This window comes from Nonomuraea sp. NPDC049750 (assembly GCF_040659625.1).
GTDB lineage: Bacteria > Actinomycetota > Actinomycetes > Streptosporangiales > Streptosporangiaceae > Nonomuraea.
This window is the reverse complement of the sequence record NZ_JBFANB010000054.1, coordinates 1-57,671: the sequence shown is the minus strand read 5'-3', so window position 1 is coordinate 57,671 and position 57,671 is coordinate 1. Positions and strand designations below refer to the sequence as shown.

The following is a 57,671-nucleotide window of genomic DNA, read 5'->3' as shown; positions in this document are numbered from 1 at the left end:
AGCGCGAACTCCCTGGTCCTGGCCGCGGTGCCCATGACCAGCGTGTTCACCAGCGACACCGCCGTGAACGACACCAGCACGGCGAGCACCAGGTAGGTCCCGGTGATGTTCCGCTCGATCGACGTCTCGGCCGCCCCGCCGTACTCCTCCCGGTCCAGCGCCCGTACGGCGGGCTGCTCCCGCTCGAAGGCGGCCAGCGCCCGGTCCAGCTCGTCGGCGTGCCCTGGACGGGCGCGGACCAGGACGGCGCTGTCGAGCCCGGTACGTGCCCCGGCCTGTGCCCCGGCCTGTGCCCCGGCCCGTGCTTCGGTGCGTGCTTCGGTGCGTGCTTCGGTGCGTGCTTCGGTGCGTGGGAAGACGACGTCGGCGAAGCCGAGCCCCCGGTCGAAGACGGCGCCCACGCGCAGGTCGACGGGGCTGCCGTCGGCCAGCCACCCGTGGAAGCGGGATCCGACGTGCCAGTCGTGCTCACCGGCGTGGGTACGGCTGACCGCGACGGTCCCCGCCTCCTTGACGGCGGCGAACGAGCCTTCCAGGACACGCAGGTCGAGCACCTTGCCGATGGTGGCGGGGTCCACCAGCTGCGCGGGCACCACGTCGGGCGTGCCGAGGACGTACGACACGAACGAGGTCGCGCGCACGGCGGAGACCGTCTCGGCGCCGGGCAACCGCCGGGCCGCGTCGGCGACGCCGGGAGGCAGCCCCGGGCCGTTGCGTGGCACCAGGACGCGGTCCGCGACGACCCGTTCCCGGCCCTGGGCCGCCGAGGTGTCGTTCAGCACGGCGGTCACCAGCAGCGCGTACCCGGCCATGGCCACGCTGATCATGATCGCCGCCGCGGCCGACGACACCCGGCGGACGGCGGCCGCGGAGTTGGCGTGCGCCAGCCAGCCGGTCGTCCGCGTGACGGCCCCGACGACCGCGCCGGCCGGTCGCTCCAGCACCCGCGTCAGGACCGGGGACAGCAGCCCGGCCGCGCCGATGAACAGGATGACCACCAGAGCCAGGAAGGCGACGCCGACCTCACCGCCGAGATGCTGGCTGAGCGCCAGGACAGCCGCCCCGCCGGCCAGCATGACCAGCGCGAACAGCAGGCGCGGCACGCTCATCACCCGCCGCGGCCCGGCGGCCTCCTGGAGCGCCTCGGCCGGGCGGACCCGGGCCGCCTGGCGTACCGCGGTGAGAGCCGACAGCAGCGTCAACAGCAGCCCGGCGCCGCCGCCGGCGACCAGCGGCAGCGGGCCCGTCACCACGACGAACTCCGGCGGCGCGAGACCCTGCCCGACCAGCACGGCGCGGAGCAGATGCGCCAGCGGGACGCCCAGCGCGTAGCCCGGCAGGGCGGCCACCAGCGCCACCACGACCGCCTCCCCGGCGATCATGCGCCTGATCTGTCCCGGCGTGGTGCCGATGGCCCGCAGCAGCGCGATCTCGCGGCGGCGTTGCAGGATCGACAGGCCGAAGGTGCCGCCGATGACGAAGACGGCGAGGAAACCGCCGATCCCGGCCATGGGCCCGAACAGCTGCGTCGAGTACTCCAGCTTCTCCGCCGTCTCCGGCGTCCCCGCCCGAGCCCGCTCGTCCCCGGTCAGCACCCGCAGACGGGGATCCCGGAGGGTCTGACGCAGACGGTCCGCCAGCTCGGCGCCCGAGGTCCCGGGGCGGGCAAGCACTCCGCCAAAGTCCGCCGCACCGTCCGCGCCCTTCGCGCCCTTCGCGCGATCCGCGCGATCCGCGCGATCCGCGCGATCCGCGCGATCCGCGCGATCCGCGCGATCCGCGCGATCCGCGCCGTCCGCGCCGGTCGCGCCGGACAGCCGGGCGGCGGCCCGCTCGGTGAAGAAGAGCGATGACTGCGTCGGCAGCCCGGCACGGCCCGTGGCCAGCCGCGCGACGCCGCTGACCCGGAAGCGCTGGGTGCCTGCCACGGTGACGACCCGTACCTCATCCCCTGGGCGGACAGAGGCGCGCCGCGCCAGGTCGGCGTCGAGGACGACCTCGTCGTCCGCCTCCGGCCCTCGCCCGGCGGCCAGCACGAACGGGGTGAGCCGCGCGACCGGCCAGCCGTGCCCCCACGACGGCCCGTCCCCCGGCCCGGCCAGGGAAGCGCCGTGCCGGTCCACCGCCTGCGCGTAGAACGGCGTGTCGGCGACCACGGCCGCGACGCCGGGCACGACGCGCAGCTCCGCCAGCCGCGCCGCCGAAAGACGAGGCGGTTGTTCCAGCGGTATGGCCTCCTCGTCGTCGCCCGAGCCGACGTGCAGGTCCGTATCGGCGCGCACGACGGCGGCCGTGGCCCCGAACCGGTCCACCTCGGGCGTCGCGCTCAGCCCCGACTGGATCATCATGAAACAGGCCGAGATCAACGCCACCGCGACCAGCACGGAGGCGACGGACCCGGCGAACCCGATCTTGCGGGTACGGATGGTGCTCAACGTGAGGCGCAGCATGCCGTCACCCGCCCAGACGCGTCAGCCGCGAGGCGACCTGGTCGGCGGTGGGCCGGTCCATGCTGTCGACGATCGAGCCGTCAGCCAGGAAGAGCACCTGGTCGGCGTACGAGGCGGCGACGGGGTCGTGGGTCACCATCACCAGGGTCTGGCCGAGCGCGTCGACCACTTCCCTGAGCAGCGTGAGGATCTCCCGGCCCGTGGCGATGTCCAGCGCGCCCGTCGGCTCGTCCCCGAAGAGCACGGCCGGCCGGGTGATCAGCGCGCGGGCGATGGCCACCCGCTGCTGCTGGCCGCCCGACATCTCCGTCGGCCGGTGACCGATCCGATGGCTCAGCCCTGTGCGCTTGACCAGGTCGGCCAGCCACTCCTCATCGGCGCGTCGACCCGCCAGGCGCAGCGGCAGCGTGATGTTCTGCCGCGCCGTCAGCGCGGGGATGAGGTTGAAGGACTGGAACACGAAGCCGATCCGGTCCCGGCGCAGCCTGGTCAGCTGAGACTCGTTCATCGTGGCCAGGTCGGTCTCGCCCAGCAGCACGCGGCCGGAGGTCGGCCGGTCGAGGCCCGCCGCGCACTGCAGCAGGGTGCTCTTGCCCGATCCCGACGGTCCCATGATCGCGTTGAACGAGCCGGCCCTCAGACCGACGGAAACGCCGCGCAGCGCGGCCACGGCGCTCTTGCCCCGGCCGAATCGCCGGGTCACCTCTATCAGCCTGATGGCCGCCGTGGAGTCGAAGTCTTTCACGCTGAAAGGCTGGCAACACCGGGCCGGGCTGCCCACCGGGCAGTCCCCCAATCCGCTCAGGGTTAACCCGGAAAGCTAGGCTATCCCTCACTATGCGCGTCGTGCTGGCTGAGGACAGCGTGTTGTTCAGGCGAGGGCTGGCCAGGCTGCTCGGAGACTGCGGTGTCACGGTCTGCGCGGAGGTCGGCGACGCCGCGAGCCTGCTGACCTCGGTCCGGGCGGACCCGCCCGACGTGGTCATCGTGGACGTACGGATGCCGCCCGGGTTCAACGCCGAAGGGCTGGAGGCGGCGCACCTCATCCGCAGGGAGCATCCGGGGGTCGGCGTCCTGGTGCTGTCGAACCACATCGAGACGCGGCACGTGGTCGGCCTGCTGGGCGAGGACGCCCGGGGAGTGGGCTACCTGCTCAAGGACCGGGTCGCCGACGTCACTGAGCTGACCGACGCGCTCAAGCGGGTACGCGACGGGGCCACGGTGATCGATCCGGACGTCGTCCAGCGGCTCGTCGGCAGGCGACGCGGCGACGGCCCGGTCGCGCGGCTCAGCGGCCGGGAGCGGGAGGTGCTCGGGCTGATGGCCGAAGGCCGTTCCAACCAGGCGATCAGCCGCCGCCTGCACCTGAGCCCCAAGACGGTGGAGACGCACGTGCACAACATCTTCGTCCGGCTGGGCCTGACCGCGACTGAGGACGACCACCGCCGCGTCCTGGCCGTCCTGACCTATCTGCGCTCCTGACACCTAACGCTCCTGACACCTAACGCTCCTGACACTTAACGCTCCTGACCGGCGAGCGGGATCTCGGCCATCACGCGGGTGCCCTGGCCCGGTGGGCTGTGCACCTGCAGCAAGCCGTCGAGCGCGGCCACCCGGTCGGCGAGGCCGCGCAGGCCCGTACCCGTCTCTGCCCGCGCGCCGCCCGTCCCGTCGTCCGTCACCTCCAGCAGCAGGACGCCGTCACGCACGGCGGCCCTGATCGACGCCTTGGACGCGTCCGCGTGCTTGGCCACGTTGGCGAGCGCTTCGGCGGCGACGAAGTAGGCGGCCTGTTCGGCGTCGGGCGGCAGCCGTCCCTCCGGCGCCTCCTCCACCACGGCGGGGACTGGCGACCGCTCCGCGAGCGAGTGCAGCGCGGCGGCCAGCCCCGACTGGCTCAGGATGGCCGGATGGATGCCGCCCGCCAGCTCACGCAGCTCGGCCAGCGCCGCCCGTACCCCCGTCACCGCCTCGTCGAGCAGCTCCGCCACCTCAGCGTCGGCGTTGCGCAGCCGGACGTGCCCGAGCAGCACCGCGAGGCCCGCGAGCCGCTGCTGGGCTCCGTCGTGCAGGTTGCGTTCGATGCGGCTGCGTTCGGCGTCGCCGGCGGCCACGATGCGAGCCCTGGACGCCCGCACCTCCGCGAGCTGGGCGGCCAGCTCGGCCCGCATGCGCTCGTTCTCCACGATCAGCCGGGTGATGGCCGCCACCGACCGTACCGGCTCCGGGTCGAGGTCCAGCGCCGGGTCGTAGAGGAGCACGGCAGCCGGTTCCCCACCGACCTCCAGGTACGCGGCGGACCGCGTTCCCGGGACGGTCAGCGGATCGCCCGCCGTGCCGACGTACCCATCACCTGTCCAGTAGCCGAGGCGTAGCGTCGGGTCGCGCAGCACGCTCGCTAGCGTCTTCTCCAGCGCGCCGGGCGACAGGTCGAGCCCGGTCGCCAGCCGCGCCACGGCCGCCTGGTCGAGCCGGGCGCGCATGAGTCCCGCGAGCACCCCCAGCGGCCAGGTCGCCAGCGCGAGCAGTTGCACCCCGTGCAGGACCGCCTGGAGAGTGGAGTTGGTGGCGTCCGGCCAGATGTAGACGGCCTGCCGGGTCCAGGTGGTGAGCAGCATCAGCCCGCCCGCCAGCGCGACCGGAGCAAACGTGTGGCGGCGCGGCGCGGGCAGCCGGACCAGCCAGCGCCAGCCGAGCATCGCCGTCATCCCCAGCCCGAAGAGCCACAGGAAGACGGCCACGGCCGCGATCAGCGGCCGCGAGACGCCCTCGCCGCCGGGCAGCAGCGGCAGGCAGGTGCAACTGCCGTCGCCGAATCGGCCGAACCGCAGCCAGACCGCCAGCGCCTGCGCCATGCCGAGGTACAGGACCAGGACCATGGCCCGCTGCCTGCGCCCGACGGCCCTGCCCTCGGGCATGACCAGCACGACGTGCGCGAGCAGTGTCAGGGCCAGCCACCCGATCACGTTCCCGGTCAGCAGGGCCCAGCGTTCCTGAAGATAGTTCACGCCCGAGAGCAGCAGGCAGAGCCCCACCCCGGCCATCAGCCCACCCGTACCCCCCACGGGCCGCCTCGCCCTGACGACGAGGCCCGAGACGACGAACGACCAGCCGCCCGCGAGACCCACGGCGAGCAGGGGTAACTGGGCGAGGGGCGGCGTCGCGGCGTGGCTGAGCCCCCAGACGAGGTCACCCGCCGTCGCCACGAGGGCGACGGCGAGCACGGCGATCCTGAAGATCCGCCCACTCTAACGAGCGGGCCCACCGACCGACGTCACGGCCCGCCAACGTCGATCAGCCGTTCCGGGCTAAGTTGTCCGCTGCGCCACCACGGCCCGGCCCATGGCCGGGTCGTCGCAGAACGCGCCGTCCACGCCCAGGTCGAGCAGCCTGGTCAGCCAGCCCATCACGTCGCCGGTGGCGCGCGGGAAGGCGGGGCTGGCCGGGTTGCCCAGCCGATAGTCGAGAGGGAGCTGGGAGTTCTCGTTGCGGACGGTCCAGACATGCACGTCCAGCCGCCTGCGGTGGGCGTCCTGGACGAGCGTGGTGGGCTCCGTCAACTTGCCGTCCGCTCCCACGGGCACGACGCGGCGGGTGTCGACACCGATCCCGTTCGCGTACGAGGCCACCTCGCGCAGCCCTTCCGGCTTCACCATGTCGTCATAAGTACGCTGATCACCGGCGGCGACCCGGTCGTACGGCGCCCCACCGAACGTGATCAGCTGGATCAGCGGCAGCCTGGTCTTCTTGCGCAGCTCTCGCAGGTTCGCGGTCTCGAACGACTGGATGTACACCTTGCGCATGTGGTTGCTGTTGAGCGTCTCCAGCAGCGGCTCCTCCAGCGACAGGCCGATGGAGTCGAAGTACGTCGGATGCTTGGTCTCGGGGTACACGCCCACGCCGTGACGCTGCGCGAGCCGCACAACCTCCTCGAACGTCGGGATCTCCGCCACCCCGTCGAAGGCCGTGTTGTCGGGCCGCAGGTCGGGCACGCGTTCCTTGGCCCGTAGCGTCTTCAGCTCGGCCAGCGTGAAGTCCTCGGTGAACCACCCGGTGATCGGCCGCCCGTCGACCGTCTTGGTGGCGCGCCGGTCGGCGAACTCCGGGTGCGCGGCCACGTCGGTGGTGCCGGTGATGTCGTTCTCGTGCCTGGCCACCAGGATGTGGTCCTTGGTGGAGACCAGGTCGGGCTCGATGTAGTCGGCGCCCATCGCGATGGCCGCCTCGTACGACAGCAGCGTGTGCTCGGGCCGGTGGGCGCTGGCGCCCCGGTGCCCGATGACGACGGGGGCCTGGGCGCGGCGCTCGGCCGTGGCGGTGTGAGGCTGGAGCAGCACGACCGCGACCGTACCACCGGTCAGAACGGCCAGAGCGCTCGCGAATAATCTGCGCGTCAGCATGCCGCGTACGTTAGAGCGGCAAAGTGGCCGGTGAGTGACGACCGGGCGCACAACCGTTGATCACCTGTTGCGCGGAAGGCCGCCGCCCGTCATCGAACACCTGTATGGTCCTGAGGCGTGCTGGCACTCTTCGACCTCGACAACACCCTGATCGACCGCCTCGACGCCTTCAAGCGCTGGGCCGCCGAGTTCGCCGCCGACAGGGGACTGGGCGCGCAGGATGTGGCGTGGATGATCGAGCTGGACGCCGACGGTTCCATCCCGATGAGCACGTTCTTCACCCACATCCGCGAGCGGTTCGGGCTCGCCGAGTCGGCCGAGTCGCTGTGGCAGGGCTACCGTGACCGCCTGCCGCACCTCGTCACCTGCCGCCCCGCCGTACTCGAGTCCCTCGATCGCCTGCGCATGTCCGGCTGGCGGGTCGGCATCGTGACCAACGGCATGGCCGACAACCAGTCCGGCAAGATCCACCACAGCGGCCTGGTGGACCGGGTGGACGGCTGGGCCATCTCCGACGCCGAGGGCTTCAGCAAGCCGGACCGCGAGCTGTTCGAGATCGCCGCCCGCCGGTGCGACACCACGCTCGCGGACGGGGACTGGATGATCGGGGACGACGTGGAGAAGGACGTGGCGGGCGGGCGCGGCGCGGGCCTGCACACGATCTGGATCGACCGCGGCCTGTCCCCGGGCTTATCCCCGGGGGCGGACCACGAGGTGACCGACGTACTGGAAGCGATCGCCCTGCTCGATGTCGACTATTAGGGGATCTTCACGCCGGGACCCCGTTCCCCACGAACAACGGGAGCGATAGGTATGCGGCGATGGGTTCTCCGGCTGAGCGCGGCGCTCCTGATTCTGCTCGCCGCAGCCGCCGTCACGCCACCGCTCACCGGACTCAGCCGGCCGAGCGAGGAGGAGATGCGAGTCCGGGTCGCCATGGGCGAAACTCCCGCCGTCGCCGCCGGCCACCGCACCGGCATCGCCGCCCTCCTGCCCTTCGACGACAACGTGCTGCTGCTGATCGGCGCCGCCTTCGCCGCGGCCGCGATACTGCTGCTCCTGGTCGACCACCGCCAGGGGATCGGCCCGCGCGGAGTCCTCCCGGTGCGGTGGCGGATGTCGCTGACGCTGTGGAGCGTCGCGCTCGCGCTGGTGAGCATCCCGTACGCGAGCTTGCTGTTCTCTTCGACCACGACCGAGTACGACATCATCGTGGGCGGTTGTTCTGGCTTCGACCTGTACCTGTCGGCCGACTTCCTGCTGTCCCCCTTGCGCCTCGTGCCACAACCCGCGGTGATGGCGGTGGGCTTCGGAGTGTGGGCGCTGCTGGTGCGCAAGGGCTACCGGCGGTGGGGCCGCGCGGTAGGCTGGGCCACAGCGCTCCCCTTGGGGTCGTTGGGGGCGCTGGCCTTCGTTATGGCCGGATTCGACGCGGTCGCCGGTGACGGATGCGCGCGAACCTGGGCTCAGATGTACGAGCCCGGCATGTTGGCCTGGCAGCTCTACGAGGTCGTCACCGCCGTTCTGATCATCGTGGCGGTACGCGTACGCCGCGTTCGACGGCCGTACCGGAGTCCGGACGTCCGCGTCGCCGCCACGCTCGCCGTCGTCCTCCTGCTGATCACCGTGCCGCGCATGGACGCACCGACCGGGAAGATCACAGCGGCGAACTCCTCGGCCTGCGAACCGTGGCAAACCGCCCGCTACGTCCCGGTGCGGCCGTCCGCCGGGCAGCGCGAGCTCGCCTTCATCTGCCTTGTCAGGCAGGACGGTGAGCTGCCTGGGCAGTTCGCCGGTGTGCCCGATGATCGAGTGGTCGCGATCGGCCGGCGGTTGTGCGAGGCGGTCCTGCGCGACGGCGCACCGAATCGGCGGGCCGAGGAGGGGCCGCTGAGGACGTTCCTGCGGAATTATGAGACCGTCAAGGCTCTCGCGTACTTGTGCCCGGAAGTCGAGCAGCGCCAGGACCAGCAGGCCGAGCAGCAACATGACGCCGATGTGGCCTTCAAGGAGAAGGCCCGTGCGCTTTGCGCCAAGATGCCGGGACACCGGCCGTCGATCCGCGCGTCCCGGACCGACCGAGCCACGCTGTGGGTGGATGCCGGCAGCCTCAGCGCGTACGAGGACGACCCGGGCGACGACTTCCCCGCACTCGACAATGCCTTCATCAACGGGCTGGTGGGAACCGCGCTCGGACAGCTCACCATCCTCACGGCAGACGAGGCCATGCACGTGTGCGTCACCGGGGAGGCCTATCGCAAGCGGCCCCCCGTCGAGCTGAAGGGCTGGGAGAAGGTGGTGGAGGTGGGATACCACAGCGGCAACGGCGACCTCACCTTCACCGGGGACAACGGGGACGGCCTGGAGAACCTGGCGGTCAACGGCCCGGGGCACTACCGGGTCCGGGTGCACATGCGCGGCGCGAAGGCCGCGCTGAAGAGGGAGGGGGATGCCCGGCAGGAGTTCCTCATCATGGTCTATCCGGGGAAGTCCGAGCGGACCGCGCTGCTGAAGTGAGCTGGTTCGGCGCCATTACCCCAACACTTCGAGACGCCCATGTCCGACGACCAACGAACGGCGCGGTCAGAGCGATTGGTCACTCGAAGATGATCGACGACCACACAGCAGCCGCGACCCTTTCACCACCGCGCGCGGCTCGGTCACGACCACACGGCCACCCTTTCGTGCAGTCCGCCGGATCACGTACTGACCACCTTCGACACACAGCTCGTATTCAACGTTTCCGCGTACGACAAACGCCTTCACCCGGCTTCGTGTCCCACGTGAGTCGTACGGGACCCACTCAAGATCGACGCGCATGTGACGCTCCGCACCGGGGGCAGGGGAACGTACAGGAGAACATCGCGCCACACGCATGGCATACGTGGATGAAGAGCATCACCATGATCTCGGAGATCACGGAATCACTCGTCGGGGATCAGCGCCAATGCGAACGGCGGACGCGAGTAGCACGAGACGTCGCGAGGTATCCGCTTCGATCAGCCGGCCGCTCGGACGATGACGGCCGCGCAAAATCTTGCCGGCCTGCCACACGTCAAAGTCGGGGATTTCGGGAAGCAACGTGGGATTGTCCTCCTCCAGAGCCATGGGCCGAAGCATAGACGTACGTAGACCTCTCCGGATGTACCTAGGTGTTTTAGGATGTCAAGTCACCTTTATGGTTGACGACGTGGCACGCGATGACGACGACACGCGAACCGATGATCTCGGCGCGAAGCTCCCGAAGACCGACCCGAACGGTCCGGACCTGGTCTACATGATCATTGCCGACCACATCGCCGGGCAGATCCAACAGGGAGAGCGCCCTATTGGATCTCGATTGCCGTCGGAACTCGACCTCTCGAACGCATGGGGAGTCGCCCGGATGACCGTCCGGCGTGCGATTCAGAACCTCACCGAACGGGGCATGGTCCGCGCCGTTCACGGCAAGGGGACATTCGTGACCGAGCCCCCTGCCGCAGCGGCCGAATGAGTGCCGCCTATGTTTGATTCAGTGAAAGCGCTCGAAATGGCGACTGCGGCCGAACTCTCCCGCGCCAGACGAGGCGTGCAGCGGTAAAGGTCTAATCATTGGGAGAGGTCACGTGCCAGATGTTGCCGGCGCAGACCCGGCCGTTGTAGTGGTACCGCTTGCCGCTGCTGGAGGTGGCGGCGAGCCGGTCTACGTGCGGGGGCGTGGTGCCGCAGTAGTCCGCTGGCAATGAGTTGCCCCTCGAACGGCCAGGCGGCAACGTGGCGTAGACGCGCTCGTTCCACGTCACCACCACTTTCTCCTTGGTTTCGTTGACGACGCTGAACTTCGCGTCCGGCCCAATCTGGCAGGCGGCCGCGACAAGCACGGCTACCAGCATCAGCCCAGCGACCGCCCGGCCGCGCCTCTGCGCGGGAGCAGCTGACGATCTCACTAGTGGCCTCCTTCGTGAAGTCCGGCAGACAGGATTGTCCTTTGCCGGCCGGACCTCGCCATGAGCGAATCAAGGCGCCTTGGGGCTGAAGAACGCGGCGACCAGTACATCGACGAAACGCGGGTATTGCTTGTCAGGGAAGTAATACCCACGCGTCCAGCAACTGACCTTCGCTGCGGTGGTGCCGACAGCGTAGGCGAAGGAGATCTTCCCACTGTCGGACAGGACATACGGCTGGACCCTTGCGCCACGGACCGTACCGGCCAATAAAGGTCGACCACATACGCGAGATCGCCTTCATCTGCGTCGTAAGGCATCGTGTGCGCACGCGCGTCACTCGTTCTGGGCATCCCGAAGCTTCGGCACCGCCAGCCTCGCCGCCCGCTTGCTCAGAGCGGGCTCGAACGCCCCGAAGAACCCGTCGCTCACCAGCAGCGTGACGGCGTTCTTGACTCTGATGAGCACGACATCCGCCACCTGAAGCTCGGCGTTCCTCGTCGCCATCGTCTCCTTGTACCTGATCCCGTACACCCAGTTCCCGACCGTACCGACCGAGAGCTTGGTGATGGCCGACTTGGCGCGCTTGGTCTTCGTCTTGGTGCCGACGCAGTCCCGGACCATGACCTTGCCCACTGCCTGCCAGGCGGCCATCTTGGCCGAGGTGCCGCTGATGGCGAACTGCTTGACGCCCGACGGCAGGCCCTCCTTGTCGATGTAGACGGCCGCCGGGCTTCTGAGGAGGGGCTTCAGCGCCCTCATCGCCTGTACGCACTTTTTCGTGTGGGCCGAATCGGCGTCCAACGCCTCGCGGATGTGCTTCGGGTTGGGGGCGTACGCGTCGCCCAGGTCCTCGGGTGTGATGAGGGCCTCACTCAGCTGGGCCGAGGTCAGGGGCTTGTCGGGGGCGACGGCCAGCGCGGGAGTGGCGGAGGCCAGAAGGAGAACGGCGGCAGTGCCGCCTAAGATCACGGAGCGCATGGCAACGCATCCTAGTGAGGTGATCACCGGGGTTCTCCGGGTGTTTCGTCACACGACCGTCTCGATCTATGTGACGGTCCGTGGTGGCTGGGGACCCTCGGGAGATATTCCCTGAGGAGGAGCGGAAGAAGACGGTCCGTTGTGGCTGAGGTCCCTCCGGAGATACCCCCTCCGGGAACGCGGAAGAAGACGGTCCGTTGTGGCTGAGGTCTTTCAGAATGGACACCCCCTCCCGGGGAGCGCCGTAACCTTCACACTCCTGAACTGAGGAGCAGCAGTGCGTTGCGGCGGATCACACCGGCGTACCAATGGCCACTGTCCTTGATCGTGCGCCGCTGGGTGGCGTAGTCGACGTGGAGGAGGCCGAAGCGACGGGAGTATCCCCAACCCCATTCGAAGTTGTCCATGAGGGACCACGCGAAGTAGCCCTGTAGCGGCACTCCGGCGCGGATCGCTTCCAGGCACGCGTGCAGGTGCTGCGCGAAGTAGTCGATCCGGTCCTGGTCGTGTACGCCGCCATCGGCGTCGACCGTGTCGGCGTAGGCCGCGCCGTTCTCGGTGATGTAGAGCGGAATCGGTCCGTAGTCGTCGGTGACGCGGCGCAGCAGTGTGGTAAGTCCGGCCGGGTCGATCTCCCAGCCCATTTCGGTGACCGGGAAGCCGCGGCGGATGAAGCTGACGTCCTCCCAGCCCGGCCAGGCCGGGCCGGCGCTGGGCTGACCGTCGACGGACGCGGCGACCACGAGGGGGTTGTAGTAGTTGAGGCCGAGGAAGTCGATCGGCGCGGCGATGGTCGCCAGGTCGCCGGGGTGGATGAACGACAAGTCGGTCAGGTGCGCGATGTCGGTGGCGACGTCGGCCGGGTATTCGGCACGCAGCAGCGGATCGAGGAAGATCCGGTTGCCGATGCCGTCGACGCGGCGCAGCGCCTCAGTGTCGGCCGGGCTGTCCGAGTACGCGATCAACGACTGCGCGTTGAGCGTGGTGCCGATGACGGCGGCTGGGTCGGCGGCCCGGATCGCCCGGGTGGCCAGACCGTGACCGAGCAGCATGTGATGGCATGCGGCCAGCGCGGCGGCGTCGTCGCTGCGGCCGGGCGCGTGCCGGCTGTGGGCATAGCCGAGGAAGGCGGCGCACCACGGTTCGTTGAGCGTGATCCAGTGGCGGACGCGGTCGCCCAACGCTTCGTGGACGAGTGCGGCGTACTCGGCGAAGCGGGCGGCGGTGTCCCGGGCGGGCCACCCTCCGGCGTCTTCGCGTTCTTGCGGCAGGTCCCAGTGGTAGAGCGTGACCCACGGCTCGATCCCCCGCTCCAGCAGTTCGTCGGTGAGCCGGCGAAGCCCTGGGGGAAGGTGGCTGTGGACACGGGGGGCCTCTCGGGTGAGGAGGTCGTCATCAGGACGGCTTCAGTTCGAGGTAGGGGTGGTTGTCGGTCGCTTCCTTGCTGGAGAAGGAGGTGAACGGCCCGTACGCCGTGGCGGTGGACGCGATCGCGAGGCTGACGTCCCGCCCGGCGGCGAGCTGGGCCTGGACGAACGCGGTCACGTCGACGGTGTGCCAGGACGCGGTGGCGTCGAGCGTGAACGTGCCGAGACCGGCGCCCAGCGGCGGCCGGGTGTTCCAGGTCAGCGTGGCTTCGCTCCAGGTCGCGTCCGTGACCGCGTGGAGCGCGTCGGTCGCGCCAGCGGTGTCGGCGGTCGAGCCGTAGACGTGCAGGGTGGCCGAGGCGACCGTGCTGTGCACCGCGGTCAGCGGGAAGGTCAGGTACGAGACCCGGTCGAATCCGCTGCCGAGGCTGGGATTGTTGCGTACTTCGAGGACGGAGTTCGTGCCATAGGTGGTGTCGGCGTAGGTGCCGTCGCGGACGAACCCGTCGGCTACGGGTTCAATGTGCGCCGGGTCGAGCACCGACACCGGCACCCGGACGACCTTCAGTATGGGTGGGCGAATGACCAGCGCGCCGATTTTCGCACTGCCGCCACCGGCGGCGGTGACCAGGCCGGAGCCGTCCACCGTGGCCACGGCCGGATGGCTGCTGGTCCAGGTGATGGTCGCCGTGGACAGGTCGGCCGGGCCGCCGTCGGTCTGCTCGCCGGTCAGCTTCAGCCGCAGGGTGTCGCCGATCGACAGGGTCGGCGGGTCGGCCGGGGACGCGGTCACGGTACCGAGAACGACCGTCCGGGGTGCCGCGTCTGCCTGGGCGTCGGCCCCCTTGGCGTAGATCCGCACCTCAGTGACGCTGTTGTAGCTGCTGACGGAGTTCCCATGGCCGATCAGCCGAACGTAGCGGGCCGACCGCGCCGTGAAGGAGAAGACTTCGGCGTCGTCGGACTTGCCGGCGGAGACGGCTCCCGTGAGCGCCGCGTTCCAGGTGGTGCCGTTGGTGGAGGTGCGGACGTCGAAGGTGGACGTTCGCGCGTACCCGTTGAGGAACGCGACGGCGACGGCGCCGACGGTGCGCTTGGCGCCGAGGTCGAGCGTGAGTGTCTGCCCGTCGCCCGCCGCGGACCAGCGGCTGCCCATGTTGCCGTCGACGGCGTTGGCCGCGGGGCTGCCGTCGTCCGCGCTGGCGGTGACCGACGCGACGGGCAGTGCGGTGGCCGTCTTTCCCGCCTTCCGGAAGTGCACCTGGTAGGTGGGGCCGTAGACCTTCCGGTGGTCGGCGTCGAGCTGGAAGGTCGTCATGGTGGCCGGGCCCGGGATCGCGGTCGCCTGAGTGACGGTGGCGTAGGTGCCGCGCGCCGTCAGGGGGACGACCTTGGGCGGGGTGGTGGTGTTCGCGGGCAGGGTGATGTCGTAGCGGTAGCGCCGCGGATCGAATCCGGCCAGGCGGTCGGCGCCGATCATGATGTCGGTCAGGGCCATCGGGCCGGTCGCGCCCGGCGTCCAGGAGGCCAGCGGGGTTACCGCCGGGGTGTCGGTGGGCGGCTGCTGCCCCGCGGCGAGCGGAACGATCCGCATCGCCACCGTGGTGGTCCCGGCCGCGGTCAGCTGGATCGCGAGGGTTCGCGAGCCGGGCTGGCGGCTCTGGCCGGTGGGGTCGGGGCTGTCCGGCAATGGCCGGGAGTCTCCGATGAGCAGTTGCCCATCGGAGGTGAGCAGTTGGACCCAGAGCCGCTGTCCGCCGCGGTAGAGGGTGGCCGACCGTCCGTCGGCGGCCACCACGACGTCGGCGCGGGTGTGCAGGAACGACCAGTAGTCGATCGGTTCGCTCGTCCGCACCTCGTCCTGGAGCAGCACCTGCCGCCGGTCGTCGAACAGTTGCAGACCGCGCTGGGCGCGTTGCACCCGGCCGCCGTAGAGGCCGGTGAGGTCGGTGATCTCGTACCACTTCTGGGGCGTCGAGCTGACGGTGGTGATCGGCGCGCCGGAGGTCAGCGCGGTGGACGGGGTGGGTCCGGTGCCGAGCCGCATCGTGTTCTGGCCTTCGGGACGGGCTGTGTAGTAGTCCCATCGGCCGCCGGTGTCCTTGTTCCAGTCGAAGTATCCCGGGAGGCTGTAGCTGTCGAGGCCGAGGCCGTCGAACCAGCGCACGCCCCCGGCGTCGAGGACGAAGTCTCCGGCGTCGAGGTTCTCGTGGGCGGCGATCTGGTCGTACCCGGCGCGCATGCCCTTGGTGGCGACAGAGACCGCGTAGGGGTCGTCCCAGGCGCTGCGGGCGGTGGCGATCTCGGTGCCGTCGAAGAAGGCGTCGGTCGCCGCCGGATGGCCGGTGCCGCCGGCGTTCGCCGGGTCGTACCAGAGGATGTCCAGCGGGCTGGCCGAGCGGTCGGCGAGCCGCGCCTCCCAGGCCGTGTAGTACGGCTTGCCGTAGCGGGTGGCCAGCCACATCATGAACGACGGCTGCCAGGTCGGGGTGACCGCGCCGAGCAGGTCGGTTCCGCCGTCGCCGTAGTTGAAGGTCAGGCCGGTCGCGCCGGTCACGTGGATGCCGTAGTCACCGGTGGTGGCCAGGCCGGGCAGGTCGGACAGGCCGAAGTCAGTGCCGGTCGCGGTCTTCATGGCGGCGAGGTAGGCGACGAGGTATTCGGTGGCGTACTGCCAGTACTGCGGGCTCTCGCCGCTGGCACCGTCCGGGCCGTAGCCGCTGATCCCATTCTGGATCGACGTGATACTGGCCTTGAGCACCTGGTCGACGACGCCGCGCTCGTCGGCGGTCAGGTCCGGGTCGTCGCCGATGGCCAGTGCCCCGAGCGCGACCGCGTTGCAGATGAGGTTCCAGTTGTGGTTCTGGGTGTAGAAGCTGGTGGCGTACCCGTAGCGGACGAGGGCCGGCCGCAGGGCCTTGGTGACGAGGGCGGAGCGGATCGTGGCCTTGTCGCTGGCCGACAGATAGTCGTAGAGCCAGTCGTAGCCGATCGCGACGCTGTTGGACAGCTCTCCGACGTCCAGGAACTGGCCCCGGTCCCAGGCCGGGACGGAGGAGAGGGCGACGAGTTCGCGCGCCGCGCGTTCGGCATATCGGGCGTCGCCGGTGATCCGGTAGACGAGGGCTAAGGCGTAGACGCGGCGTTTCGCCTCGTCGATGACGGCGGTCGACAGGGCGGTCGGCAGCGAGGTGGCGAGTACGCCGTCCGCGCCGGCCTTGACCTGGGCATACCAAGCCTGGAGCCGGGTGTCGGCGCCGATGCGCTGGGCGGCGGCGGAGAAGGTCTGCGCGGTCGCCAGGAGCCGGGGATGCTGCGGGGTCAGCAGCGCGACGACGCTGGCCGGAGGCTGGACGGGATCGGCGTGCGCGGGTGTGCCCACCGCCACCAGGGTCGTAAAGGTGAAGATGAGAGCGGCGGCGCTCGCACGGAGCCGGGCGGCGGTTGTGCTCAAGGACGGCATGGCACAGCCCTTTCTCTTCGATGGAGTCGCCCCCGGGTCAGTGGTTGGCCGCGTACTGCTCGGCGAGTTCCTTGGCGATCGCGTCGCCACCCTGGGACTTCCACTGCGAGACGACCCCGGTCCAGTCCGACACCGGGCGCTTGCCGGCGATGATCGCGTTGGTGGCGTCGGTGATCTGCTGGTTGAGCTTCGTACCCTTCGCGGCCTGGGTCGGCGAGACCAGGCCGTAAGACGGGTCGGCGACGCCGATGGGGACGATCTCCTGCTGGGCCTGGTAGCTGCGGCGGGTGGCGTCGGGGTTGCCCGGCAGGTAGAGCACGTACGGAGCGGACGCGATGTACTGCAGGGGCAGGTTCGTCTTGTTCTCGCCCCCGGTGGTGGCCAGCGCGGTGGGCAACGGGTCGCCGTCGGGACCGGTGGTGAAATGTGCCCCGGCGACACCGTAGTTGATCAGCTCGTACTCCTTGCTGCCGAACGGCGCGGCCAGGAAGTTCAGCACTCGCAGCAGCATCTTGACGCGCTCCGGCGACGCCTTCTTCAGGGCGGTGAAGCCGCCGCGGCCGCTGTTGGAGAACACCCCGTTGCCCAGCCACGGAGTCGGGTTGTCGCCGTACGGGCGGACGAAGTCGACCGTGAACGCGTCGCCGACCCCGGAGACCATTCCCGGGTAGCCGCCGATGCCGCCGCCCAGGGTCAGCGTCGTGCCGTTCATGAAGAACGTGTTCGCCTGGGTCGCCTGGGTGCTCAGCAGGTCCGGATAGAAGTAGCCCTTGGCGTACCAGTCGCGCAGCCGCTGCAGCGCCTCTTGGTAGACCGGGTTCTCGTAACGGCTGGTGAAGGCGCCGCCGCCGGCGAGCACCCAGTTGCTGGGGACACCGGCCGCGCCGAGGTGGATGTTCTCGCTGAAGTTGTTGCCGCCCAACGGGAACTGCTTGCTGGTGGCGAGCTCGGCCAAGCCCTCGGCGAACTGGGCCGTGGACACGCCGAGCCCCATCTTGATGCCGGCCGCCTCGAGCTTCTCCTTGTTACCGAACATCACGCCGGCGAGCCGGGGCCGGGGCACCGGGATGCCGTACAGGCGGCCGCCGATTCGGCCGACGTTCTGCCAGGCGAGCGTCGGCAGGTTGGCCAGGTTCGGGTACTCCTTGATCGCGTCACCGGAGATGTACTCGGTCAGATCGGCACACTTGGCCTGGGTGAACTGCAGTGCGTTGGACATCGCCAGGTCGATGGTGGCGATGATGTCGGGCAGGTCTCCGCCGGCCATCATGGTGGCGTACTTGGCGTTGAGGTCGGCCGCCGGGACGAGGGTGAGGCGCAGGTCCACCCCTAGCGCCTCGTTGATCGCGGTCCACAGCTTGTTGCTCGCGGCCGGGGACGGCGCCGTGCCGTAGGTGATGACCATGCAGGTGACGACCGAGCCGTCGCCCGGCTTGCCGTCGACGGTCTGGGCAAGCTTCTGGGGATAGGTCAGGAAGGCGTCTTGGACGCCTTGGGCGGTGCCGGGCAGGTCCGGCTTCACCAGGTTGATCGGGGTGTAGGCGGGGAACGGGGCGAGACCCTTGCCCGCGTTGCCCACCGATGTGGCCGAGCCGTCGCCGCAGGCCGCGAGGCCGGGTATGGCGGAGGCGAGCGCGACGCCGCCGGTCAGTCTGAGCAGCGATCTCCGGGAGATGTCCATGGCAAGCGCTTTCCCTTCCGGGTGGGGTATGCGGTCCGCAGGGCGCGGAAGGTGTGCATGGGGTGGGCCGTCCGGTCAGGTCAGCCCTTGATCGCGCCGATGAGCACGCCTTTGGTGAAGAAGCGCTGCACGAGCGGATAGACCGCGAGAATCGGCAGCACCGCGACCACGACGGTGGCCATGGTCGTGGTCTGGGGGGCGACGCTGGCCCCGGCTCCGGCCGCGATCGAGGTATCGGGGTTGGCCCCGAGCATGACGATCTGCCGCAGCATCGGCTGCAGCGGCCAGGTGGACTGGTCGTCGAGGTAGAGCATGGCGTTGAAGAAGCTGTTCCAGTAGCCGACCGCGTAGTAGAAGCCGACCACCGCGATGATCGCTTTGGACAGCGGAAGGACGACGTGCCACAGCACGCGGCCGTCGCCGGCGCCGTCGATGCGGGCGCTCTCCGACAGTTCGGTCGGCAATCCCTGGAAATAGCCCCGCATGATGACCAGGTTGAAGGTGCTGATCAGCACCGGGGCGATCAGCGCCGCGTAGTGGTTGCGCAGGTCCAGGTTGCTGACGACCAGAAAGCTAGGGATGATCGCCGGCGGGAACAGGAAGGTGAGCAGGACACCCAGCATGATCGGCTTGCCGCCGAAGACGTTCGGCCGAGCCAGCGCGTACGCCATCAGCACGGTGGCGGTGAGGCTCACCGCGGTGCCCACGAGCGTGACCACGGTGGAGACGAGCACCGCGTGCGAGATCACTCCGGAACCGAACAGTCGCCGGTAGGCGTCCAGCGTCACCCGCTCGGGCCAGATCGACCAGCCGCCGTTGCGGATCACCTGCATGTCGGGCGACAAGCTGGTGGCGACGACCACCCAGAACGGGATGATCACCAGCGCCACCGTGAGCATCACCGCGACGGCCTTCGCCGCCTTGGTGCTCGGCCGAGGCGGCTCCATCCAGACCGGACGTGTCATCGGTAGACTCCTTGCTCGCCCAGCCGGTGCGCGACCTTGTTGGCCACGACGATCAGGACCAGGCCGACGAGGCCCTTGAAGATGCCGGCCAGGGCGGCTGGTCCCCAGCTGCCGTTGACCACCCCGTGGTAGTAGGTGTAGGTGTCCAGGACCTCCGCGACCCCGGGCGAGAACCCGTCGCGCTGCAGCAGGACCTGGTCGAAGCCGACGCTCAGGATGTCGCCCAGCCGCAGGATCAGCAGCAGGACGAGGACCGGTCGCAGGGACGGCAGGGTCACGTGCCACAGCCGCCGGCCCCACCCCGCGCCGTCGATCGCGGATGCCTCGTAGAGCTGATCGTCCACGTTGTGCAGGGCGGCCAGCACAATGATCGTGCCCCAGCCGCAGTCCTTCCAGATCAGCTCGGCGATCATCAAGGGCTTGAACAACGACGGCTCGCTGAAGACGCTCACCAGGTGGTAGCCGTTGTCGGCGAACAGCCCGTTGAGGACGCCCGCCGCACCGAGCAGTTGCTGGAACAGCGCGACGACGATCACCCACGAGATGAAATGGGGCAGGTAGACGATGCTTTGGACCGCCTTGCGCACCCACCCTCGGGTCAGGCTGTGCAGCAGCAGCGCCAGGGCCACCGGCACCGGGAAGTAGAAGATCAGCTGCAGCGTGGCGAGGCTGATGGTGTTGAGCGCCGCCTGCCAGAAGTCGGGGTCGGCGAACAGGGTCCGGAAGTTGTCCAGGCCGACCCAGGGGCTGTTCATGATGCCCGCGAACGGCAGGTAGTCCTGGAAGACGATGACGTTGCCCAGCAGAGCGACGTAGTGGAACACCACGAAGTACAGCACTCCCGGCGCCATCATGAGCAGCAACAGACGGCTGCGACGTAACCGCTGCCGCCGGCCGCCGCGCCGACGCGCGGACTCGGCCGCGCCGGTGGGCGGATCGTCCGTCCGCCGGTCAGCGAGGGTGACGGCCACGTTACCTCCTGGAACGCTACGTAATGTCGCTTGGTTATCGGCACGTTAAAAGGGTTTCACTCTCGCGTCAAGACCCCAACCTTCACAAACGGGCCGGTAGATCCGATCCGCTGGCCAGCTGCGCCAGCACAGGCTAGGCTTCTTGTTAAACCCTTTTAACAAGGCAGCGGAGGTAGGGAGCGGCATGGAGAACGGGCGGGCGAGCATCCGCGACGTGGCGGCCCGAGCGGGCGTCTCGGTGTCCACCGTGTCACGCATCCTCAACGGCAGTTATCCGCCGGCGCCGGAGACCCGCGACAAGGTCATGCGCGCGGTCCGCGACCTCGACTACGTCGCCAATCCGCACGCCCGCGCACTGACCCGCCCGGAGACCGGCACGATCGCCATCGTGGTCCGGATGCTCGACGACGGCTTCCTCATGAGCCTGGTCCAGAGCATCGCCAACACCCTCGCCGACGCCGGGCGGCTGTGCCTGATCGGCACCACCGGCGGCGACCCCGATCGCGAGCTGCAGGTGTTACGGCAGATGAGCGCCCAGCACGCGCAGGCCATCATCCTCATCGGCGCCGTCTCCGAAACCCCCGAATACGTGCGCCACACCAACGCCTTCGCCACCTCCCTCGCGCAGACCGGCTCACGTCTGGTGCTGTGCGCCCGGCCCCCACTTGACCCGGACGCACCCGCCGGCGTGGTCGAGTACGACAACGAGGGCGGTGCGTACGCCGCGACCAGTCACCTGCTGTCGCGCGGCCACCGCCGCATCCTGCTCCTGAGCGGCCAGCAGGACCACAGCACCACTGTGCGGCGGCGGGACGGATACCGCCGTGCCCTGGCCGACCTCGGCGGCGATCTCGACCCCCGGCTGGAGGCGGGTCCCGCGTGGAGCCGCGAGACCGGCTACTCCCGCATGCGCGACATCTTGCGGGCCGGGCCGCCGGACTTCACCGCCGTGTTCGCCCACACCGACCACGTCGCGAGCGGCGTCCTGCAAGCCCTGCGAGAAGCCGGGCTGCGCACGCCCGAGGACATCTCGGTCGTGGGGTTCGACGACGCCGCCTTCGCCGCCGATCTCGGGCTGACCACGGTGCACATTCCCGCCCGGGAGCTGGGCCGGCTCGCCGCGACGATGGCGGTGGAGCCGGACACCGTCGACCAGCGGGTCGTGCTCGGCACCCACGTCGTCGTGCGGGACAGCGTCGCGATCGCCGCCGCCACCGAATAGTCGCGCACGCGGCAACCACCGAATGGTCGCGCGCGCAGCTACCACCGAAGAGGAGCATGATGACCCGCCGGCCCGTGACAGCACTGGTCATGTCCGAACCCACCATCCGCCAGCTTTTCGACGCCCCACGATTCGAGCGGCTGCACGCACTGGCCCAGCTCGACCGCCCCGAAGCGCTGACCGAGTTCGGATCACCGGCAAGCCGCGTCCGGCTCCGCGAGATCGAAGTCATGATCACCGGCTGGGGGTGTCCGCTCCTGACCGGCGAGGTCCTCGATGCCGCTCCCCGGCTGCGCGCCGTGCTGCACGCGGCCGGCACCGTGAAGACGCATCTGACCGACGCCTCCTGCTGGGAACGCGGAATCCTCGTCACCTCCGCGGCCAACGCCAACGCGGTGCCCGTCGCGGAGTACACCCTCGCCGCGATCCTGCACAGCGGCAAACGCCTGAGCGCCTTCGCCGAGGCATACCGGCGGCGGGGCACCGACTCCGCGTGGCGGGAACGTGTGACCGCCGGGTCGAACTACGGTCGCGTCGTCGGCATCGTCGGCCTGTCACACATCGGCCGGCGGGTGGCACGCCTGCTGCGGGCCTTCGACTTCACCGTGCTCGCGAGCGACCCCTACGCCGGCGAGGCGGACGCCGAGGAGCTTGGCACGACCCTCGTTCCGCTGCCCGACCTGCTGCGCCGCAGCGACATCGTGACCCTGCACGCGCCGTCACTGCCTGAGACCCGCGACCTGCTGAACGCCGACCGCCTCGCCCTGCTGCCCGACCACGCCACGGTCATCAATACCGCCCGAGGTAGCTTGATCGACACCGACGCGCTCACCGCCGAATGCGTGAGCGGGCGACTCAGCGCGATCCTCGACGTCACCAACCCCGAACCGCTGCCGGTCGACTCACCGCTGTTCGGGCTGCCCAATGTGCAGCTCACGCCGCACATCGCCGGAGCCATGGGCACGGAGGTCCATCGCCTCGCCGAGGCCGCCCTCGACGAACTCGAGCGGTACGCGAAGGGGTTGCCCCCGGCGTACCCGATCCATATGCGAGACCTCGCCCGAATCGCCTAGACATTCACCCGCCACCTAAAGACGACGGTCCCCTATCTTCGATTTAATGCCCGATGAGCGCTGCTTTTCGCGCGATTCATGGCGCGCATGTGCATTGTCTAACAAGGCGCCATATGTTCGCCATAATTCCGCCATACGAGGGCATCTACCTGGGCAAATGTGAGCTATCAGCGCATTGATCAGCGATTTGCACATCTGCCCCGGACCAGGCCCTTGTTGAGCAGGTTTCCGTCATTTACTGTCCAGGTGATCAATTCTCTCACCTTGGAGTGGCGGATGAAAAAGTGGGTTTTATCCTGCATCATCATGGCGTTAGCGGCCACGACAGGCGTGAGCGTGCCGGCCCATGCCACGTCGGCGAATCTGACTGACCAGCCCCCGACGATAGAGCCTGGGTTGAGTGCGCGGCTGGCCGCCGGTGCCAAGGTCAGGGTGAATGTGGTCACCAAGAGCCGGACGGATCTGCCGGAGGCGTCGAGTGCCGGTCAGGTGCTGCAGACGATGTCCCGGTTCCCCATGGTCACCCTGCGCGTCGACGCGGCGGCGGTGGACCGGCTGGCCAAACTGCCGAACGTGGTGAGCGTGTCGGAGGACAAGCCCGTACCACCGGTGCTCGCCGAGAGCATCCCGCTGATCGGCGCGGACAAGACGCGGGCGACCGGGTTGACCGGCGCGGGCAGCGTGGTGGCCGTGCTGGACACCGGCGTCGCCGTCAAGCACCCCTTCCTGGGCGGACGGGTGATCGAACAGGCCTGCTTCTCCCCCATCGACGCCGACTACGGCGCCACCAGCCTGTGCCCGAACGGCGCCGCCACGCAGACGGGAGCCGGCTCGGCCGACTCCGAGAGCGGGCCGTGCGCCGATGCGGCCCTCGACTGTGATCACGGCACGCACGTGGCCGGGATCGCGATCGGCGACGGCACGAACGTGGCCGGTGCCCCGCCGGCCGGGGTCGCCCCGGGGGCCAAACTCGTCGCCATCCAGGTGTTCAGCAAGTTCACCACCGACGACTTCTGCGGGGCGGGCGCCGCGCCGTGCGTGCTGAGCTTCACCAGCGCCCAGGTGGCGGGGCTGGAGAAGGTCCTGCAGCTGAAGGAGGCCGGTACGGCTCTGGTGGCCGCCAACCTGAGCCTGGGCGGCGGCCTGTACACCTCCGCGTGTGACACCGACCCGCGCAAGCCGGCCATCGACGCGCTCCTGGCGGCCGGGGTCGCCACGGTGGTCGCGGCCGGGAACGACGGCTACGGCGACGCGGTCAGCGCGCCCGCCTGTGTGCCCTCGGCCATCACGGTCGGCAGCACCACCGACACGGACGAGGTGTCCGCCTTCAGCAACCGCGGTCCGCTGCTGGACCTGTTCGCGCCCGGCACGTCGATCGTCTCCTCGGTGCCCGGCAACACCTTTGGGTCATTGAGCGGTACGTCGATGGCCACTCCGCACGTGGCCGGCGCGCTGGCCGTGCTCCGCCAGGCCTTCCCGCAGGCGAGCATCGGGCAGCTGGAAGCGGCGATGGAGAGCACGGGCAAGGCCATCGCCTATACCAGCGCCACCACGCCCCGCCTCCGGCTGGACAGCGCGGCCCTCCCGCCGACCCCCACCGACGGCGCCCTCTGGCCGATGTACTTCGCCAACTTCAACGACTACGCCATCCCCGACCCGGGCAGCGTGGACTCGCCGATCGTCGTGAGCGACCTCCTCGGCAAGACCCCGTCCCAGGTGCACGTCTACGTCTCCATCCAGCACCCCTGGGTGGGTGATCTGAAGCTCTCCCTGATCAGCCCGGACGGAAAGGCATATGTGCTGAGGTCGCCGTCCTCGGACGGCAGCGATTTCATCGACGAGACGTACGACGTGGACATCAGCGCCGTGACGAAGCAGAACGGGACCTGGAAGCTGCGTGCCGCGGACGGCTGGTCACCCCATGCCGGCATCATCGATGCCTGGTCGATGGACTTCCCCTACTTCGAGAACTGGACCGAATACGCCATCCCCGACAAGGGCAGCCTCGTCAAATCCCCCATCACGGTCACGGGCTGGCTCCCCGGTAACGCGCCCCAGAAGATGACGGTCTCCGTGGACATCAGTCATCCCTGGAGAGGCGACCTGAAGATCGATCTGATCGGCCCGACCGGCATCGTTTATCCGCTTCGCGCGGCGAACTCCAAAGACGACGCCGACCAGATCGAGGAGACCTATCAGGTGGATGGGAGATCCTCACCGGCCAACGGGACATGGACGTTACGCGTCGAAGACGTCACAACCGGCGACACCGGCTACATCAACGGGTGGATGCTGAGGTTCTGAACCGTCGAAACCAGGTGTGAGGGGCCGGTGAGCCCCTCACACCTCTACAAGCCTTAAGGCCAGTCGATCGACGGACGCAGCGGGACGCCGGAGTGTCCCTCCGAGTCGAGCTTGACCCCCAGCACCTGGTGCAGCTGCACCTTGTTGCGTTCGAAGCCCACGATGCAGCCGGCCATGTACAGGGCCCAGACCCGGGCGGTCCCCATGCCCACCTCCTGCACCGCGTCGGCCCAGTTGGCGTCGAGGTTGGCGCACCAGTGCCGGAGGGTCTCGGCGTAGTGCTCACGGAGGTTTTCCTCGTGGCGGATCTCGAACCCGAGGTCCTCCATCTGCCTGACCAGGTAGCCGACCGACTCCAGCTCGCCGTCGGGGAAGACGTAGCGGTTGATGAAGCCGCCCTTGTTGAACGTCTTCTCGGTGCCGGTCGGCCGGGTGATGCAGTGGTTGAGCAGGCGGCCGCCCGCCTTGAGCTTGCTGTAGAGGAAGGCGAAGTAGGACGGCAGGTTGCGCTTGCCGATGTGCTCCGTGAGACCGATGGAGCTGACCGCGTCGAAGTCCGACTCCACGACGTCGCGGTAGTCCATGAAGCGGACCTCGGCCAGGTCCTCCAGCCCGGCCTCGACGATGGCCTTCTGCGCCCACTCGGCCTGCTGCTTGCTGAGGGTGACGCCCAGGGCCTTGACGCCGTAGTGCTTGGCGGCGTGCATGACCATGCCGCCCCAGCCGCAGCCGACGTCGAGCAGCCGCATGCCGGGCTTGAGGCCGAGCTTGCGGGCCACCAGGTCGAACTTGGCGTATTGCGCCTCCTCCAGCGTCGACTCCTTGGTGGGGAAGACGGCGCAGGTGTAGGCCATGGACGGGCCCAGAACCCACTCGTAGAAGCGGTTGGAGACGTCGTAGTGGTGGTGGATCGCCTCGGCGTCACGCTGCTTGGCGTGCCGGGAGCCGAGCTTGGCCAGCGTGCTCTGGCGGATCTCCTGCGGCGGCGCCGGGACGCGCATCATCAGCGGCTTCAGGCCCAGCGATCGGACGGCCGCCACCTTCTCGGCGGTCGTCAGGTCGTTGGTGGTGATGTTCCACATGCGGTCGAGCAGTGTGTACATGTCGCCGTGGACGTCGATGTGGCCGGAGATGTAGGCCCTGGCAAGGCCGAGCTCTCCGGGTGCCTGCGCGAGGTAGGCGACCGCTATCGGGGACTTCACCTCCAGGGCGAGGTCCGCGCCGTCCGGCCCCGCCTTGCTGCCGTCGTAGGCCATGAACGCGATGTTGGCCTGCGGACCAACGATCTTCTCAAAGATGGATGCGAGAGCCATCTGCTCACCTTCCCCGTACACACTTGTCGTACAGGTCAAGCATTCGGCCGTTCGGGTCGTATTCCTGCTTGACCGGCCAGTAAGCATCGCCGTTGTACAGCTGCCAGAACTGCTCACGAGCGTAGAAAGAAGTCGAGTAAAGCGACTTGTGCCCGTCGAGCTCGTGCACAGAGTTCTCGATGAGACGGTTGTAATAACCGTCGAACTGCCCCCGTGGCAGTGGCACCATTCCCCAGAAGCCGAAGTTCACGTACAGCTTGCCGGGCTCCAGGGGGTAGAGCGGCCAGCGGGAGGAAGCCCGCAGCGGGCACATCCACACCGGCGTCATGCCGACCTTGTCGTGGAAGAACTCCAGGAACTCCGCGCCCCGCTCGACCGGGGTCTCGACGTCCTGGATAACCGATTCCTGAACGGGCTGGTCGCGCCATCTGTCGACGCGCGCGACCACCCCGTATTTCCGGTCGAGCGCGACCAGCCGCCGGTAGACGTCGGAGCGCATCCAGCGGCGCGGCATCAGCGAGCGGACCATCGGCTGCTGCACACCGAAGGCACGCGAGCACCAGAACCAGTCGGTGTCCCAGCGCCACAGGTAGTCGCGGATGCTCAGCCAGTCGCGGTTGCGCTGCCTGATGGACTGGTAATAGATCCGCATGCCGGTGTAGTCGGAGGTGTAGGGCGCACGCTCGGCGAAGCGGCCGACCGTGAGATACATCTCCCCCGGCTCGAAGAAGACACCGTCAATGAAGTCGACGGGCTCCCCGTCATGCTCCATGCTGTCGCAGATCTCCTGCATGGCCAGCATGCACTTGTCGGCGTCGGTGAACTTGACGTGCGTCAGCTTGACGTAGGGCTGGACCTTCCTGAGCTTGATCCTGATGCGCAGGGCGTAGCCGAGCGTGCCGTAGGAGTTGGGGAAGGCCCGGAACAGGTCGCGGTGCTCGTTGTCGTCGCGGGCGACGACGATGCGGCCGTCGCCGGTCAGGATCTCGAGCTCCTCGACCGACTCGTGCGGCAGCCCGTCTCTGAAGCTGGTCGACTCGATCCCGAGCCCCGTCACCGCGCCGCCCAGCGTGATCGTCTTGAGCTGGGGCACCACATAGGGCATGAGCCCGTGCGGCAGCGTGGCGTCGACCAGGTGCTCGTAGGTCGTCATGCCCTGGACCTCGGCCGTCATCGTCACCGGGTCGACACTGATGACCTCGTCGAGCTCCCTGGCGGAGAGCTTGGCGGTCTTGCCCGAGTCGCGGAATCTGAAGAGGTTGGACGTGGCCTTGGACAGCCGGGGCGAAGCGTCCCCCGGGATCTCCGCGTACGACTGCCTGATGTGCTCTACTGCCCGTCGGTGTGTCGACATCGTTGTCGTCACGGAAGCACCCCCTTGAGCCGGTAGAGATCGTCCTGAAGAAGGTATCTCCCTGGACTGACATCGACCAGACCGGGGTCGTTAAAGACACGAAAACTGTTTATCGTGCCCGGTCGAATCCCTACGCGGTGGGCGAACTCGGAAATTTCCGGCGGATGATCGGCGATACACCGTTGATCACGTTGGCCACCTCGTGGCCGTCCAGCGCGGCCGTGAGGTTGGCCATCGTGGCCGTGAGCAGGCGTCCGGTGGACTCCGGCGTCACTCCGGCGACGTGCGGCGACAACAGCACGCCGTGGATCTCGCGCAGCGGGTCGTCATCGGGCAGGGGCTCGGTGTCGAACACGTCGAGCGCGGCGCCACCGAGGTGCCCATCGGTGAGCGCGCCGGCCAGCGCCGCCTGGTCGACGACCCCGCCCCTGGCCGCGTTGACCAGTAACGCCCCCTGCTTCAGCCGCCTGGGGTCGATCAGGCCACGAGTCTCGTCGGACAGCGCGATCACCACGACGACCACGTCGGAGGTGGACAGCAGCGGTGCCAGCTCCTGGTAGCCCGGCTCCGCGCGAGGCGTGCGGGTCCAGTAGGACACCTGGCAGCCGAACGCCCGGAACAGCCGGGCGCAGGCCGCGCCGATCGGACCGTAGCCGACGATACCCACCGGCCGGCCGTGCAGCTCGCGGGGCCGCAGGTCCTGCTGCGGCCAGTGGCCCGCGCGGACGGCGGCGTCGGCCTCGGCGAGCTTGCGCGACAGCGACAGGGCGGCGGCCAGGCACCACTCGGACACCGCGACGGCGCTGACGCCCGCCGTGTTGGCCAGCGGCACGCCCGCGGCGGCCAGCGCGGTCAGATCGTGGCCGTCGACGCCGACCGAGGGCTGCTGGACGAAGGCCAGCCGGGGCGCGGCGGCCACCGCCTGGGCGTCGAGCGCCAGCAGCGCCGTCCAGTCGCCGAGCACGATCTCCGCCTCGGCCAGCGAGGCGAGGAGCGCGGCGCGGTCGCGAGCCGGCGGCACCCGCACGGCCACCCGGTCGCCGAGCGGCGCGAGCAACTGCCGCAGCACCTCCTCGGGGAGCGGCGCCAGCGCGAGCAGATTCCAAGGCGTCACGCCACACCACCGGCACTCTGATTCCGGGGCGTCATGCCATCACCGGCACCCGGATTCCCGGGCGTCATGCCATCACCGGCACGACCGTGGAGGGGTAACTCATGCCGCTACCGTAAAGCTGGCGATCACCTGCCGCATCAACCCCTGGTCTTGTCTCCACCGCGCCTCGGTGGCCGTCCACGACAAAACGTAGGCGGTGTCCCCGATCGCCACCGCCCGCTGCACCTCGTGATACTTCACGCCCTGCGTGCTCCACGGCGCGTCGCCGGTCGGACCCGCCGTGTAGGTGAACTCCCATTCCACGGCCTTGGTCCCCTGGTGGGTGACGGACCTGCGGCGCAGGGTCCGAACGTCCTGGTCGTTCTGCCCGGCGGTCTCCTGCGAGTCGCGGATGATCTGGTTCGGGTCGGGGTTGACGTAGATGGCCTGGACGCCGAAGTGCCCGCTCCGGTCCCGGCGCGTCCACTCGGTGTAGGCCTCCTTGCGGGCGCCCCGCCAGCCGATGGGCCGCATGATGGACCAGCCGTCGGGGGACTTCCAGGCCCGTACCGTCGCCACCACCTTGGTCGGGGTGGGCGTCGGGGTGGGGGTGGGCGTCGCGCTGGTCTCGGTGCTGGGCGGCGGCGTGCTCGGCGGCGCGCTGGCCACGGCGCTCTGCGTGACGCGCGGCGCGCCTTCCGCCGACCCGCTGAACTTGAAGAAGGCGAACCCGCCTCCCCCGACCACCAGCACCGCCGCCGCTGCCGCCGCGAGGAGGGTACGGCCGCCGCGCGGCGGCTTCGGCTCCACCACGACCCGGTCATCGTTCGGCTGCTTGGCCGCGACGATGGCGGCCAGCAGCGCGTCGGCCTGCTCGGCGTTGACCCGTTCGTGCGGCTCCTTGCGCAGCAGCCCTTGCAGGATCGGGTGCATGATCGGCGGGATCCGGCGGTAGTCCGGCTCGTCGCTCAGCAGCGCGTTCAGCGTGGCCATGGGATCGCCGCGCTCGAACGGCGACCGGCCGACCAGCGTGGCGTAGAGCGTGGCACCGAGCGACCACAGGTCGGAGGCGGGCCCGGACTCGGCCGCGCGCACCCGTTCGGGAGCCAGGAAGCTCGGCGAGCCGGTCACCATCCCGGTCTGGGTCAGCGAGGCGTCTCCCTCGGCGGTGGCGATGCCGAAGTCGGTGAGCACGGCCCGGCCGTCGTCGGTGAGCAGGATGTTGCTCGGCTTGACGTCACGGTGCAGGATCCCGACCTCGTGCGCGGCCCGCAACGCCGACAGCACCTGCCGGCCCACGTCGGCCGCCTGCCGTACCGGAAGGGCGCCGGAGGTGGCGACGACCTCCTCCACAGAGGGGTAGCGCACCAGCTCCATGATGATCCACGGCCGGCCGTCCTCCTCGACCACGTCGTAGATCGCGACGACGGACGGGTGGTTCAGCCGTGCCGCCATACGCGCCTCGCGGGCGGTACGGAGCAACTGCCGTTCCTGGTCGGCCCGGGGCAGTCCCGCGGGCAGGAGCACTTCCTTAACGGCGATCTGCCGGTTGAGCAGTGTGTCGCGGCCTTCCCAGACCACGCCCATACCGCCGCGCCCCAGTTCGCGCAGTAACTGGTAGCGCTTGGCCACCAGCTGGTTGCTATCCGAAACCATGTCCAACCCTTGTAGACCCACCCGAACAGTGGGCAAGTTTCCCATACCTCGCGTATGTCTGCCCGGAGGTCGGGAAGGCGTCTTGCCAGAGGTCACCGAATGTTGTTCTACTGAGGCCAGCCGAGTCGTAGGAGATGCCGATGTCTGAAGGCCGACAGGGCCCGCTCGCCGGGATCCGGGTGCTGGAGCTCGCGGGGCTCGCGCCGGGCCCGTTCGCCGGGATGATGCTCGCCGACCACGGCGCCGACGTGCTGCGCGTCGATCGCGTGGCCGCCGTCTCCGACGCGCCGCGCACGGACGTCATGGACCGCGGCAAGCACACCATCGGCCTGGACCTGAAGTCGCCCGAGGGCGTCGCCACGCTCAAGGAGCTGGCGAGGAACGCCGACGTCGTCATCGAGGTCTTCCGGCCCGGAGTGGCGGAACGGCTCGGCATCGGCCCCGCCGACCTCCACGCGGTGAACGAGCGGCTGATCTACGGCCGGATGACCGGCTGGGGACAGGACGGGCCGCTCGCCACCACCGCGGGCCACGACATCGACTACATCGCGATCTCCGGCATCCTGTCGATGCTCGGCCGCGCGGAGGACAAGCCGACGCCGCCGATCAACATCCTGGGCGACTTCGCCGGCGGCGGTCTCATGCTCGCGTACGGCGTGCTGCTCGCCCTGTTCGAGCGGGAGCGCACCGGCAAGGGCCGGGTGATCGACGCGGCCATGGTGGACGGCGCCGCGATCCTGTTCGCGATGTTCTACCACGGCGTGCAGAGCGGCTTCTGGGGCCCGCGCGGCACGAACCTGCTGGACACCGGCGCGCCCCACTACGACACCTATGAGACGGCCGACGGGGAGTTCATGGCGGTCGGCTCGCTGGAGCCGCAGTTCTGGGACGCGATGGTGACCCGGATGGGGCTGACGGACCTGCCGGACCGCGGCGACAAGAAGCAGTGGCCGGCGCTCAAGGCCCGCCTGGCCGAGGAATTCAGGTCGCGGACGCGGGCGGAGTGGGAGGCGGTGTTCGAGGGCTCCGACGCGTGCGTGTCGCCGGTCCTGTCCATGAAGGAGGCCGTCCGGCATCCGCACAACGTGGCCAGGGGCGCCTTCGCCGACGTCGGCGGGCTCAGCCAGCCGGTCCCCGCGCCGCGCCTGCTCGGCGTACCGGACCAGAACCTCTCGCCCGCCACCCGGCTCACCGACCTGTCCGCCTGGGGCCTGAGCGCCGAGGCCGCGGAGAAGCTGCGCTCCCAGGGGGTGCTGGCCTGACATGGACCCCGATCTGCTCGACGGCGCCCTGTACGCGGGCGACCCGGCACCCGTCTACGCCTGGCTGCGCGAGTACTCCCCCGTCCACCACGACGCCGCCAACGGGCTGTGGGGCATCTCCCGCCACGCCGACATCACGGCCATCGAGCGCGATCCAGGGCTGTGGACCAGCACCGGCGGCTACCGCCCCCAGTTGCCCTCCGATCCGTCGATGATCGGCATGGACGACCCGGAGCACGCCGAGCACCGCCGCCTCGTCTACCGCCGCTTCACGCCGCGCTATGTCCACGAGCGCTACGCCGCCCGCGTCCGCGAGGTCGTCGTCGAGCTGATCGACCAGGCCCTGGAGGCCGGCACCGTCGACGCGGTGCCCGCCCTGGCCGCGCCGCTGCCCGCCCGCATGATCGGCTGGCTGCTCGGCTTCCCCGACGCGGACTGGCCGCGGCTCAAGCACTGGTCGGAGACCACGATCGTGGCGGGCGGCGGCCTGCGCTACGTCACGCACGAGGCCGCGGTCGCCGCAGGCGAGTTCGGCGAGGCCGTACTGGCCCTGGCCGCCGAGCGCCGGGCGTGCCCGGCCGACGACCTGGTGACCCTGTGGTCCGGCCGGGCCGCCTACGACGACGACCACCTGGCGAACGAGGCGCTGCTGCTGCTCGACGGCGGCGCGGAGACCACCCGTACGGTCATCGCGACCGCGATCGACGCGCTGATCCGGCACCCGGACCAGTGGCGGCTGCTGCGCGAGGACCGCGGCCTGATCGAGAACGCCGTGGAGGAGTTCATCCGCTGGACCACCCCGATCCTGAACATGTGCCGCTCGGCCACCCGCGACACCGAGCTCCACGGACAGCGCATCAGCCGAGGGCAGCAGGTCCTGCTCATGTACGGCTCGGCGAACCGGGACGAGTCGGTGTTCGACCGGCCGGAGGTGTTCGACGTGACGCGCAAGCCGGGCGGGCACATCGCGTTCGGCCTGGGGACCCACTTCTGCCTGGGCGCGTCCCTGGCCCGGCTGGAGTTACGGATCTTCTTCGAGGAGTGGATCGACCGGGTGGGCTCGGCCGCCTGGTCCGACGACGCGGGCCCGCGCATCCTGCCCAACGCGTTCGTGCGCGGCGTCACGTCCTTTCCCGTCGTGCTCTCGCCGCGCGGGTGAACTGGTCGTCGAAGCGGCGGGGGAAGGGCACCATCCGATGCTTGTGCCGGTACGGCGCGGCCTGCCGTACCACGTTGAACCCGGCGGCGGAGACGATGCGGCCGGCCGTGGCGAACAGCGGCCAGGCCGGGCGGACGGCGAGGTGCGCCACTCCGGCGGGCAGGCCGGGCGGCGCGGCGGGCGAGACGAGCACGAGGCGCGGGCTGAGACCTTCGAGGACGGCGCTCTCGCGGGCGTACGCCACCAGCTCCAGGATCTCGCCCGGCGGCCCGGAATGCACGATCAGCCAGTCCCCCGAAGCCGTCAGCCGGTCCTCCGGAGCCGTCAGCCAGTCCCCCGGCGCCGTGGCGGGCGGGGCCGGTGGATCGGCCAGCGCCAGCGGGACCACCTCGTCCGACACCGACTCCAGGTAGGCCAGGTGGGGATCGCTCACCGGCTCGGCCAGCCACGTCCGGTGGAAGCGCAACGGCCGGGCCGGGATCAGCGGCCGGTAGGCGTCCCAGCGCAGCAACCTGGCCAGATGCACGACACGCGTCCCCGGCGGCACCACCGCCTCGATCTCGCCGTCGAGCCCGGCGGGAAAGGCGTCCACCACGATCTCGTCGGCCCGCGCGAGCACGGCCGGGTCACGCGGCCACTCGGTGCGGATCGTGGCCGCGGCGCCCGGATGGACCGTGTGCAGGTAGGCCCGGACCCGGGTGAGATGGCCGAGCCCGCCGCCTCGGGCGTAGCAGACGATCATGTGCGGTTCGGCGGGGCGGACAATCCGGTACCGTCGGGCGGAGCAGACAATCCAGTGCGGTTCGGCGGAGTAGACAATTCGCTGTCGTCGGGCGGAGCGGCCGATCGGGCGCTCTCGCGGAAGACCCGCAGGTAGCCCTCCGTCTCGGCGGTCACCGTGAAGTCCCTGCGTACTCGCTCGGCCGCCGCCGTACCGAGCTTGGCCAGCTGCTCGTCCGTGGCCCGCGCGGCCCGGTCGACCGCCGCCCGGCACTCGTGCGGATCCCCGGCGGCGAAGCGGAAGCCGATCTCGTCGTCGACCAGGTCGGCCAGCCCGCCCGCGTCGGAGGCGAGCAGCGGGACGCCGAGGGCCGCGGCCTCCAGGGCCACGTTCGGCAGCCCGTCGTAGAACGAGGGCAGCGCGACCAGGTCGCAGGCGGCGTAGAGCGCGGGCAGCTCGTACCGGTCGAGAAAGGGCAGCCGCGTGTGCCCGGCCGGCACGGTCAGGTCCGCCTCCAACTCCCCGACGAGCAGCAGGTGGAACAGGTCCGCGTGCCCGGAGGCGGCCAGCGCGTCGAGCAGGAAGCCGACGCCCTTCTTGTTCTTGAGCTGCCCGATGAGCCCGATCGTGCGTCGGCCGGCGGCGGCCCGCCTGGCCAGGCCCGCCGCGCGTTCGGAGGGCAGGATCTGCCAGCCGGCGGTGTCGATGCCGTTGGCCACCCACCGCACCCGTGCCTCCGGCACCAGCGCGGACACCAGCGGCGCGTGCCCGGAGGCCACCACGCACACCGTGGCCGAGGCCCGTAACGCGTCGAGCAGGGCGCCCCTGCGGCGCAGCGAGAAGACACCGGTGTCGAAGTCGTTGCCGCGCAGCAGCGTCACCAGCGGAGCGCCGAGCCACGCGGCCAGGATCGGGGCGCCGAGCATGGCGTACGTGCCGCCGAACGCCACCACGTGCGTGTACGACTCGCCGCGCAGCACGGTCCACAACCGGCGCAGCGCGTGCTCGGGATTGTCCTCCAGCGGCACGGTGAGCAGCCGCCCGCCCCGCTCGCCGCCGGTCTGCCAGGGCCGATCCCGCCTGGTCAGGTGCGCGACGTCGATCTCCACGCCCGCCTCACGCAGGCCCCTGACGATCCTGTCGCAGGACTCGGCCATGCCGCCCCTGCTCGGCGGGTAGTGCTCGGTGAGCCACAGCAGCCGCATCAGCTGTCCACGAAATCGCGCTCGTCACCGTCGCCGAAGTCACCGAAGTCGCCCTGGTCCTCGGGGTCGAAGGCGCCTCTGTCGTAGTCGTCGAACGTGCCGTACCAGCCAGGGTCCTGGTAGGTGGAGGAGGTGCTCTGGTAGTGGTCGCGGCGGAAGCCGCTGGTCCAGAACGGGTCGTAGGCCGAGCCGTAGCCCTGGGCGGTCGCGCACTCGGGGCAGACGCCACCGGGACCGATGTGCCGGTCGCAGATCGGCCTGCCGCACCCGGCGCAGGCGGCGACCGGCGCGCGGCCGCAGCGGCCGAGCACGAAGAATCCGGTGCTCACCATGCACGGGATCACGCGACCCGCCTCCTTTGCGTCCACCTGAACGACTCGGTAGCCACCGTCATGATCGCCCCGAGCTGGTCGCGCTCGGCGGGCAGCGGCACCTTGGCGGCGGCCCTGATCACGGTCTTCACGCCCGGACGGACCTTCACCCGGATCCACCACGGAGGCGGGCTGCCCGGCCGCGCCGGCACCTGACCCTTGGCCAGCGAGCGGCTGGTCCTAATGTGCTGTACGGCCTTCGTCTTCGTCTTGGTCTTGTGCTTGCCCCGCGGATTGACCTTGACGACGCGGCGGCGCCTGACCAGGTCGGTGACGGCGAGCGTGAGCACGCTGCCGTCGCGTAACTCCGAGCGGACGCTGAGCCACGGATCGCGCACCCACCACTCCTCGGCCCGGCGCACCGGTCGTACGACCGGCAGGGACCGGTGCGGGCTCTCCTTGCCGGGGACGCCGTGGCCGCGCAGATCGGCGGTGATGCCGACCATGCCGCCGCCGACGTCTTCACAGAGCACCCTGATCAGCGGCACGAGCAGGCTCTCCGTACGCGCGGGCAGCCGCCACTTGCGCCGGCGGACGAGCCCGCGATGCCGGGAGAGGCTGGCCAGCAGCGCCGCCCACTCCGCCTTGGGCAGCGTGGCCGAGAGCGTGTGCTCCCAGATGAGGGTCTGGTGCAGCGGGTGGAACCCGGCGATCGCCGCCCGTGTCTTCCGCCAGAACATGGCTCGAAACACTACACACGGCGATAAACCTCGGCGAGCCTCGCCCGGGAATCCGCCCAGCTGGGCACCCTACTCCTGGCCCGCTCCGCCATCACCCGCGCCTGTTCGGGGTACTCCAGGAGGATCCGGATCGCGCGGGCCAGCTCGGCGGGCCGATCGGGCGCGACCAGCCGCCCGTCCTCCCCCAGGATCTCTCGTACGGCCGGCAGGTCCGAGGCCACCACCGGCGTGCCGGCCGCCATCGACTCCAGGATCTTGAGCGGGGCGCAGCCCTGGTCGAGGTTGCGCGGGCAGGCGGTGAGCGGGGCGGCGGACACGGCCGCGCCGGCCAGCCAGCCGGCCACCTCGTCGTGGGGCAGCGTGAACCGCCACACGATCCGCTCGGCCACCCCCAGGCGGTCGGCGAGGCGCTGGAGGGGTTTGGCGCGGCGTTCCGGGACGGAGGAGCAGACGACCAGGCGCAGCTCGGTCAGGTCGGCCAACCTGGCGAAGGCACGGAGCAGCACGTCCACGCCCTGCCAGCGCTGGAGGGCGCCTACGTAGATCAGGTAGTGCTCGGGCGCGCCAGGTGGGCGTGCGCCCGACGCCGCCGACGCGGCTCCGGCGGACGGCGCGCTCGGCGCTGGGGTGACGGGGTTGGCGGCGTTCGGCACGAGGAACACCTTTTCCGGATTTATCCCCATTTTGCGGATGGCGTCGCCGATAACGATCGATGGCACGACAATCGCGTCCGCCTGTTCCAGGCAGTGCGCCTCCAGCCGCCGCAACTTGGCCACCGTGGCGGGGGCCGCCTGTGGCCAGGTGTGCGGCAGCTCGATGGACGGCAGCCCGTTCACCTCGTACACCACCTTGTGCCGGTGGCCGAGCACCGGCAGCGCGCTCCAAGGATCACGCACGTGGACCAGTTCCAGCGTCTCCAGGTGCGGCGCGAGGTGGCGGGCGACCCAGTGCGAGTACGCCTCGGCGCGGTCGATCAGGTTGGGGATCTGCTCGTCGAACCTGGCGATCTGGACATCGCCCTCGCGCTGGTAGCGCGGCAGCCCGCCCCCGCCCAGCACCCCCAGCAGCCCGCCGCCGAACCGGTCGAACAGCTCGGCGGCCATCTGCCCGATGTGCACCGCCGACCCCTTACTCGAAGGGAACCGGTCAAAGGCGAAATAGGCGGCACGCACGGCGCGCAGTCTATTCGCGCCGTTTCTACTGCCGCGCCGTTTCTACTGCCGCGCAGCTTCTCCTGACGCGCGGTTCGCCAGGCGCACGGCTTCGCCAAGCGCACGGCTTCTACTGCCGCACGCCCTCGTACGCCGAGTAGTCCTTCAACGCGATCGAGTCGTGCAGCCGCATGCCCTTGCTGCCCAGTTTGGTAGCGGCCTTGGTCACCGCGACCGGCAGGTGGCCGATCAGCCGCGCGGCCTGGGTGAGCGTCCACAGGTCGAACCGGTTGCCGGGCACGATCCGCTTGGCCGCCCCGACCGCGAACGTGCGGCTTCGCCGTACGTACTCACCGATCTCGGCCTCGTAGGCCGGGAAGGCGCGCTCGTGGTCGCCGCGTGCGGCGGCCAGCTCGCCCGCGAGGATGTACGCCCCGACGACGGCCAGGCTCGTGCTGCCGCCCACGGCCGGTCCCGGGCAGTAGCCCGCGTCGCCGACCAGCGTCACGCGGCCACGCGACCAGGTGTCGAGGCGCAGCTGGGTGATCGAGTCGAAGTAGAAGGCCGGGGTGCGGTCGAGCTCGGCCAGCAGCCGGGGAACCTGCCAGCCCATGCCCGCGAACCGCTCGCGCAGCAGCTCCTTCTGCCGGGCGACGTCGCGGTGGTGATACTGGAGCTGCTCCGGCGTCCTGAACAGGAACACCGCCCGCGCGTCGGACATGTGCGCCGCGCCGTACATCCCGGCCATCCGCCCGATGCCGGACAGCCCCTCCATGCGGCCGTCGAGGTCGAGGTAGTTGGGCACCGAGAAGACGGCCAGGTACGCGCCGATCCAGGTGGAGAAGCCCGACTCGGGGCCGAAGACCAGGCCGCGCACGTTCGAGTGCAGCCCGTCGGCGCCGACGACCAGGTCGAACCGCCTGGCCGCCCCGCGCTCGAAGGTCACCGTGCCGTCCTCGGCGATGGCGGTGATGGAGTCGTCGAAGACGTACTCGACGTCGGCGCGGGTGGCGTCGTAGAAGATCTCGCTGAGGTCGTCGCGCATGATCTCGACGTGGCGGTCCGACACGGCCGTGAAGACGCGCCGGAGGTCCAGCTCCACGGCCCCCTCCTGGCCTTCGCGATACTGGCCTTCGCGATACTGGCCTTCGCTATACATGGTGAGCCAGTTCGTGCCGGTCTTCTTGGCGGTGATCGGGTCGATCAGGCCCATCTTCTCGACGATGTCCATCGCGGGCCTGAACAGGTCGATCGCGTGGCCGCCCGTCTTGCGGAGCGACGGGGCGCGCTCCACGACGGTGACGTCGAAGCCGTATCTGTTGAGCCAGTACGCCAGCGCCGGTCCGGCGACACTCGCGCCGGAGATCAGGATCTGCATGACAAAACCCCCTTACCTAACGGATGGTAAGCGACCCGAAATAACATCCGCAAGGGGTTACTTAACGATAGGTAAGGAGGGCGGTCCATGAGGCCGCGACCCGAGCCCGACCGGGCTCGGGTTCAGCGATCAGTAGACGGCGATGTAGAGGTCCGCGCCACCGGGGTGGTGCACCTCGAGGTCCGTCCTGAACGCCCGCGCGGGCGTGCCGCCCGACTCGGTGTGCTTCCACACCTGCTGCCAGGCGTCGACGATCGCCTGCGGCATCTGGCCGCGCGCCTCGACCCGCAGGGCCGGGCCCGCGGGCACGCGTACGGCGACCATGCCCTCGGGCAACCTGGGGACCGTCCGCACGCCGATGCCGACGATCTGCGTGTAGGCGCCGTGATGGTCGCCCTCGTAGTCGGTCAGCACCGCGTAAAGGTTCTCGTCGACGCGTCCCGGAATGTGCGCGAACGCCCCGGGGGCGCCCGCCCGCTGCCACAGCGCGGGCAGCTTCGCCCTGGCGGGGTCGATCTCGTCGGCGTTCGAGGTGCGTACGGCGATACCGACGACTGTCAGCTCGTTTCTCTCAGTGACCTCCACAGGCCCTCCATCCCCCTAAGCATCTCGGGCGATCCTATGGCCATAACAAACGGGAAAAGCCCTCATAAGTCACCCACCGCATAGGATGGACGAACGTGAAGTTCCTTAACGGCCTCGAGCCGCAATACGACCTGACGTACAGCGACGTGTTCATGGTCCCGTCGCGTTCCTCGGTCGGTTCCCGGCTCGCGGTCGATCTTTCGACGAACGACGGCACGGGCACCACCATTCCGATCGTCGTGGCGAACATGACCGCGGTCGCCGGTCGGCGCATGGCCGAGACGATCGCCCGCCGGGGCGGCATCACCGTGATCCCCCAGGACATTCCCATCGATGTCGTGATGGAAGTCGTCGACTGGGTCAAGAAGCGCGACCTGGTCCACGACACTCCGCTCACGCTGACGCCGCACGACACGGTCGGCGAGGCCATGCAGCTGCTGCCCAAGCGCGCCCACGGCGCGGTCATCGTCGTCGACTGGGACAACCGGCCGACCGGCGTGGTGACCGAGGCCGACTGCCAGGGCGTCGACATGTACACGCAGCTGTCGCAGGTGATGTCGAGCGAGCTGCTGACGCTGCCGGCCGGGCTTGAGCCGCGCGCGGCGTTCGACCGGCTGCACGGGGGCCGCCACCGGCTGGCGCCCATTGTGGACGCCGAGGGCCGTCTGGTCGGCATCCTGACCCGCACGGGCGCCCTGCGCGCCACGCTCTACCAGCCCGCGCTCGACCCCGCCGGCCGGCTGCGCATCGCGGCCGCCGTCGGCGTGAACGGCGACGTCGCGGCCAAGGCCAAGGAACTGCTCGATGCCGGGATCGACTGCCTGGTGGTCGACACCGCGCACGGGCATCAGGAGAAGATGGTCTCCGCCCTGCGCGCGGTCCGGGCCCTGGACCCGGGGGTGCCTGTGGCGGCGGGCAACGTGGTGACCGCCGAGGGCGTGCGCGACCTGGTGGACGCGGGCGCGGACATCCTCAAGGTGGGGGTCGGCCCCGGCGCCATGTGCACGACGCGGATGATGACCGGGGTGGGGCGGCCGCAGTTCTCGGCCGTGCTCGAATGCTCGGCGGAGGCGCGGCGACTCGGACGGCACGTGTGGGCCGACGGCGGTGTCCGGCACCCGCGTGACGTGGCGCTCGCCCTGGCCGCGGGCGCGGCCAACGTGATGATCGGCTCGTGGTTCGCCGGGACGTACGAGTCTCCCGGCGACGCGCGCACCGACGCCGACGGGCGCAGGTACAAGGAGAACTTCGGCATGGCGTCCGCGCGGGCCGTGCGGCTGCGCACGGCGGAGGACAGCCCGTTCGATCGGGCCAGGAAGGCGCTGTTCGAGGAGGGGATCTCGACCTCGCGCATGTACCTGGATCCGCGGCGGCCGAGCGTGGAGGACCAGATCGACGCGATCGTGGCCGGGCTGCGGTCCTCGTGCACGTACGCGGGGGCGGCGAACCTGGAGGAGCTGCACGAGCGCGCGGTGGTCGGCATCCAGAGTGCCTCCGGCTACACCGAGGGCATGCCACTGCACCAGAGCTGGTAGCGCGGCTCAGGCTCCGGCCGGCTCAGGTGCGGTGCCGGCCGCCTACCGCTGGCTCCGCACCAGAGCCGGTTCAGGTTCGGCGCCAGCCGCCTGCCGCGTGGATCCCGCCGTCGACGTGCAGCGTCGTGCCGGTCACGAACCTGGCCAGCTCACTGGCCAGGAACACCGCCGCGCCCGCCGCGTCGGCCGGCTCCCCGAGGTGCCCGAGCGGCGGCAGGCGTACCGGCTCGAAGGGTCCGTCCGCCATCCGCTCCCGCACCTGTGTCTCGCCCTCGGTGGGCAGCCCGTCGGGCGCGATGGCGTTCACCCTGATGCCCAGGGGTGCGAACTCCAGCGCGAGCGACTTCGTCAGGCTCTCCAGCCCCGCCTTCATCGCCGCGTAGACCGCGAACCCCGGCGCTGCCTGGTGCGCCTCGCTGGAGGTCACGTTGATGATCGACGCCCCGGCGCCCATCATCGGCAGCATCCGGCGGATCATGCCGGTGACCTGCGTGAAGTTCTCCTCGATCAGGGTCCGCTCGCCGCGGGCCGTGGTGTCGGCGAACGCGGCGTGGAAGGTCCCGCCCGCGTTGTTCACCAGGATGTCCACGCGCCCCCACCGCTCGTGCACGGCCTGCGCGAACACCTCCACGGCCACCGGATCCCGTACGTCCAGGGTCATCGCGAGCTCGCTGCTCTGCTGCGGCTTGTCGCGGTCGCAGATCGCGACATGAGCCCCGAATGCCGCGAACGTCTCCGCGATCGCCCGCCCGATCCCCCGCGTCGCCCCGGTGATCACGGCGACGCGCCCGGTGAGCAGGATCGCATCGGCGGAAAGGGCGGCCATGAACGATGACCATATCCCGACCGCATAGAGTCGTCGGGTCCATTCCTGATCGCCAATACTCGTAACAGGAGCAATTCGTGGCACTCGAGAAGCCGGAAATCGACTTCCCGGAGGGCAACCCGCCCGCCGACCTGGAGATCGTCGACATCGTCGAGGGGAACGGCCCCGAGGCCAAGCCCGGCCAGAACGTCAGCGTCCACTACGTGGGCGTCGCGTTCTCGACCGGCGAGGAGTTCGACGCGTCGTGGAACCGCGGCGAGGCGTTCGAGTTCCCGCTCGGCGGCGGGCGTGTCATCGCCGGCTGGGACCAGGGCGTGGCCGGGATGAAGGTGGGCGGTCGCCGCAAGCTGGTGATCCCCGCGCACCTCGGCTACGGCAACCGCGGCGCCGGCGCCCGTATCAAGCCAGGAGAGACGCTCATCTTCGTCGTCGACCTCCTGGGCGTCAGCTAACACCCTGGGGCGGGTCGCACACCCGCCCCACCCCTCAGGGGGCCCATCGCCGGGCAAAATGCTGGTCTTGGCGCGGCGGATTTGTCGGCGAAGTACGGCAACATAGGGCATGTGCTGTTGATCGACGTGGTACGGGTTTCGGAGGCTGTGACGCGCACGTCCGCCCGGCTCGGCAAGGTCGGCCATCTGGCCGAACTGCTCGGCAGGGTCGGTGCCGACGAGGCGGAGATCGCCATCTCCTACCTGTCGGGTGAGCTCCCACAGCGTCAAGTGGGCGTGGGCTGGCGGACCCTTCAGGATCCGCCTCCCGCCAAGCTCGCCGCCACCGCCACCCTGACCCACGTCGACGCCCTGCTGTCGAAGATCAAGTCCGTCTCCGGCCAGGGCTCGCAGGCGGCCCGCAAGGCGCTGATCACCGAGCTGTTCGCCGGGCTGACCAGCCAGGAGCAGGCGTTCATGCTCCGGCTGCTCGGCGGCGAGCTGCGCCAGGGCGCCCTCGACGGCGTGATGATCGAGGCGATCGCCAAAGCGTCGGGCGCGCCGTCCGCCGACGTGCGGCGGGCGCTCACGCTGCGCGGCTGGCTGCCCGCCGTGGGCGCGGCGGCCCTGACCGGTGGCGTGGCGGCGTTGCACGCCTTCAAGCTGGAGGTGGGCCGGGCGGTCTCGCCCATGCTGGCCGGCAGCGCCCCGAACGTCGCCGCCGCGCTGGAGAAGGCGGGCACCCCGGCCGCGCTGGAGTGGAAGCTCGACGGCGTACGCGTACAGGCGCACCGCTCCGGTGATCAGGTGCGCGTGTTCACCCGCACGCTCGACGACATCACCGCGCAGGTGCCCGAACTCGTGGAAGCCGTGCTCGGCCTGGCCTGCGACGATCTCGTGCTCGACGGCGAGGTGATCGCGCTGCGGCCCGACGGGCGGCCGCACCCGTTCCAGGTGACGGCCAGCAGGGTGACCACCAAGACCGGCGTCCCGCGGCTGCGGGAGGACACGCCGCTGAGCGTGTTCTTCTTCGACGCGCTGCGGGTGGACGGGGCCGACCTGCTCGACCTGCCCTACGCCCAGCGCCAGGAGGTCCTCGGCCGGACCGTCACACCCGCTCTGCTCACGCCACGGCTCGTCACGGGCGAGGTGCCGGAGGCGGAGAAGTACTTCATCGACGTGATCAAGGCCGGCCACGAGGGCCTGGTCGTCAAGTCGCTGGCCTCCCCCTACGCGGCCGGCCGCCGGGGCGCCGGGTGGATCAAGGTCAAGCCGCGGCACACGCTCGACCTGGTCGTCCTCGCGGCCGAATGGGGTCACGGCCGCCGCGAAGGCAAGCTGTCCAACCTCCACCTCGGCGCCCGCGACCCGGAGAGCGGCGGGTTCGTGATGCTGGGCAAGACGTTCAAGGGGCTGACCGACGAGCTGCTCGCCTGGCAGACCGAACGCTTCCTGGAGCTGGCCGAGGGGCCCACCGACGAGTGGACCGTCAGTCTGCGGCCCGAGCTGGTCGTGGAGATCGCCTTCGACGGGGTGCAGCGGTCGCCGCGCTATCCCGGGGGGATGGCGCTGCGGTTCGCGCGGGTGCTGAGGTACCGGCCCGACAAGCGGGCCGCGGACGCCGACACGGTGGAGACCGTCCGCTCGCTCATGCTCTGACCCTTTTGGTACGGCTCTGCTCCTGTTGGGATGCCTTCACCTATCCCCAAGGTGACAGAGTCGGCGTTTTCCGGCTGTCCCAAGATCCCCGGCGTACGCTCAACGTTCTGGTCGACTCGTGACCAAAGTGAGATATTTCACTGAATGTCCCATTAAGTTGTCTTTACTCGCTGTTTGTCGCATATGTTCGACCACGTTCGCGGGGCACCCGCCCCGAGCGAGGGATCGGCCGACGCGCGCCCCCATATCCGCCCCGACCTGGCCTTTCCCTGTCCTGTCCCCTAGCTAGGACTGTGGTTTACCTTGGGCCAGCACTCCTACAACCCGAGCCGTCCGAACCCGGAGAGCCAGAAGAAGGCTCCAGGCAAGCGCCGTTGGGTCACCGTCGCGGCCGGTGCGGCCGTCGTCGCCGCCGCCTCGACCACCGCCTGGGCGGCCGTCGCCAACGACGACGCCCCCAAGCCCACCGCCGCGCTGGACGTGTCGCCGTCCCCCACGTACACCAGGGCCGACACCCCTTCCCCCGCCCCCAAGACCCCCGAGCCGAACAAGCCCAGCACCAAGTCGGCCGCCCCCAAGCCGTCATCCAGCCCCAAGGCCACCTCTCTCCCGAAGGCCGAAGCCGCCCAGCCGCCGACCAAGCCGGCCGACAAGCCGAAGACCGAGCCGGTACGCAAGGCGAAGACCGAGGTCCACAAGCTGAAGACCCGGGTCCTCAGCTCGGGCACCTGCGGCGCGTCCTACTACGACGAAGGGCAGATGACCGCCAGCGGCGAACGCTTCGACCCGTCGGCCATGACCGCCGCCCACAAGACGCTCCCGCTCGGCAGCAAGGTCCGCGTCACCAACCCGGCGAACGGCGACTCGGTCACGGTCCGCATCAACGACCGCGGTCCGTACGTGGGCGGACGCTGCCTCGACCTCTCGGCGGCCGCCTTCTCCGCCATCGGCGACACAGGGTCCGGGGTCATGAGGGTCAAGTACGAGGTCCTCGCCCGCTCCTGACGCCGAGCCCCGCGGTGCGTTAACCTCCACCCATGCCACACCTGTGTGACTGATCAGCAGCCGCCCGGCGCTTGACCCGCCGGGCATCCCGCGAAGCGATCCCCCTCTTCGCCCGTCCGGCCTTTCCGGTCGGACGGCTCGGCTGCTTGGAGTCACCAGGTGTCATCCGTTCCTCCCCGCCTGCCCGGAAACTCGCTGCTCGCGCTGCTGCGCGGCAACCCCGACTTCCGCCGCCTCTTCCTCGCCTCCGCCCTCAGCCTGACCGGCGACTGGTTCACCTTCGTCACCCTGAACGCCTTCGTATACCACCGCACCGGCTCGGCCGGGCTGACGGCCCTGCTGTTCGCCGTCGAGTCGCTGCCCGGCATCCTGCTGATGCCGCTCATCGGCTCGCTGACCGACCGCCTGGACCGCCGCCGCCTGCGCATCGCCTGCGACCTGGCCGCCATCGTCCCCCTCGCGGGCCTGCTCGCCGCCTTCCACCTGGAGTCGGTCCCCATGGCGCTGGTCTCGCTGGCGGTGCTGTCGGTGTCGGCCGCGGTGTCGAGCCCGATCCCCGAGGTCGTACTCCCCAACCTCGTCGCCCCCGACCGGCTGCCCACCGCGCAGGCCGCGCTCGGCAGTCTCTACTCGTCCGGCCTGCTGCTCGGCGCCGGGCTGGGCGGCCTGGCCACGGCCGCCTGGGGCAGCACGGCCACGCTGCTGGTCGACGCCGCCTCCTTCGCCGCGTCCGCCGTCCTCATCGCCCGCATCCGCCGGCCCTTCTCCACAGCGACGGAGGCCCGCCGGACGCGCGTACGTACCGACACCGCCGAACTGTGGCGCTTCATCCGCGCCGCTCCCACCGTGGCGGCCCTGCTCCTGCTGACGGCGGGCCTGCGGCTGTGCTACGGCGTGGTCGGCCTCCTGCCCGTCTACGCGCTCGAACGGTTCGGCACCACCGACGCCGGAGTCGGCGTCCTCTACATGGCGCAGGGGGTGGGCGCCGTGCTCGGACCGTTCGTGGGGCGGTGGCTGATCGGGAAGTGGCGACCGCTTGGGAAGAGGCGGCTGATCGGGACGCCATCGCGGCGGCGGTTGATCGTGTCGGGTGGCGCACTGGCGGTGTTCGGGCTCGGCTACCTCGGCCTGGCCCAGGCCGGCGGGCTGTGGTCGGGCGTACCCGCCGCCATGGCCGGCCATCTCGGGGTGGGCGCGTGCGCCATCCTGGCCATCAACGGGCTGCAACTGGCCAGCCCCGACCACATCCGCGGCCGCGTGATGGTCACCGCCTTCGGGCTGTCGTCGGGGCTGCAGGGGGTGTCGTCGCTGGCGGTGGCCCCGCTGACTGTCGCATTGGGCATGGCCGGGGCCACGCGCGCGCTCGGCGTACTCGCCGTCGGCTTCGCCCTGGTCTGGCTCTTGTACGCGCTCCGACTGCCTGAACCAGAGGCTCACTGATCGGCGACAGGGCGGATGGTGGGCGTAAGGACATGCGTCCGCAAAGCATCGGCCCGATGCGCTCAAACCCAGCCTGACCAGCGCGTACGCGGGTAAACAGGCATTGGCCGCAAGGCCACGCTCCGCAGCGGGACGCGCCAGAGGCGGCGTCGCGAGGCACAAGTTCCGGACAGACATACGGAGGTGTAGTACCTGTGTCCAACGACTCGATGGACAGGACCGCCGAGCAGGGGAGCTCTGCGGCGTTCGGACCCAAGATGCTGGCGGACATCAAGCCGCCCTTCGTTCCCGACGGCGCTACGGCGATGACCGTCTTCGTCGACTGGCCTCCCGGCCACCCCGGTGCCGCTCCGCACCGCCACTCGGGGCCGGCTTTCGGCTACGTGATCGAGGGCGCGGTCCTGTTCGAGCTCGAGGGCGAGCCGGAGCGCGTGATCAAGGCCGGAGAGACGTTCTGGGAGCCGGGCGGCGACGTGATCCACTACCAGGACGGCAACGCCTTGCCGGACGCGCCGACCAAGTTCGTCGTGTTCATGCTGTGTGAGCCGGGTCAGCCGATGCTCACCTACGTCGAAGAAGAGGAGCTGGCGCAGCGGGCCCACCTGCGCGCCCCGCGTCCCGCCGGCGGCTGATCCACCTGTTTTGATCAGGCGCGCACGCGGGTGCGTACGGACGGCAATGCTGTGGCGCCATGGGCTCAGGGGGCGAGGTTGATGGTGCCTGGGATGCCCTGGCGGGTCATCTTGGCGTACGGGGACAGCGCGCTCGCCTGGGCGAGCAGCGGGGTGGCCGTGTCACGTTCGACTCCGGGCCAGGTCACGACCAGGTCGGCGCGCAGCTCGTAGCCGCCGTCGGCGGGGTCGCGGCCGAACGCGACGGTCACCTCCACGGTGATCGATCCGGGGTCGAGGAGGTGCCGGCGGGCCAGCAGGCTGAGGGCGCCGTGGAAGCAGGCGGCGTACCCGGCGGCGAAGAGCTGCTCAGGGTTCGGGCCGGTGGCGTCGCCGCCCAGCTCCTCGGGCATCCGCACCTCCAGGTCGAGCACGCCGTCGGCGGAGCGGGCCCGGCCGGTGGCCCGGCCGTGGGCGGAGCTGCCGCCGCTCACCACGACGCGCGTGAGGTAGAGCGGTTTGAACGCGGAGCCGCGGTAGTCGTGCTCCGTGGAGAATGTCGGTTCGTTCACCGGTACGCCTTTCAGCGCCACACGGGGCGCCTGCGGTCGGGGGAGGCTGGTCATGGGCGGTGCCAGCGCTGCAACTTGTCGGGGTTCAGCACGATCCACACTGCGGTGACCTCGGCTCCGGCGACGCTCACGTTGGCCACCGCCACGGCTCGGCCCGCCTGGCGCAGGACCAGGCCGGTCCGGCCGTTCACGGACTCGACGGCCACCTCGGTGCCGGGCTGGCCGGTCAGCAAGATCGTGACGAACCGGGCTACCGCGTCCGCGCCGTAGGTGGGGCGTACGGCGGCGCGCAGTTTGCCGCCACCGTCGCTCACGACCATCGCGTCGGCGGCCAGGACCGCCCGCAGGGCCGCCGGGTCCCCCGTGTCGCAGGCCGCGGCGAACCGGCGCGCGACACGATCGTGTCTGGCGAGCATCGCTCGGTCCGGCCTGGGCGGCTGGAGTACCGGACCGGTGCCGGGCTCGGGCCAGCGTGCCAGACCGGCAGCGGGCACGGGCCGGTGAACCGGACGGGCGGTGGTGAACGCTCCGGGTCGCGGTGTGCCGCCGGGGGCGTGGCTCGGGGCGGCAGTGCCGAGCAATTCCAGGCAGAGACCTCCGGCGACCCGCGTCAGCCAGGCGCGCGGCACCGCGATGGCGGCGCGTTCTTCGTCGTCGAGGGCGTACCAGCGGCGATAGGTGTCTTGGACGATCCGGTCGGCCGTCATTTCCGAGCCGAACATCCACAAGGCGATCTCGAGGAGGTGCCGTCGTTCGTCGAGCATCTCCGCCAGCGTCCCGGCGCTCACTTCGGTCATGTCCTGCCGCCCTGTTCTTCCGGTGTCGGCAGTTAAGACCAGGCAGCCGGTCTTGTTGTGACACCACGAGAGGCGAACGTACTGGGCGGCGGCGGACGGTCTGTCAGATCAGCTGGTATGACCGTTCGAAGGCGCCGAGTTTGGCCGGGTTGACGATCCACATGACGTGGTGGATGCCCTGCGGCGAGGCCTCGATGGTGAGCAGGACGACGTCGGTGTGGTTGCGAGGGACGAGCACGCCGGCGCGCCCGTTCGCTTCGACCCACGTCATCTCGGCGCCCGGCCAGAAGCGTGGCGCGTACGCGGCCAGGAACTTCGCCACGCGGTCGCCGCCCAGCAGCGGGAATCGCGCCGCCCCTCTGATGCCGCCGCCGTCGGAGGAGCTGACGACGTCCGCGGCGAAGAGGCCTTCGAGAGCGGCGACGTTCCCCGTCTGGGCGGCGTCGAGGAAAACGGCCAGCAGACGCCGATGCTCCATCTTGTCGATGGGCTCGCGCCGGGCGGCGGTCAGACGTTTACGGGCGCGGCTCACGAGCTGACGGGCGTTGACCGGAGTGAGCTGAAGGATCTCCGCGATCTGTGTGTACGGGTAGACGAAGGCCTCGCGCAGCACATAGGCGGCCCGCTCGGTAGGGGCGAGCCTTTCGAGCAGCAGCAGGAAGGCGAGTTCGAGAGCTTCGCCCCGTTCGGCGCCCAATGTGGGGTCGAGGCTGGTGTCGACGGGTTCGGGGAGCCAGGGCCCTATATAGGTTTCGCGTCGCGAATGAGCGGAGCGAGCGACGTTGATGGCCAGGCGGGTGGTGATCAACGCCAGGAAGGCCGAGGGGTTCTCGATGGTCGCGCGGTCGGTGTTCTGCCAGCGCAGCCAGACTTCCTGAAGGATGTCCTCGGCTTCCACCGCGCTGCCGAGCATCCGATAGGCGATGCCGAACAGGCGCGGGCGCAGCTCGACGAAGTCGGATGCGGCCTGATCGAGTGCGCTCACCCGTTCCAGGGATTCCGCAGGCATACCTACCCCCGTTTCCGCGGCATCGGCGGCTCACGCACCCTGATCGCCGCGCCGGGAGTCGTCCTCCAGCGCCTCGACCGCGTCGAGCAGACCCCGCAGGCCGATCTCCTCGCGCTCAGCGTCCGTCGGATCGAAGAGCCATTCGGTGACCGGCAGCTCGGCGGCCTCCTCCGGACGGCTCGTCTCGGCCAGGATCACCTCTTCCTCGACCTCGACCTGGAGTTCGTACAGGAAGCCGTCCTCACCGTTCGGAGCGCTCATCATTCCTCCCATGTATGGCTTGGGTGTGCGGTCAAGGCGATCTGGAGTGAAGACACGCGGCTACTGGGCGGCGCTCTGCGCGAGCCAGTCGCGGTAGCGGATCTTGCCCAGGGTCGCGCCCTCACCCGGCACCAGCGTCCGCTCGCCCGGCACACTGCCGTAGTAGCGCGCCTGCGGGTCGGCGACCACCGTACGCGGGTCGCCCCAGGCGGCCAGGGCGTCGCGGAAGAACTCGTCCATCCGTGACTGCTCGGGCCCGGCCACCTCGGCCCGGCCGTTCAGCGGCTGCCCCACCGCGACCCGGCCGACCGCCTGCGCGACCTCTTCACCCGCGATGGGCTGGAACCGCACGGGCGCGATCCGTACCTGGTCGCCGTCCGTGGACTGGTCCGCGATACTCCGGATGAACTGGAAGAACTGGGTCGCGTGCACGAGCGAGAACGGGATCCCCGACTTCTCGATCAGCTGCTCCTGAGCGATCTTCGCCGCGAAGTAGTCGTTCTCCGGCATCCGCTCCGTCCCGACCACCGACAGCGCGACATGATGCCCGACCCCGGCCGCCGCCTCGGCGGCGAGCAGGTTGCGGGTGGAGGTCTCGAAGAACTCCATCACCGCGGCGGCCTCGAACGACGGCGAGTTCGACACATCGATCACCACCTGCGCGCCCGCCAGCACCTCCGCCAGCCCTTCACCGGTGAGCGTGTTGACGCCGGTGCTCGGCGCCGCCGCCACCGCCTCGTGACCGTGCTCACCCAGCTTCGCCACCACGTTCGATCCGATGAGGCCAGTACCGCCGACCACGACGACCTTCATGGCACAGCCCTTTCCGTCCGCCGGGGCACCCATGTGCCAACCGGTCCGCCAGCTAAGACAGGGCAGCCTCCGGCCTTGTGACAGCTCCGGCGAAATTTCTTTCTCTGCGCCGCCTGGAGGCGGCCAAGGGCGAGCGGGGCCGCGGGTGACGCCGTCCGTACGTCACTACTCCACGAGCTTTCCGACGCTGGAGACCTCGCGCATGAGCGCGGCGATCTCGGCGGGAATCGGCGGGATGGCCTCCCGCTCCACCGATCCGGGACCGGACCACACCAGGTTGACCTGCAGCGAGGGGTCGAGCTCTGGGTAGTCGGAGCGGTTGTGGCAGCCGCGGGTCTCGCGACGCTCAAGCGCGGTCTCGACCGTCGCGCGGGCGGCGAGCGCGGCGGACTTCAGGTCGAAGGCGTGGGCCAGGTCCTGGAAGCCGGCGATGTCCGGATGTACGCCGACGTCGGCGATGCGCGCCTCCACCGCGGCGAGTTCGGCGAGGCCCTTCCGCAAGCCGCCCTCGTCGCGCACCACGCCGGCATGCTCCGTCATGATGTCGCGGAGGGCTCGCTGCAGCGCGCGTACGTTCTCGGGGCCGTCAGCGGCGAGGAGTTCGTCCACCTCCGCCCGTGCCGCGTCGAGCGCCTCGGCCGAGCGGCGCTGGGCGTCGAGGCCCGCTGAATACTCGGCCGCCTCCTGTCCGACGATGCGGCCGAAGACGAGGAGCTCGATGAGGGAGTTGCCGCCGAGGCGGTTGGCGCCGTGCAGGCCGCTGGCCGCCTCCCCGATCGCGTACAGGCCGTCGACTCCCGTTCCGTGGTCTTCGGGTCGTACCCAGACCCCGCCCATCGAGTAGTGCGCGGTCGGCGCGATCTCGATCGGCTCCTTGGTGATGTCGAGCATCTGCAGCTCCAGAAGCGTCTGATAGACGCGCGGCAGCCGCGTCATGATCGTCTCGCGTGGCAGATGCGACACATCCAGCCAAACGCCGCCGTTCGGGGTCCCGCGGCCTTCCTTGATCTCTGTGTACGCGGCCAGGGCGACGCGGTCGCGCGTGGACAATTCCATCCGCTCCGGGTCGTACTTGGACATGAACCGCTCACCGAGCTGGTTGCGCAGGATTCCGCCCTCGCCCCGGGCCGCTTCGGAGACGAGGGTGCCGGCCGCGTTCTCGGGGGCGATGAGACCGGATGGGTGGAACTGCACCAGCTCGGGGTCGCGGATGCGGCAGCCGGCCAGGACGGCGAGGCGGAAGGAGTCGCCGGTGTTCTCGTCCCTCCGGGAGGAGGTGCGCCGCCAGATCCGGGTGTGGCCGCCGGCGGCCAGGATCACCGCGTCGGCATGGATGACGTAACGGCTGCCATCGGTGAGGTCGAACCCGTACGCGCCGAAGACCGCGTTGTCGCGGACGAGAAGGCGGGTGATGTACACCGTGTCGAGGATGGGGACGTCGAGCTGCGCCGCACGGTTGATCAAGGTGCGCTGGATCTCGAGTCCGGTGTAGTCGCCGGCGTAGGCGGTGCGCCGGTAGGTGTGGGCGCCGAAGAAGCGCTGCGAGATTCGCCCGTCCTGCTCGCGGGCGAACGGCATGCCGTAATGCTGGAGGTCCTCGATGCCGCGTGCCGCCCCCTCGGTGACGATTTTCACCGTCTCCGGGTTGGCCAGGAGATAGCTCTCTTTGAGGGTGTCCGCCGCGTGCTGCTGCCAGGTGTCCTCGGGGTCCATCGTGGCCAGCGCCGCGTTGATGCCGCCCGCCGCGAGCGAGGTGTGCGCGTCCGCCTTCGGCCGTTTGCCCACCGCGAGGACGCCGACCCCGCGCTCGGCGAGTTCGATGGCGGCCCGCAGGCCGGCCCCTCCTGTCCCGATGACCAGGACGGACGTGGCGATCCGCTTCTCCGGCACGTGCATGGTGCTCCTTTGGCCGCATGGATGAAAGCCGTTACGGGAGCAAGACCGGGTAGCGGCGTGATTTGTGACATCCATCGAGGTGCTTCCTCGTCACTGGCCTGTCCCCGGAGATAGGCGGCAGGTAATATGCCAGAAATATCCCAAAACGCGCATTAGCCGACAAAAGGGATGCCAGAGCGGGGGCGATGGCAGTGGCTGATTCTGGAGATCTCGAACAGGCGGCGGCGGTGTTCGTCAGTGTGCGGCCGCGCCTGTTCGGGATCGCGTACCGGATGCTGGGCGCGACCGAAGCCGAGGACCTGGTGCAGGACGTCTGGCTGCGCTGGCAGGCCTACGATCGCGCCACGGTGGGCAGCCCGGGCGGGTTCCTGGCGACGGTGACGATGCGGCTGGCGATCAACGCCGCCCAGTCCGTACGCATGCGCCGCGAGACCTGCGCCGGCCCTTGGCTGCCCGAACCCGTCGACACCAGCGCGGACCCGTACCTCGGCGCCGAGCGCGGTGAGGTCCTGGAGTCCGCAGTGCTGTTGCTACTGGAGCGGCTCACGCCCACCGAACGGGCGGCCTACGTGCTGCGCGAGGCCTTCGACTACCCCTACCGGCAGATCGCCGACATCGTCCGGCTCACCGAGCCGGCCGTACGCCAACTGGTCAGCAGGGCCCGCAAACACCTGCTCGTCGAACGCCGCACCCCCGTGGCCAGGGCCGAACAACGCGGACTGCTGACCGCCTTCCTCACCGCCGCCCGCTCCGGCGACCTGACCGCGCTGGAAGCGCTCCTCACCGCGGCCTGGTCGAGCACGAACGGGGGGTCTGCTTCACGAGTCGCCAGAGCTGGAAGGCAGCGGGCCCTGGCGACGCGCTCCGGCGCGGGCCCCGACGGCCGCGGCCATGATCGTGACGGCGACCAGCAGCACGCACCCGGCCGCGATGGCCGCGACCACAGCGGCCACGCCGATCCTCGGTGTCGCGAGCGGCAGTGACAAGATGAGGGCGACACAACCCAGGACCGCCGCGGGATGGATGACGGGCTCGGTGGTGACAAGCGCGTGGACCGCCCACAACGCGGCGAGATACACAGCGGCGGGGATGGCGACCGCGTAGCCGAGGGCCGGCGGCGACGCCGCGACGCCGCGCCCGCTCTGCTCGACCGCCACTTCGAGCCCGGCGCCGAGTGCCGCCAGGGCCGCGAAGATACCGTAATGGCCGTACCCCCACAGGTACGACCGATGACGGCGGTCACTGAGCCCGTCCCCGGCTTCCACGAGGAAGTAGAGCCACCAAAGAGCGAACAGCAGAACGAGGCCGCACCCGGCGATGACGACCAAGGGCGCCCTGACCTCGCCCGTCGCCAGCGCCCCTTCGACTCCCCGGCTCGCGGCCAGGACGCTCTCACCGAGCAGGATGATCGTGAACAGGCCGTAGCGCTCAGCGATGTGGTGCGGGTGCCAGTTGGTGGCTCTGGCCCGTTCCGCCCATAGGGGCACCGAGAGTTCCACGACATCCAGGAGAACGAAGGACAGCAGCCCGAAGAACCAGGGGAAGGCTCCCGTCTCCGCGATCAGGAAGCGAAGCGCCCAGCCCAGTGTCACGAGACTGATGGCGGCGGCGTAGCGCAGCGCGGTGCGGCGGCGCGCCCGGTCCTCGAGACCGGCCCGCAGCCATTGGCCGACGAGCCCGATCCTCATGATGACGTAGCCGAGGGTGACGATCCCGTAGTCGGAGTGACCGGCCGCGGCGGGCACACCGGCGGCGAGGGTCAGCACGCCGGCCATCTGCACCATGGTCAGCAGCCGGTAGGCGACATCGTCGGTGTCGTAGGACGAGGCGAACCAGGTGAAGTTCATCCACGCCCACCAGATCGCGAAGAACACCTGGAGGAACGGGGCCAACCCGGCGAGACCGTGACCGGCGGCGATGCCGTGCGCGAGCTGAGCGGTGACACTGGCGACCGCGATCACGAAGGTGAGGTCGAACAGCAGCTCAAGCTGGCTCGAAGTGCGGTGCGGCTCGTCGATGGGACGAGCGCTCATCCGGACTCGGACTCGGATGATGCTGCCGGGTGGTGGCAAGGTCTCGCTCCTGTTAGCCGCACGACGTCCTGGTACGTCGGAAAAGACAGGGCAGCGGTCCGATCTGTGACAACCGGCTCTGAACTATCCGGGAATCCACTCCTTGCGATGACGTTAGGACGGAGACACCCCGTCACGCCGAATGCGATCGCCGTACTACCCGTCGACGAACGTGACCGTCTCGTCCAGCGGCGCCCGGCCTGTACGGATGTAATCCACCGTGACGTCCTCGAACCCGATCGACATGCCGCAGAAGAGAATGAGCCCCTCCGGAGGCGACACGACCTCAGCGACGGTCTTGCGGAACACCGACCACGCCATCTGCGGACAACTGTTCAACCCCTCGGCACGCAACAGCAGCATGACGGTCTGCAAGAACATGCCGAGATCGGCCCACTGAGGCCGGCCCATGTCACGGTCGATGTAGCAGAACAACGCGGCCGGCGCACCGAACGCCTGCCAGTTGCCGGCGGCGGCCCTCTGCCGCGCCTCCCAATCCCCCCGTGGAATACCGAGCGCGCCGTACCGCTCCTCCCCAAAAGCCGAGCGGCGCTCATAGTACGGAGACTTCAGCGCGGGCGGATACATCTCGTACTCCCGCTCATCCCAAGCATCACCCGCCGCCACCCGCTCACCCGCACGCTTCTTCAGCTCGGCCAACGGCCCACCCGTCACCACGTAGGCCCGCCACGGCTGCAGATTCGACCCGGACGGCGCCCAAGCCGCCGCCGACAGCACCCGCTCCAGCACCTCCCGAGGAACAGGCCGATCGGTGAACCCCCGCACCGCCCGCCTACTCGTGACCGCCTCATAGACATCCAAGATCGCCATCTCCGTTCCCGCCCAACGTGTCTACACAATTGACAGTAGAGGAGCGAAAAATGTGACAACTAGCGGTCAGGCATAACGCCCCGCGACGGTGATCGTTTCCAGGCTCGATCCCCCAGGGGATCCGCCGCGCGGTCGGCCGCTGTGGGCCGGGCCGCTCGACGGGGGTGCTCAGCGGCAAGCGCAGGATGAAGCTCGCTCCGCCGATCGCGGCCTGGTGGACGTGCGGGGTGCCGGGGCGGGCGGTGGCGATGTCCCTAACTGTCAGCGTGGTCTACAGGTCCGCGATGTCGTGGTGGTGGCGTCGGATGTGCGCCGCGAAGGCCCGCATGTATCCGGTCAGAAATTCGGCGGTGGCCGGCACCTGGATGTCGCCCTTGTCGTCGATCAGTTCCTTGCTGAAGTGGATGTAGGCCTCGGGCTGCCCCAGCACCGGGGAGTTGGTGAAGGACAGGATGGTCTTGAGGTGCTGCTGTGCGACCGCGGTGGAGATCGGGCCGGGTGAGGTTCCGATGATCGCGGACGGTTTGCCGTTCAGCACGTTGGATCCATAGGGCCTGGTCGCCCAGTCGATGGCGTTCTTCAGCGCGCCGGGGATGGACCGGTTGTACTCGGGGGTGACGAACAGGAGGGCGTCGCAGGCCTTGATCGCGTCCTTGAACTCCAGGGCCACGGCGGGGTAGTTCGGGTCGTGGTCGTGGCTGTACAGGGGCAACTCGCCGATGGGGATCTCCGTGAGGCGGAGTTCCGGCGGCGCGAGACGGCTCAAGGCCACAGCGAGCTTCCTGTTGATCGACTTCTGGGACAGGCTCCCGACGATGTAGCCCACGGTGTAGGTCATTGCGTTTCCTCTCGATCTATTAACGTGCCGCCGTCGACATCGACGGTCTGGCCGGTGATGAAGTCGGCCCTGGAAGAGGCGATGAAGAACGGCGTTCGTGATCCTGCTTCGGCGGACTAACCGTCGACGAACATGACCGTCTCGTCGAGCGGCGCCCGGCCTGTACGGATGTAATCGACCGTGACGTCCTCGAACCCGATCGACATGCCGCAGAAGAGAATGAGCCCCTCCGGGGGCGACACGACCTCAGCGACGGTCTTGCGATACATCGACCACGCCATCTGCGGACAACTGCTCAGGCCCTCGGCACGCAACAGCAGCATGACCGTCTGCAAGAACATGCCGAGATCGGCCCACTGAGGCCGGCCCAGGTCACGGTCGATGTAGCAGAACAGGGCCGCGGGAGCACCGAAACACTGCCAGTTGTCGGCAGCGGTCCTCTGCCGCGCCTCCCAGTCATCCCGCGAAATACCAAGAGCGCCGTAACGCTCCGCCCCGAAGGCGGATCGGCGCTCATAGTAGGGAGACTTCAGCGCGGGCGGATACGTCTCGTACTCGCGCTCATCCCAGGGATCACCCGTGGCCACCCGCTCACCCGCACGCTTCTTCAGCTCGGCCAACGGCCCACCCGTCACCACGTAGGCCCGCCACGGCTGAAGATTCGACGCGGAGGGGGCCCAAGCCGCCGCCGACAGCACCCGCTCCAGCACCTCCCGAGGAACAGGCCGATCGGTGAACCCCCGCACCGCCCGTCGACTCGTGACCGCCTCATAGACGTCCAAGATCCCCACCTCCCATCTTTGTTACGTTCGCGACGGTATCATTCAATACTATTCGATGACAAACGCGTCCGACACAGGTCAAAGCTGGGGTCGCGTCCGGGAGGCCGCGCCCGCACAAGCTGCGGCCACCCACAACAACGTCGTGGACAGACCCTGGTTCGGTCGGCCGTTGTGGGAGATGGAGCCGGCCGACGCCTACGCCTACTTCGGGAAGGCGGTGCGCGGCACCGCGAAGGGCACACGGCTGTCACGGACCCAGGCGCTCAAGTCGTTCGTCTTGCCCCTGGAGCCACTTGCTTCCTGAAGCCTTGCCCCTGAAGCCTTGCCCCTGAAGCCTTGCCCCTGAAGCCTTGCCCCTGAAGCCTTGCCCCTGAAGCCTTGCCCCTGAAGCCTTGCCCCTGAAGTCTTGCCCCTGGAGCCGCGGCACGAGATCGAGATCCGCCAAATGGCGGACCGCGCGATCAGGTCACCCAAGCGGGATTTGTCATGACTTGTCGCACGGCGCGCTTACGCCTCGCCGCCCGCGGGATAGGCGAACCGGGTCAGCAGCTCCCTCAGCTGCTCGGACTCGTCAGACCCCAGGTCGGCGACCAGATGCTCAGCCAGCGGCTCCGCCGCCACGTGGGCCGCGTCGAAAAGCTCGACGCCCTGAGGAGTGATCTCCACGGCCCGCACCCGCCGGTCCCCCGGAACGCTCTTGCGTACGGCCAGCCCCTTACGCTCCAGGTCGTCCACGACCCGCATGATCCCCGCCTTGTCCGTCCCCGTCGCCGCCGCCAGGTCCCGCTGCACCGTGGGTCCGCGGTCGACCAGCACGATCAGCACGGCGAAGTGCCGCAACTCGATGCCGAGCGGCCGGAGCGCCTCTGACATGACCGTGGCCGCGCGCCAGTGCGCCTGACGCAGCAGCAATCCCAGAGCGAAAGGCGAGGCATCCCCGGGGCGGTCGGTCGCACGCGAGGCGGTGGCCCTACGGGGAACATCGGCGCTCATGAGGCTATGTTATCGGCCATCTTTTCATTCGATACCGTAACAAATGAAATTAATCACCTGCCGACGGTGTGGGCGCTCAGTCCCGTCCGGGTACGGCCATCTCACCGAGTAGAGACCAGTCGTCCTGAGGAACGGTCGCGTTCACGATGCGCGGCGTCTCGGCGAGGTACGGCGGCAGGGTCCGCTGCGCCTGCTTGAAATGCTCGGACTGGACGTGCGCCGCCCCGGCCTCGTCATCGCGAAACGCCTCGACCAGCACATACTCGGTCGGATCCGCCACACTGCGCGACCAGTCGAACCACAGGCAGCCAGGCTCGTCGCGGGTCGCCTGGGTGAAGTCGCCGACGATCTCAGTGAACCGGTCGGCGTGCTCAGGCAGGACGCGGAACTTCGCGGTAATGAAGATCATGGAGGCCATTTCCTTAGGTGAGCTGCGTACAGGTCGAGATTAGCGTCAGCGCCTCGCCGAATCGACGTACCCACCAGTGGTCTCCGGCAGGCACATGCGCGTAGGGCGAGCACGGCCGCCACCGCGCCGATCAGCAGGCCACGCGAGCGGTTCCGCTTGGAGA

52 protein-coding genes and 2 pseudogenes (1 of these 54 running past the window's edge) are annotated in these 57,671 nt (G+C 69.7%); 17 read left to right on the top strand and 37 right to left on the bottom strand.

Annotated features, from left to right (window positions below):
* Positions 1–2,450: the 5' portion of an ABC transporter permease gene (locus AB0J16_RS57450; RefSeq protein WP_358557235.1), read on the bottom strand. 289 nt of this gene lie to the left of the window's left edge; 2,450 of the gene's 2,739 nt are visible here — the first part of the coding sequence; its start codon is at positions 2,448–2,450; the stop codon falls past the left edge of the window.
* A 4-nt stretch (positions 2,451–2,454) separates the two neighbouring features.
* Positions 2,455–3,195, bottom strand: a complete 741-nt coding sequence (locus AB0J16_RS57445) for an ABC transporter ATP-binding protein (RefSeq protein ID WP_358557232.1) — start codon at positions 3,193–3,195, stop codon at positions 2,455–2,457.
* A gap of 92 nt (positions 3,196–3,287) precedes the next feature.
* Between AB0J16_RS57445 and AB0J16_RS57440 the strand changes: the two genes are divergently transcribed.
* On the top strand, positions 3,288–3,932 hold the full coding sequence (locus AB0J16_RS57440; RefSeq protein ID WP_358557229.1) for a response regulator transcription factor: 645 nt from the start codon (positions 3,288–3,290) through the stop codon (positions 3,930–3,932).
* 35 nt (positions 3,933–3,967) lie between these two features.
* Here AB0J16_RS57440 and AB0J16_RS57435 read toward each other — a convergent pair whose 3' ends face one another.
* Entirely contained in the window at positions 3,968–5,674 is a 1,707-nt protein-coding gene (locus tag AB0J16_RS57435) for a sensor histidine kinase (RefSeq protein WP_358557226.1), read from the bottom strand.
* Between the two features lie 84 nt (positions 5,675–5,758).
* Entirely contained in the window at positions 5,759–6,850 is a 1,092-nt protein-coding gene (locus AB0J16_RS57430) for a glycerophosphodiester phosphodiesterase (protein ID WP_358557223.1), read from the bottom strand.
* 117 nt (positions 6,851–6,967) lie between these two features.
* On the opposite strand from AB0J16_RS57430, the gene AB0J16_RS57425 reads away from it, so the two are divergent.
* Together AB0J16_RS57425 and AB0J16_RS57420 are read left to right on the top strand one after the other, a co-directional pair.
* Positions 6,968–7,612 carry an HAD family hydrolase gene (locus AB0J16_RS57425; RefSeq protein WP_358557221.1) on the top strand — a complete coding sequence of 215 codons (645 nt, stop codon included), beginning with the start codon at positions 6,968–6,970 and terminating at the stop codon, positions 7,610–7,612.
* A gap of 51 nt (positions 7,613–7,663) precedes the next feature.
* The gene (locus AB0J16_RS57420) at positions 7,664–9,367 is read left to right on the top strand and encodes a hypothetical protein (RefSeq protein WP_358557218.1); all 1,704 of its coding nucleotides are present in this window, start codon (positions 7,664–7,666) and stop codon (positions 9,365–9,367) included.
* Positions 9,368–9,766: 399 nt separating this feature from the next.
* Here AB0J16_RS57420 and AB0J16_RS57415 read toward each other — a convergent pair whose 3' ends face one another.
* Positions 9,767–9,958 (bottom strand): hypothetical protein, encoded by a 192-nt coding sequence (locus AB0J16_RS57415; protein WP_358557215.1) that lies wholly within the window; start codon positions 9,956–9,958, stop codon positions 9,767–9,769.
* Between the two features lie 82 nt (positions 9,959–10,040).
* On the opposite strand from AB0J16_RS57415, the gene AB0J16_RS57410 reads away from it, so the two are divergent.
* Positions 10,041–10,343, top strand: coding sequence for a GntR family transcriptional regulator (locus AB0J16_RS57410; protein ID WP_358557213.1), 303 nt, complete (start codon positions 10,041–10,043; stop codon positions 10,341–10,343).
* Positions 10,344–10,434: 91 nt separating this feature from the next.
* Here the strand turns inward: AB0J16_RS57410 and AB0J16_RS57405 are convergent, their stop codons facing one another.
* From AB0J16_RS57405 to AB0J16_RS57375, 7 genes and pseudogenes are all read right to left on the bottom strand, one after another.
* Entirely contained in the window at positions 10,435–10,776 is a 342-nt protein-coding gene (locus AB0J16_RS57405) for a hypothetical protein (protein ID WP_358557211.1), read from the bottom strand.
* Positions 10,777–11,109: 333 nt separating this feature from the next.
* Positions 11,110–11,754 (bottom strand): hypothetical protein, encoded by a 645-nt coding sequence (locus AB0J16_RS57400; protein WP_358557209.1) that lies wholly within the window; start codon positions 11,752–11,754, stop codon positions 11,110–11,112.
* 251 nt (positions 11,755–12,005) lie between these two features.
* Positions 12,006–13,079: pseudogene (locus AB0J16_RS57395) on the bottom strand (family 1 glycosylhydrolase); the annotation flags it as partial.
* A gap of 70 nt (positions 13,080–13,149) precedes the next feature.
* Complete coding sequence (locus AB0J16_RS57390; protein ID WP_358557207.1) at positions 13,150–16,575, bottom strand: DNRLRE domain-containing protein; 3,426 nt, start codon at positions 16,573–16,575, stop codon at positions 13,150–13,152.
* 46 nt (positions 16,576–16,621) lie between these two features.
* Positions 16,622–18,265 (bottom strand): extracellular solute-binding protein, encoded by a 1,644-nt coding sequence (locus tag AB0J16_RS57385; protein ID WP_358557205.1) that lies wholly within the window; start codon positions 18,263–18,265, stop codon positions 16,622–16,624.
* 80 nt (positions 18,266–18,345) lie between these two features.
* Positions 18,346–19,230, bottom strand: coding sequence for a carbohydrate ABC transporter permease (locus AB0J16_RS57380; protein WP_358557203.1), 885 nt, complete (start codon positions 19,228–19,230; stop codon positions 18,346–18,348).
* A complete protein-coding gene (locus tag AB0J16_RS57375; protein ID WP_358557201.1) occupies positions 19,227–20,201 on the bottom strand; it encodes an ABC transporter permease subunit in 975 nt (324 codons plus the stop codon). The genes AB0J16_RS57380 and AB0J16_RS57375 overlap by 4 nt, the downstream gene beginning before the upstream one ends.
* A 142-nt stretch (positions 20,202–20,343) precedes the next feature.
* Here AB0J16_RS57375 and AB0J16_RS57370 point away from each other — a divergent pair, with 142 nt between their 5' ends.
* Complete coding sequence (locus AB0J16_RS57370) at positions 20,344–21,423, top strand: LacI family DNA-binding transcriptional regulator (protein WP_358557199.1); 1,080 nt, start codon at positions 20,344–20,346, stop codon at positions 21,421–21,423.
* A gap of 89 nt (positions 21,424–21,512) precedes the next feature.
* The gene (locus AB0J16_RS57365) at positions 21,513–22,496 is read left to right on the top strand and encodes a hydroxyacid dehydrogenase (protein ID WP_358557197.1); all 984 of its coding nucleotides are present in this window, start codon (positions 21,513–21,515) and stop codon (positions 22,494–22,496) included.
* A gap of 179 nt (positions 22,497–22,675) precedes the next feature.
* On the opposite strand, the gene AB0J16_RS57360 is transcribed toward AB0J16_RS57365, so the two are convergent.
* Positions 22,676–22,849 (bottom strand): hypothetical protein, encoded by a 174-nt coding sequence (locus tag AB0J16_RS57360; protein ID WP_358557196.1) that lies wholly within the window; start codon positions 22,847–22,849, stop codon positions 22,676–22,678.
* 43 nt (positions 22,850–22,892) lie between these two features.
* On the opposite strand from AB0J16_RS57360, the gene AB0J16_RS57355 reads away from it, so the two are divergent.
* Positions 22,893–24,800, top strand: a complete 1,908-nt coding sequence (locus AB0J16_RS57355) for a S8 family serine peptidase (protein WP_358557193.1) — start codon at positions 22,893–22,895, stop codon at positions 24,798–24,800.
* Positions 24,801–24,853: 53 nt separating this feature from the next.
* Here AB0J16_RS57355 and AB0J16_RS57350 read toward each other — a convergent pair whose 3' ends face one another.
* From AB0J16_RS57350 to AB0J16_RS57335, 4 genes are all read right to left on the bottom strand, one after another.
* Positions 24,854–26,113, bottom strand: coding sequence for a cyclopropane-fatty-acyl-phospholipid synthase family protein (locus AB0J16_RS57350; protein WP_358557190.1), 1,260 nt, complete (start codon positions 26,111–26,113; stop codon positions 24,854–24,856).
* 4 nt (positions 26,114–26,117) lie between these two features.
* Positions 26,118–27,467, bottom strand: a complete 1,350-nt coding sequence (locus tag AB0J16_RS57345; protein ID WP_358557238.1) for an FAD-binding oxidoreductase — start codon at positions 27,465–27,467, stop codon at positions 26,118–26,120.
* Positions 27,468–27,597: 130 nt separating this feature from the next.
* Complete coding sequence (locus AB0J16_RS57340) at positions 27,598–28,581, bottom strand: NAD(P)-dependent oxidoreductase (RefSeq protein ID WP_358557187.1); 984 nt, start codon at positions 28,579–28,581, stop codon at positions 27,598–27,600.
* Between the two features lie 99 nt (positions 28,582–28,680).
* Positions 28,681–30,216, bottom strand: a complete 1,536-nt coding sequence (locus AB0J16_RS57335; protein WP_358557184.1) for a serine/threonine-protein kinase — start codon at positions 30,214–30,216, stop codon at positions 28,681–28,683.
* Between the two features lie 140 nt (positions 30,217–30,356).
* Between AB0J16_RS57335 and AB0J16_RS57330 the strand changes: the two genes are divergently transcribed.
* Positions 30,357–31,478, top strand: a complete 1,122-nt coding sequence (locus tag AB0J16_RS57330) for a CaiB/BaiF CoA-transferase family protein (protein ID WP_358557181.1) — start codon at positions 30,357–30,359, stop codon at positions 31,476–31,478.
* Between the two features lies 1 nt (position 31,479).
* Entirely contained in the window at positions 31,480–32,637 is a 1,158-nt protein-coding gene (locus AB0J16_RS57325) for a cytochrome P450 (protein WP_358557178.1), read from the top strand.
* Here AB0J16_RS57325 and AB0J16_RS57320 read toward each other — a convergent pair.
* The 7 genes from AB0J16_RS57320 to AB0J16_RS57290 all read right to left on the bottom strand — a co-directional run bounded on the left by AB0J16_RS57320 (position 32,600) and on the right by AB0J16_RS57290 (position 38,728).
* Positions 32,600–33,379 (bottom strand): hypothetical protein, encoded by a 780-nt coding sequence (locus AB0J16_RS57320; protein ID WP_358557175.1) that lies wholly within the window; start codon positions 33,377–33,379, stop codon positions 32,600–32,602. The two genes, AB0J16_RS57325 and AB0J16_RS57320, sit on opposite strands and share 38 nt — an antisense overlap.
* Positions 33,376–34,563 carry a glycosyltransferase family 4 protein gene (locus tag AB0J16_RS57315; RefSeq protein ID WP_358557172.1) on the bottom strand — a complete coding sequence of 396 codons (1,188 nt, stop codon included), beginning with the start codon at positions 34,561–34,563 and terminating at the stop codon, positions 33,376–33,378. Before AB0J16_RS57315 ends, AB0J16_RS57320 begins: the two co-directional genes overlap by 4 nt.
* Positions 34,563–34,907 carry a hypothetical protein gene (locus AB0J16_RS57310; protein ID WP_358557169.1) on the bottom strand — a complete coding sequence of 115 codons (345 nt, stop codon included), beginning with the start codon at positions 34,905–34,907 and terminating at the stop codon, positions 34,563–34,565. Before AB0J16_RS57310 ends, AB0J16_RS57315 begins: the two co-directional genes overlap by 1 nt.
* Positions 34,904–35,614 (bottom strand): hypothetical protein, encoded by a 711-nt coding sequence (locus tag AB0J16_RS57305; RefSeq protein WP_358557166.1) that lies wholly within the window; start codon positions 35,612–35,614, stop codon positions 34,904–34,906. Before AB0J16_RS57305 ends, AB0J16_RS57310 begins: the two co-directional genes overlap by 4 nt.
* 11 nt (positions 35,615–35,625) lie before the next feature.
* The gene (locus AB0J16_RS57300) at positions 35,626–36,786 is read right to left on the bottom strand and encodes a glycosyltransferase (protein ID WP_358557163.1); all 1,161 of its coding nucleotides are present in this window, start codon (positions 36,784–36,786) and stop codon (positions 35,626–35,628) included.
* 109 nt (positions 36,787–36,895) lie between these two features.
* Positions 36,896–38,143, bottom strand: a complete 1,248-nt coding sequence (locus AB0J16_RS57295; RefSeq protein ID WP_358557160.1) for an FAD-dependent monooxygenase — start codon at positions 38,141–38,143, stop codon at positions 36,896–36,898.
* Between the two features lie 129 nt (positions 38,144–38,272).
* A complete protein-coding gene (locus tag AB0J16_RS57290) occupies positions 38,273–38,728 on the bottom strand; it encodes a GyrI-like domain-containing protein (RefSeq protein ID WP_358557157.1) in 456 nt (151 codons plus the stop codon).
* Between the two features lie 95 nt (positions 38,729–38,823).
* Here AB0J16_RS57290 and AB0J16_RS57285 point away from each other — a divergent pair, with 95 nt between their 5' ends.
* Positions 38,824–40,263: a GuaB1 family IMP dehydrogenase-related protein gene (locus AB0J16_RS57285; protein WP_358557155.1), complete on the top strand. Its 1,440-nt coding sequence runs from the start codon at positions 38,824–38,826 to the stop codon at positions 40,261–40,263.
* Between the two features lie 70 nt (positions 40,264–40,333).
* Here the strand turns inward: AB0J16_RS57285 and AB0J16_RS57280 are convergent, their stop codons facing one another.
* A complete protein-coding gene (locus AB0J16_RS57280; RefSeq protein ID WP_358181470.1) occupies positions 40,334–41,089 on the bottom strand; it encodes an SDR family oxidoreductase in 756 nt (251 codons plus the stop codon).
* A 77-nt stretch (positions 41,090–41,166) separates the two neighbouring features.
* On the opposite strand from AB0J16_RS57280, the gene AB0J16_RS57275 reads away from it, so the two are divergent.
* From AB0J16_RS57275 to AB0J16_RS57255, 5 genes are all read left to right on the top strand, one after another.
* Positions 41,167–41,541: an FKBP-type peptidyl-prolyl cis-trans isomerase gene (locus AB0J16_RS57275; RefSeq protein WP_358441976.1), complete on the top strand. Its 375-nt coding sequence runs from the start codon at positions 41,167–41,169 to the stop codon at positions 41,539–41,541.
* A gap of 111 nt (positions 41,542–41,652) precedes the next feature.
* A complete protein-coding gene (locus tag AB0J16_RS57270; RefSeq protein ID WP_358557152.1) occupies positions 41,653–43,179 on the top strand; it encodes an ATP-dependent DNA ligase in 1,527 nt (508 codons plus the stop codon).
* Between the two features lie 303 nt (positions 43,180–43,482).
* Positions 43,483–44,184, top strand: coding sequence for a septal ring lytic transglycosylase RlpA family protein (locus AB0J16_RS57265; protein WP_358557149.1), 702 nt, complete (start codon positions 43,483–43,485; stop codon positions 44,182–44,184).
* Between the two features lie 159 nt (positions 44,185–44,343).
* On the top strand, positions 44,344–45,624 hold the full coding sequence (locus tag AB0J16_RS57260; protein WP_358557146.1) for an MFS transporter: 1,281 nt from the start codon (positions 44,344–44,346) through the stop codon (positions 45,622–45,624).
* A gap of 194 nt (positions 45,625–45,818) precedes the next feature.
* A complete protein-coding gene (locus tag AB0J16_RS57255) occupies positions 45,819–46,256 on the top strand; it encodes a cupin domain-containing protein (protein WP_358557143.1) in 438 nt (145 codons plus the stop codon).
* A 65-nt stretch (positions 46,257–46,321) separates the two neighbouring features.
* On the opposite strand, the gene AB0J16_RS57250 is transcribed toward AB0J16_RS57255, so the two are convergent.
* The 6 genes from AB0J16_RS57250 to AB0J16_RS57225 all read right to left on the bottom strand — a co-directional run bounded on the left by AB0J16_RS57250 (position 46,322) and on the right by AB0J16_RS57225 (position 51,583).
* Complete coding sequence (locus AB0J16_RS57250) at positions 46,322–46,807, bottom strand: Ohr family peroxiredoxin (RefSeq protein ID WP_358557140.1); 486 nt, start codon at positions 46,805–46,807, stop codon at positions 46,322–46,324.
* A gap of 50 nt (positions 46,808–46,857) precedes the next feature.
* A complete protein-coding gene (locus AB0J16_RS57245; protein WP_358557137.1) occupies positions 46,858–47,604 on the bottom strand; it encodes a hypothetical protein in 747 nt (248 codons plus the stop codon).
* 103 nt (positions 47,605–47,707) lie between these two features.
* Positions 47,708–48,613, bottom strand: coding sequence for an RNA polymerase sigma-70 factor (locus AB0J16_RS57240; protein WP_358557134.1), 906 nt, complete (start codon positions 48,611–48,613; stop codon positions 47,708–47,710).
* A gap of 30 nt (positions 48,614–48,643) precedes the next feature.
* The gene (locus AB0J16_RS57235) at positions 48,644–48,874 is read right to left on the bottom strand and encodes a hypothetical protein (protein ID WP_358557131.1); all 231 of its coding nucleotides are present in this window, start codon (positions 48,872–48,874) and stop codon (positions 48,644–48,646) included.
* 60 nt (positions 48,875–48,934) lie between these two features.
* The gene (locus AB0J16_RS57230; protein WP_358557128.1) at positions 48,935–49,687 is read right to left on the bottom strand and encodes an SDR family oxidoreductase; all 753 of its coding nucleotides are present in this window, start codon (positions 49,685–49,687) and stop codon (positions 48,935–48,937) included.
* Between the two features lie 165 nt (positions 49,688–49,852).
* Complete coding sequence (locus AB0J16_RS57225; RefSeq protein WP_358557125.1) at positions 49,853–51,583, bottom strand: FAD-dependent oxidoreductase; 1,731 nt, start codon at positions 51,581–51,583, stop codon at positions 49,853–49,855.
* Between the two features lie 185 nt (positions 51,584–51,768).
* On the opposite strand from AB0J16_RS57225, the gene AB0J16_RS57220 reads away from it, so the two are divergent.
* Positions 51,769–52,566: a sigma-70 family RNA polymerase sigma factor gene (locus AB0J16_RS57220; RefSeq protein WP_358557122.1), complete on the top strand. Its 798-nt coding sequence runs from the start codon at positions 51,769–51,771 to the stop codon at positions 52,564–52,566.
* Here the strand turns inward: AB0J16_RS57220 and AB0J16_RS57215 are convergent.
* From AB0J16_RS57215 to AB0J16_RS57200, 4 genes and pseudogenes are all read right to left on the bottom strand, one after another.
* Positions 52,558–53,616 (bottom strand): annotated as a pseudogene (locus AB0J16_RS57215) (low temperature requirement protein A); the annotation flags it as partial. The gene AB0J16_RS57220 and the pseudogene AB0J16_RS57215 overlap by 9 nt on opposite strands.
* Before the next feature lie 195 nt (positions 53,617–53,811).
* Positions 53,812–54,486, bottom strand: a complete 675-nt coding sequence (locus AB0J16_RS57210) for a nitroreductase (protein WP_358557120.1) — start codon at positions 54,484–54,486, stop codon at positions 53,812–53,814.
* Positions 54,487–54,757: 271 nt separating this feature from the next.
* The gene (locus tag AB0J16_RS57205; protein WP_358557117.1) at positions 54,758–55,324 is read right to left on the bottom strand and encodes an NADPH-dependent FMN reductase; all 567 of its coding nucleotides are present in this window, start codon (positions 55,322–55,324) and stop codon (positions 54,758–54,760) included.
* Between the two features lie 116 nt (positions 55,325–55,440).
* On the bottom strand, positions 55,441–56,106 hold the full coding sequence (locus tag AB0J16_RS57200) for a nitroreductase (RefSeq protein WP_358557114.1): 666 nt from the start codon (positions 56,104–56,106) through the stop codon (positions 55,441–55,443).
* Between the two features lie 142 nt (positions 56,107–56,248).
* Here AB0J16_RS57200 and AB0J16_RS57195 point away from each other — a divergent pair, with 142 nt between their 5' ends.
* Entirely contained in the window at positions 56,249–56,410 is a 162-nt protein-coding gene (locus AB0J16_RS57195; protein WP_358557111.1) for a hypothetical protein, read from the top strand.
* A 203-nt stretch (positions 56,411–56,613) separates the two neighbouring features.
* Here AB0J16_RS57195 and AB0J16_RS57190 read toward each other — a convergent pair whose 3' ends face one another.
* Together AB0J16_RS57190 and AB0J16_RS57185 are read right to left on the bottom strand one after the other, a co-directional pair.
* Positions 56,614–57,099, bottom strand: coding sequence for a MarR family winged helix-turn-helix transcriptional regulator (locus tag AB0J16_RS57190; protein ID WP_358557108.1), 486 nt, complete (start codon positions 57,097–57,099; stop codon positions 56,614–56,616).
* Between the two features lie 76 nt (positions 57,100–57,175).
* Positions 57,176–57,508 carry a putative quinol monooxygenase gene (locus AB0J16_RS57185; protein WP_225288839.1) on the bottom strand — a complete coding sequence of 111 codons (333 nt, stop codon included), beginning with the start codon at positions 57,506–57,508 and terminating at the stop codon, positions 57,176–57,178.
* Positions 57,509–57,671: the final 163 nt, after the last annotated feature.

Bases quoted from the DNA above. Each gene is read 5' to 3' on its own strand.
- AB0J16_RS57345 (WP_358557238.1), bottom strand. From the start codon at position 27,467: ATGTCGACACACCGACGGGCAGTAGAGCACATCAGGCAGTCGTACGCG.
- AB0J16_RS57385 (WP_358557205.1), bottom strand. From the start codon at position 18,265: ATGGACATCTCCCGGAGATCGCTGCTCAGACTGACCGGCGGCGTCGCG.
- AB0J16_RS57325 (WP_358557178.1), top strand. From the start codon at position 31,480: ATGGACCCCGATCTGCTCGACGGCGCCCTGTACGCGGGCGACCCGGCA.
- AB0J16_RS57235 (WP_358557131.1), bottom strand. From the start codon at position 48,874: ATGAGCGCTCCGAACGGTGAGGACGGCTTCCTGTACGAACTCCAGGTC.
- AB0J16_RS57335 (WP_358557184.1), bottom strand. From the start codon at position 30,216: ATGGTTTCGGATAGCAACCAGCTGGTGGCCAAGCGCTACCAGTTACTG.
- AB0J16_RS57240 (WP_358557134.1), bottom strand. From the start codon at position 48,613: ATGCCTGCGGAATCCCTGGAACGGGTGAGCGCACTCGATCAGGCCGCA.
- AB0J16_RS57190 (WP_358557108.1), bottom strand. From the start codon at position 57,099: ATGAGCGCCGATGTTCCCCGTAGGGCCACCGCCTCGCGTGCGACCGAC.
- AB0J16_RS57185 (WP_225288839.1), bottom strand. From the start codon at position 57,508: ATGATCTTCATTACCGCGAAGTTCCGCGTCCTGCCTGAGCACGCCGAC.
- AB0J16_RS57400 (WP_358557209.1), bottom strand. From the start codon at position 11,754: ATGCGCTCCGTGATCTTAGGCGGCACTGCCGCCGTTCTCCTTCTGGCC.
- AB0J16_RS57245 (WP_358557137.1), bottom strand. From the start codon at position 47,604: ATGACCGAAGTGAGCGCCGGGACGCTGGCGGAGATGCTCGACGAACGA.
- AB0J16_RS57430 (WP_358557223.1), bottom strand. From the start codon at position 6,850: ATGCTGACGCGCAGATTATTCGCGAGCGCTCTGGCCGTTCTGACCGGT.
- AB0J16_RS57220 (WP_358557122.1), top strand. From the start codon at position 51,769: ATGGCAGTGGCTGATTCTGGAGATCTCGAACAGGCGGCGGCGGTGTTC.
- AB0J16_RS57350 (WP_358557190.1), bottom strand. From the start codon at position 26,113: ATGGCTCTCGCATCCATCTTTGAGAAGATCGTTGGTCCGCAGGCCAAC.
- AB0J16_RS57230 (WP_358557128.1), bottom strand. From the start codon at position 49,687: ATGAAGGTCGTCGTGGTCGGCGGTACTGGCCTCATCGGATCGAACGTG.
- AB0J16_RS57210 (WP_358557120.1), bottom strand. From the start codon at position 54,486: ATGGCGATCTTGGATGTCTATGAGGCGGTCACGAGTAGGCGGGCGGTG.
- AB0J16_RS57440 (WP_358557229.1), top strand. From the start codon at position 3,288: ATGCGCGTCGTGCTGGCTGAGGACAGCGTGTTGTTCAGGCGAGGGCTG.
- AB0J16_RS57365 (WP_358557197.1), top strand. From the start codon at position 21,513: ATGTCCGAACCCACCATCCGCCAGCTTTTCGACGCCCCACGATTCGAG.
- AB0J16_RS57305 (WP_358557166.1), bottom strand. From the start codon at position 35,614: ATGTTCTGGCGGAAGACACGGGCGGCGATCGCCGGGTTCCACCCGCTG.
- AB0J16_RS57330 (WP_358557181.1), top strand. From the start codon at position 30,357: ATGTCTGAAGGCCGACAGGGCCCGCTCGCCGGGATCCGGGTGCTGGAG.
- AB0J16_RS57295 (WP_358557160.1), bottom strand. From the start codon at position 38,143: ATGCAGATCCTGATCTCCGGCGCGAGTGTCGCCGGACCGGCGCTGGCG.
- AB0J16_RS57225 (WP_358557125.1), bottom strand. From the start codon at position 51,583: ATGCACGTGCCGGAGAAGCGGATCGCCACGTCCGTCCTGGTCATCGGG.
- AB0J16_RS57205 (WP_358557117.1), bottom strand. From the start codon at position 55,324: ATGACCTACACCGTGGGCTACATCGTCGGGAGCCTGTCCCAGAAGTCG.
- AB0J16_RS57380 (WP_358557203.1), bottom strand. From the start codon at position 19,230: ATGACACGTCCGGTCTGGATGGAGCCGCCTCGGCCGAGCACCAAGGCG.
- AB0J16_RS57315 (WP_358557172.1), bottom strand. From the start codon at position 34,563: ATGCGGCTGCTGTGGCTCACCGAGCACTACCCGCCGAGCAGGGGCGGC.
- AB0J16_RS57415 (WP_358557215.1), bottom strand. From the start codon at position 9,958: ATGGCTCTGGAGGAGGACAATCCCACGTTGCTTCCCGAAATCCCCGAC.
- AB0J16_RS57420 (WP_358557218.1), top strand. From the start codon at position 7,664: ATGCGGCGATGGGTTCTCCGGCTGAGCGCGGCGCTCCTGATTCTGCTC.
- AB0J16_RS57320 (WP_358557175.1), bottom strand. From the start codon at position 33,379: ATGATCGTCTGCTACGCCCGAGGCGGCGGGCTCGGCCATCTCACCCGG.
- AB0J16_RS57280 (WP_358181470.1), bottom strand. From the start codon at position 41,089: ATGGCCGCCCTTTCCGCCGATGCGATCCTGCTCACCGGGCGCGTCGCC.